Genomic DNA, 57671 nt, shown 5'->3' with positions numbered 1-57671 from the left:
CAATTCCACGCAAAGCGTGATGCCGTTCTCCGCCGCATAGGGCGCAATCTTCGAGAGACCTGCGATGCAGTTGTCGCGCGCCTGCGCCTCGTCGATGCCAGGAACGCGGTTGCCGAACATGGTGATCAGGTTCTTGACGCCCGCACGTTTGGCCAGGGGAATGGTGTCTTCCAGTTCCTTCAGCAGCGCGGCGTGGTTGGCGGGATCGTTGAAGCCCATCGCGATGAAGTTCTCGCGTCGGGTCGGATAACCCATGGAAACCGCCAGGCCATGATCGGCAACGATCGACCATTCATCCACATGGACGAGGTCGACTCCCTGGAAGCCCAGCGGCCGAATGCGGCTGCACAATTGCGGCAACGGCTCACTCGACGTCCAGCGGCTCAACGATTGCCGCAGGCGTCCCGTACGCACATTTGTCGATGTGCTGTTCGATGAAGCGGGCGCCGACGCCAGCGCGGCCGTGGCGCCGAACGCCGTTGCGGCGGCAATGCACTTCAGCGCGGCTCGGCGGCTAAGGCCCAGGGATGGATCGCTCATGGTTCAGACAATCCAAGGATGTGCCGGTTGAAGTCGGCGTCCGCTGCCGTGGCGACGAAATCGTCGAAGGCATGATCGGTCACCTTGATGATGTGCTGGCGGATAAAGGCGGCGCCTTCTTTCGCGCCGACCTGCGCATCCTTCAAACAGCACTCCCATTCGAGCACGGCCCAACCGGGGTAATCGTATTGAGCGAGCTTGCTGAAGATCGCGCCGAAATCGATCTGTCCATCGCCCAGCGAGCGGAAACGCCCCGGGCGATCGATCCAGCTCTGATAGCCGCCGTAGACGCCGGCACGGCCATTGGGGCGGAACTCCGCGTCCTTCACATGGAACGCACGAATGCGCGAATGGTAGATATCGATGAAGGCCAGATAGTCCATCTGCTGCAGGACCATATGGCTGGGGTCGTACAGAATATTGGCGCGCGGGTGATGATCGACCGCATCGAGGAAACGCTCGAAGGTGACGCCGTCATGCAGGTCTTCACCCGGATGAAGTTCGAAACAGATATCCACGCCCGCGTCGTCGAACGCATCGAGGATCGGGCGCCAGCGCTTGCCGAGTTCATCGAAGGCCTGGGCGATCAGGCCGGCAGGGCGCTGCGGCCAGGGATAGAACAAATGCCAGGCCAGCGCACCGGAGAAGGTGGCGTGCGCCGAGAGCCCCAGATGCCGGCTCGCCTTCGCGGCCAGCTTGAGCTGTTCAACCGCCCATGCCTGCCGTTCCGGCGTGTTGCCTCGCAAAGCCGGCGGCGCGAAGCCGTCGAATAGCCGATCGTAGGCAGGATGCGAGGCGACCAGCTGTCCCTGCAGATGGGTCGACAATTCGGTGACGACCAGCCCGTGCTCCGCCAGCGTACCGGCGACATCGTCGCAGTACGTCTTGCTCGCCGCTGCCTGTTCGAGATCGAACAGGCGGCGGTCGTTCGAGGGGATCTGCACGCCGACAAAACCCATCGAGGCAGCCCACTGCGCGATGCTCGGCAACGTGTTGAACGGCGCCTCGTTGCCTGCGTACTGGGCAAGAAAAATGGCCGGACCCTTGAGTGTCTTCATGCGCGCATACCTGGCAATCGCGTTGGCCCCATGGATCAGAGCGTCAATACCGTTTCCACCGCCCATGCGCGGCCGTTGCCGGCCTGGGCCAGCGGCACGTCGGCATGGAAGGCGCCCGGCACGGCGGAGTATTGCAGCACCTGCGTGCAGCCGGGTTCGGACATGAAGAAGCCCAGCATGGCGAGTTTCTTGGTCATCAGGACGAAATTGGCCGCCGACGCCTTCGCGTTGTCCGCCGGTTCGCTCAAGGCCTGTTCGTGCAACTTGCTCACCAAGGCCTTGCGCTGCTTCTCGTCGAGCTGCAGATACGGTTTTCCGCCGGCCCGATCGAACGCCGCCAGCGAGGCCAGATAGCGTTGCTGTTCTTCATGGGTGTAGACGCTGGTGAACATCTGGTCGATGAAGGCCGGCACACCGGCATCGACTGCGCCTGGCGTATCGCTGCGCGGGATGATGATATCCACCACCGAGCTCACCAGCTGGTTCTGCGGCGTGCTGAAGAACTTCGGCGCGTAACCCGGCAGTTGCGCGGCGGCGTGCGCATCGAAGGTTGCCAGCAGCGACGGCGCCGCGACGGCACCCATGGCCAGGGCCGAAAAACATTTCAACCATTCACGACGGTTCATGGCGGGGTCCTCAGATGTTGCCGCGCTTGAGTTCTTCGACCGCGTGGCTGGCTGCGCGCGCGGTGAGTGCCATATAGGTCAGCGACGGGTTCTGGCAGGCCGACGAAGCCATGCACGAGCCGTCGGTGACGAACACGTTCTTGCAGGCATGCATCTGGTTCCAGCCGTTGAGCACCGAGGTCTTCGGATCGCGCCCCATGCGCGCCGTACCCATCTCGTGGATGGCGGCGCCGACGTTGGCCTCGACCTGATAGGTGCGCACATCGCGATAGCCGGCGGCCGTCATCATCTCGGCCGCATCGCTGAGGATCTCCTTGCGCATCTGCAGCTCGTTGTCGCCGTGCGCCACGTTGAAGTTGAGCACGGGCAGGCCGTACTTGTCCTTGCGTTGATGGTCCAGGGTCACGAAGTTGCCATGCGAAGGCAGCATTTCGCCGAAGCCCGACATCGAGATCTGCCACGGACCGGGTTCTTCCGCGGCGCGCTTGAGTTCATCGCCGAGCAACGGCTGGTCGACCAGGCGTGCCCAACTGCGCCGGCTGGCGCCGCCCTGGTAGCCGAAGCCGCGCAGATACGAGCGCTTGTCGCCACCGACATTGCGGTAGCGCGGAATATAGAAGCCGTTCGGCCGTCGGCCGGAGTAGTAGCGATCCTCATGGCCATCCACCGAGGCGGTGACGCCGCCGCCGAACAGGTGATCCATGATGTTGTGGCCAAGCTCGCCGCTGTCATTGCCGAAACCATTCGGGAAGCGGCTCGAGGTGGAGTTGAGCAGGATGTGCGTCGTACCGAAGGTCGATGCGCACAGAAAGATCACCCGCGCAAAGTATTCGGTATGTTGGCCGGTTTCGGCATCGAGCACACGCACGCCGGTCGCCTTGCCTTTGACGTTGTCGTGGATCATCTCGTAGACGATAGCGTTCGGCACGATGGTCATATTGCCGGTGCGCTCGGCCGAGGGCAGGGTCGAGGAGTTGCTGCTGAAGTAGCCGCCGAACGGACAGCCGCGCATGCACAGGTTGCGGTATTGGCAGGTGCCGCGCTGCGGGCTCTGGTCGTGCTTGAGCGGAGCGGACAGGTTGGCGGTGCGGCCAATGATCAGCTTGCGGCCGAACTTGTCCTCGATCCTGCCGCCGAATTCCTTCTCGACGCCGTTCAATTCCATCGGCGGCAGGAACTGTCCGTCGGGCAACTGGGCGAGGTGTTCGGTCGAGCCGCTCACGCCGATGAAATTCTCGACATAGTCGTACCAGGGCGCGAGGTCGGCGTAGCGGATCGGCCAGTCCACGCCCACGCCTTCCTTGCCGTTGGCCTCCAGATCCATTTCGCTGAAACGATAGCTCTGCCGGCCCCACATCAGCGAGCGCCCGCCGACGTGATAGCCGCGGAACCAGTCGAACGGCTTGGTCTCCACATAGGGATTGTCGAGATCGTCGACGAACCAGTGCTTGGTCGACTGCGTGATGCCGTAGAAGGACGGCCGCGTATGCACGGGGTGGCGGCGGATATCTTCCTGCGTCGGTTCATCCGCGTAGGGCAGCTCCCAGGGCGCCTTCATCGCGGTGGGATACTCGCCATGCTTGACCATCGGGCCGCGGTCGAGCACCAGCGTCTTGAGTCCTTTTTCGGTCAGTTCTTTCGCGGCCCAGCCGCCGCTGACGCCGGTGCCGACCACGATGGCGTCGTATGTGTTGTTTGCCATGGGAATCCTGAATCGTCGTTGGGAATGCGCGGTTCAGCGCAGCGGACGCAGATAGGCGTAGTCGATGCGCGCCGCTTCGAGCTGGCTCACGCGACTGAACGGACCTTCCTGCTCGACAAAGCAATGCCTGAGACCCGACGCATCGGCAGCGGCCATGATCGGCCGGTAATCCACCGTGCCGCGCCCCAGCTCCGCGCCCGGAAACTGGTTGGGTGCGGGCGAAGCAAGAAAATCCTTGGCATGCATCAGGGGAATGCGCCCGGGATACGCCTTGAAGTAATCCACCGGGTTCTTGCCACCGGCATGCACCCAGCCACAGTCGAGTTCGAGCTTGACCAGGCTTGCATCGGTTTCGCTCAGCAGCACGTCGTAGAAGGTCTGCCCGTTGCCGACCTCGGTGAACTCGTGATGATGGTTGTGATAGGCGTATTGCAGGCCGGCCTTCTTCGCCTTTTCGCCGATCTGGTTGGCGAACTCGGCGGTGCGCTTGGCGTCGTCGCGGGTATAGCCCGGTTCACTCTTGTCGCCCTTCAGCTTGGCCATGTAAGCCGGCAGCATGCTGCTGACAAAGTACGACGTGCCAAGCGTATGCGCCGCTTCCAGGCCGGCATCGACGCCGAGGCTGTCGAAATGCATGCTGGGGCAGGCGAGCCCGGCCTCGTTCAACTGATCGCGCAGCGTCTTGGCGGTCGAAGTGATGATCGCCTCGATCTCGCTGTAACCGATGGACTTGAGCGTCTTCAGCGTGCCGTTCGGATCGTCCTGATACGCCTTGAGCACCATGTACAACTGGATGCCCAGCGGCTTGCCCGCGGCGGCGGCAAGGAGCCTGCCCGGGCTGGCGGCGGCGAGCCAGGCGGCTCCGCCCAGCAATGCGGATCGAGCCAGGAACTGCCTGCGGGTCATCATCAACGATTCTCCTGGATGGCCGAAGGGTGGGGGAGGGAGATCAGACGGTGCTTGCAACGGCACGCGCGACGGCCGCCTTGCGGTCCTTGAACAGCAACACGAACAGCACCAGCACGAAGGCGGCGCATGCGCCGGCAATCAGCCAGATGCCATGCCAGTCGTGCATGACGCCGCCTTGCGCGGTGGGATGCGCATAGGCGTCGACGACCACGCCCGATAGCCACGAGCCGACGAACATGCCCAGGCCGTAGGTGAGGAACGTGATCAGACCCTGGGTGGCGGCACGCAGCGCCGATGGCGCCTCGCGATCGATATAGATCTGGCCGACCACGAAGAAGAAATCGAAGCAGATGCCGTGCAGGATGATGCCCAGCCAGAACATCCACATCAGCTGATCCGCATTGCCGAAGGCAAAGAAGGCATAGCGCAGCACCCAGGCCAGCATGCCGACGGCGAGCATGTACTTCACGCCCAGGCGCCGGAAGAACCAGGGAATAAGCAGCATGCACAGCAGCTCCGACATCTGCCCGCCGGTCATCTTGCCGGCAGCGTTGACCACGCCTGCCTCATTGAGGAACAAGTTGGTGAAGGCGTAGTAGAACTGCAGCGGAATGCAGATCAGGAACGAGGCCAGCGCGAATACCGCCATCGAGCGATCGCGCAGCAGATGCAGCGACTCCAGCGGCAATGCGTGTTGCCAGACGAAGCGCTGGTGGCGTGCCAGCGGCGGCGTGGCGGGCAGGGTGATGCAATACACCGCCATCGCCACCGACAATCCTGCCGCCAGATGCAATGGCGACGCAGTGGCCTCCACGCCCCAGGTGCCGACGATCAGTCCGACGACGATCCAACCGATGGTGCCGAACACACGGATGGCGCCGAACTCTTCGCGCGGATCGTCGATGTGGCGCATGGCGAGCGAGGTGGTCAGCGCCAATGTCGGCATATAGCAGAGGCTGTAGATCAGCAGCACGGCGTAAAGCAGGGCGAAGGCCTGCTGCTGCGCCGCCAGCACCAGCAAGGCAGCACCGAGCAGATGCAGCACGGCCAGCACGCCACGCGTATCGAACAGGCGGTCGGCGAGCAGGCCGACAAACAACGGCGAGATCATCGCGCCAATGGCGGTGGTACCGGCGATCGCCCCGATCTCCTGGCCGCTGAAGTGCAGCGTCTTGCCGAGCCAGGTGCCGACGGTGACGTACCAGGCGCCCCAGATCGCATACTCGAGCAGCATCATCAAGCGAAGGCGCCACTTCATGCGGGTGTCCCTGTAGTGAGTTGCGATTCGTCAACGTGTTCGACTGGCTGCCAGATGCCACCGGAGGCGTCGCTGCGGAGCATGGCGTCGATCACCAGGCTGTTGCGGTAGCCGTCGGCGAAGGTTGGCAATGCGGCGGGCTTGTGTTCCGGCCGGGCACCATCGGCAATCCATCGATAGGCGTCGGCGATCAGGTTTCGGAACGCATCCGCCCACGCTTCCGGATGACCGGCCGGCAGATGCGCATAGCTGCGTGCGGAAGGATCGAGCCGGGCAGGATCTTTCGCGATCAGCGCATTGGCCTGCGCGTGATGACCCAGCCACAGCTCGTTGGGTTGCTCTTGCCGCCATGCCAGCGATGCCTGGCGGCCGTTGACCTCCAGGCGCAGATCGTTCTTGTGCCCCGGCAAAACCTGGCCGACCACGAGGGAACCGCGCGCGCCGTTGTCGAAACGCAGCAGGACACTCGCGAGATCTTCGCTGGTGATCTTCACTTCGCGTCGCGCTGTGTCGGTCGATGCATCGAAGGCCCGGCTGGCGGTCGCCGCCACCTGTCGAAGAGGTACGGCGGTATGCAGGTCGGCCAGTACCGCGACGATCCGTGAGCCGGTCACATGCTCGGCCAGATCGCACCAGTGCGAGCCGATATCGCCAAGTGCAGAGCTTGCGCCTCCCAGACTCGGGTCGAGGCGCCACGAGTACGTGCGCTCGTCGGTCAACCAGTCCTGCAGGTAACAGCCATGCACGAACACCGGCGCACCAAGTTCGCCATTGGCGATCATGCTGCGTGCCTGCTGGACCAGCGCATGGCCGCGATAATTGAACGTCACCACATGGGCCAGGCCGGAAGCGCGCGCGGCTTCGAACAACTCGCGGCTTTCCTTGGCACTGCTCGCCAGCGGTTTATCCGAGATCACATGCTTGCCGGCGCGAAGCGCGGCCAGCGAGACCTCTTTATGCAGGTGATTGGGGGTGGTGTTGTGCACGACGTGCACGGCCGGATCATCGAGCAGGCGTTGATAGTTCTCGTACGCGCGTCCCACACCCAGTTCAGCGGCGCGCCGCTGGGTCGACTCGGGGCTCGATCCGGCAACGCCGATCACGTCGACGTTGCCAAGGCGGCGAACCGCATCGAGGTGATGCGCCGCAATGAAGCCGGGACCGACCAGCCCCATGCCAAGCCTGCTCATCGAGCGCACCCGGAGGCGTTGCAACTGCGATGGCAACGGCCGCGCACAGGCGCTGCAAGCGGTGCTTTAGCCATGCACGATACGGGCCGACCCGACATGTCCCCTCCGACGCGATGCTGCGCTCAAGAAATGTATTCGATTACATTTTTCCAGCCACTTGCACTTCGGTGCCACTTGCCCTGCGTCTAAAAATGTCTAAATATCGCGGGAAAGCGGCGGGTTTATGTAACAGATGTGCAAACGCCCGTGCAATGCTTTCATGTAATCCATTACATTGCAGCGCAGCAAACGAAGGCGTTCGCCCGTGAACAAGCGCCTCGGCAAACAGGTGGCAGGCCGACTGGCGGTGGTATGGTCGCCAGCGCAGGCGCAACAAGGAGGGGAACCGGTGAGTGGAGATGGCTCCAAGACCAAGCGGCCGGGCAAAGGCTCAGTGGCCAAGCTGGCGAAGCAGCCCGCGCGCGTGCGCACGGTCAAAGAGATTGCCGCTGCCGCCAATGTTTCGGTCGCCACCGTCTCTCGCGCCTTGCAGCGCCCGGAGATCGTCAGCGAAAAGACGCGCAAGCACATCCACGACGTGGTCAGGCGACTGGGCTACACGCCCAACGCACTTGCGCGCAACCTGCGCACGGCGCGCACGCGGCTGATCATTGCCTTGCTGCCGGATATCGCCAATCCATTCTTCTCCGAGGTGATCCGCGGCATCGAGCAGGTAGCGCATGAGAGCGGCTATTGCGTGCTGTTGGGCGAAACGCAGGGCAGCCTGGTCCGCGAACAGTCCTATGCCGACATGGTGGCTGCGCGCCAGGCCGACGGCATCATCACCATGTCTCCCCGGGTGCCGTCGATTCCGATCCAGGGTCGGCTTCCCGTGGTCAATGCGTGCGAATACGTCAAGGACGCGCATATCTCCAGCGTCTACGTGGACAACGTCGCCGCTGCGGGTGTGGCGGTCGACTATCTGTTGATGCTGGGTCATCGCCAGATCGCCTTTGTCGGCGGTCCGCCGGCCAGCCCGATCTGCGTGGATCGCGAGCAGGGTTATCGGCTTGCCCTGCAACGCGCCAAAGTGCCGGCCAAACCCGCATTGACGGTTTCCGGCGATTTCTCCATCGAGGCCGGCGAGCGGGCCATCGAATCGCTGCTCTCCCGCGGCCAGGCATTCACGGCGGTGTTCTGTGCCAACGACGAAATGGCCATCGGCGCCATGCGCGCCCTGAGCGCGCGGAATCTGCGTGTACCCGACGATGTGTCGGTGGTCGGCTTCGACGATATCCGCTTCGCCCGCTACACCACGCCGGCGCTGAGTACTGTCGCCCAACCGAAGAACGCACTGGGGCGCGAAGCGATGAGCATGTTGATCGAACTGCTCAACGATCCCGAGGTACCACCCCGCAAGCGCATCCTGTCTGCGGAATTGATCGTACGAGGCTCGACCGCGCCGCCGCGCGCCGCGAACAAATAACGCTCACCATTTCATCTTGATGCCCTGATCCCAATGTGACCAGAATGCAGCGGATCGGATATCGATATTCAACCCGGGATTGCAACGCATGACGGACGAATCGAAGATCGCGAAAGAAGAGCAGGACCACCGCGCCGCAGGCGATTCCGCGGATACGCCGATGGGCGGCAAGATCTCACGCCGCGAATTCCTCACAGGCACCGCCATCGCCGCGGCCGGCCTGATGATCGTGCCTCGCCACGTCCTGGGCGGACCCGGCCATACGCCGCCCAGCGATCGATTGAACATCGCCGGCATCGGTGTCGGCGGCATGGGCATGCACAACATGCGCGCCCTGGCCGGCGAGAACATCGTCGCGATGTGCGATGTGGACTGGCACTACACGGACAAGTCCTTTCACGGGATGGTCGACGGCCTGGAAAAAGCGCAGGCACGCCTGGACAAGGCGCAGACCGCTAAAGAACGCCAGGCGCTGCAGGACGAGATCACGCAGACCAGGCTGCTTGCCGGCAAGTTCAATGCGATCAAGCGCTACACCGATTACCGCCGGATGCTCGAGCAGCAGAAGGACATCGACGCGGTGTTCATTGCGACGCCAGATCACCTGCATGCCGTGATCGCCAGCGCGGCGATGAGCCATGGCAAGCACGTCTATCTGCAGAAGCCGCTCACCTGGTCGATCTTCGAAGCCCGCGAACTGTCCAGGAAGGCGAAAGACAACCCCAGGCTCGTCACGCAGATGGGAAACCAGGGTCACTCGACCGACGACGCCCGCTTGATCAACGAGTACATCGCTGCCGGAGCGATCGGCGATGTTCGCGAAGTCCACGTCTGGACGAATCGCCCGCTTGCCTACTGGCCGCAGGGCATTCCACGCCCGCAAGCACGACCGCAGCCGGACGACGCCAACTGGAACGAGGGCGCGGTGATGGATCGGCTCGCCAACGCCATGGTCGGCAACTATCCGAAACCGGAAGGGCTGGCATGGGATCTCTTCCTTGGCCCTGGTCCCGTCGTCGACTATCACCCCGTGTATCACCCGTTCAACTGGCGCGGCTGGGTGGATTGGGGCGTGGGCGCCATCGGCGACATGGGGGCGCACCTGATCGACTCCCCGTTCTGGTCATTGGACCTGGGCTTTCCGACCTCCGTGGAAACCGTCTCGACGCCGTTCAACAAAGCGTCGTACCCCATGGCGACGATGACGCACTACGACTTCCCCGCACGCGGCAACAAGCCGCCGGTGAGGCTCACCTGGTACGACGGCGGTCTGCTCCCGCCAGGGCTGCACGCATTGGGAGCCGATCAGATGAGCAAGGACGGCGGCGTCCTCTACGTTGGCGACAAGGGAAAACTGATCCACGAGACCTACGGCGCCAACCCGCGCCTGCTGCCGCAATCGCTGCACGATTCGGTGGGCAAACCTCCGCAAACGTTCGCGCGCATCAAGACCTCGCACGAAATGAACTGGGTGGATGCCTGCAAGGGAAGGGCAGAAGCATCGTCGCCGTTCTCGTATGCCGCACGACTGACGGAAGTCATGCTGCTGGGCGTCGTATCCCTTCGCGCGGGCGGCAGGATCGAGTACGACGCGGCGAACATGCGCATCACCAACATGCCAGAGGCCAATGCGTTTCTGCGTCGCGAGTATCGTGACGGTTGGGCCGTCTAAAGCAACGAGACGGCTCCATGTTGGGCGTGGGCGGATCGGCACGCCATGATCTTCTGCTCGCCATGAGTGGGTTGCGGCGCTGCATTTCAGCGCGTACCTCGACGATACGTAGACGGTTGCGCGATCAAGCGTGCACCAGTGGAACCTTGTTCAAGACCGGACAGCCTTGAGGTCCGCCTGCGTCTTGAGGCAGACGGGCAGGGCCGTCCATCGCAAAATATCGCCAGGCAATCGCATGATTATGCGATGCGGCTGCATGACTGAAGCACTCCCTTAGGTCGTGCTATTCACTCGAGCTTTCTCCTCCACGATGATTCTTCACATAAGTGATGGTTGCGCGAATAAACGCGCAACGCTTCCGCGATGAACTGTTTTTCTTCGCGCAAGGCATTGGTACGCCCGGCGAGCATCGTGTTAGCGTCACTGATGCCGCCGGGTGGCGGCTAACCAACTCAATGGAGTGACGTTATGAATACGCTAGATGCCAAGATCGATGGCGTGGTCGACGAAAGCAATCCTTTCGCGATTCAGATGGACGGTCCGATGCAAAAGGACGCACTGACCGGCGTTTTGGAAATGAAGCCGATGGGATTCCCGCAGGATGCCCGCTGGTATTACAGCGGGGGTTGAGCGGGGACTTGCTTGGCTGAGTTTCTGTTCTAGCGACACAGCGCCGTCCCTCCGAGGGGCGGCGTTTTGCCATCAGGGATGAACCTATGCTCAAGGCAGAGATCGCACTGCATGACCTGTCACATCAGCCGGAGTGGCGCGAGGGCGCGCTGACGATAGGCGGGAGCCGGATAGAACCGTACGCGCACTCCGCGCTGGAAACGCTGTTCGCGCATACGGAGGGCCAGTGGATCTTCGTGGTCCGGGAGCGTCACGCGAGCATGTCGTTGCACGCGAATGTGATCGATGGCCCTCTCGATGCGCAGCACTTTGCCGAACTGCATCGCGCGTGCGTCATGTGGCCGCTTGACTACGTGATGATCGAGGTCGCGAAGGCGGGCCATCGAATAAAGATCCGGGCCGGGATGTATGGCGCCGCGCCGCTTTATTGCCGTGCGAAGACCAGCGCGCTCACGCTTTCCTGGGACCTCGCGGATTTTCTGGCCGGGCCCCTTTCGATCGACCTCGACATTGCCAGTCGCTTTCTCGCGCTCGGCTCGATCTACTCGGCACAGCACATCTGCTCCGGCATCACCATGCTCACCGAGCGGGCGATGCTCTTCGCGGAGCCGGGAAAAGCGCACTATCACTATCCTGCGGCTATCGATACGAGCGCGCAGTCACCGGAGCCCCTGGATGACGCAGAGGCAGACGAGGCGTTCGGGAAGATCCTGCACGGCATCGTTTCATCGCGCCCCACATCAAGTGGTCGTATCGCGACGGAGCTCAGCGGCGGCATGGACTCGGCCACCGTTGCCTGCGCACTGACGAAGGCATACGGCGTTGTCGCCAGCAAGGGCATCCTGCTCGACGGGGACGAAAGGAAGAGCCAGGTCGCGCGCCGGACGAAGATCGTGGAGCGACTCCGCCTGATCGATGAAACCGTGGACATCGATGCCCATCTGCCGACGCTGGATCTGCAGCCTGGCGAGACGAGAGTGTATCCCCATGCGGAACTGTATCTCGAAGCGTTCGACAGTCTCTGGGGGAAGGCCAGGGCACAGGGATGCGAGCTGCTTTTCACCGGCGTCGGTGGCGATGAACTGTTTCCGACCTACCAGAGCGAGACAACACGGCATACGGACACCAGCGGCGAACTCGTCGAGCAAGCCAGATACCACGCGACCGGTCTGCTGACGTCCCGCGCGCAGGCTACCGTTGATTCGTCGCGCCTGTTCGATGCTCCCGCAGGACCGATTCCCGTATCCTCGCTTCTCGCAGGAACATGCCAGGCGCCACACTTGCTCCGGCACGGTTTGTGGCCGGTCAATCCGTTGAGCGATCCACGGCTGGTGGCTTTCTGCTATCGGCTTCCACCCGCAAGCCGCCATCGCCGCGCCTTGATGCAGAGATACCTTGCCGCAAGTTTAGGTGCGGATGTTTTTCCACCGAACTATGCCAAGGAGACGTTCTCCGCGGTACTTCCGGCGCTGATTTCCCGCCAGGAGCAGAGCCTGGCTTCGCAGTTGCGGGAATGCGCGCTGGCGGACCTCGGCCTGGTCGACCACGGCGCCGTCCTTGCACTGCTAAGAGAGGTCGCTGCCACGCGTAGCGATGCGCCCGCCGCGCCATTGATCTCCTTTCTGTGGCTGGAGCGATTTGTCAGGCAGCTGGCCTGAAAGGCGCATTTCGACGTATGGCAAGCCTTGCAGTTCCCGTTAGCCCGGGAGCAGGGGTTTGTGCTCGCGCGCCGCCTTCCCCGATGAGTCGCCGCCCGATTAGGAAGAGGAAACACTAGCCTCGATCGCTTAGGCAGACCGGCTAGTGGCCACTCACCAGTTTCCGGCCTTAAACGCGCAAAGCCTTGTTCGCGTGCTGGCGGCGGCCACGCTAGCACGCTTACTGCCGGCGCAGCCAGCCGTGCCTATCGATGCTTCATCGAGCATCCCTCTTCATTGCAGCGTTTAGCAGTCGCGGGTCGCCAAGAGCTTTGCGCCTGCGTGATTCAATGCTCCGCTGCCGGCTCGCTCAGGCTGTAGCCCAAGATGCGTGTTACCTGCCGGTAGCCCATGCGCTGGTACACCGGAAACCCGGCCTGGGTGGCGTGCAAGCTGGTCTGCCGCAAACCCGAAGCGTGGTGGGCAACCTCCAGGACGTGGCGGACGGTGGCTTCGCCAAAACCGAGACGTTGCGCCTCAGGACGGGTCGCCACGAGCGCCAGGTAGAGTTCGCCATCGCTTTCGATCACCGATGCGGTCGAAACCGGCTTGCCTTGGCGATAAGCGATGTAGGAATGGGAACGCTCCGTCCACAGCGGCATGCTTTGCCGGAAGGCCGGGAAGTACGAATCGGGTACCGCCCCGTAGGCCGCCTCGTTGACCGCGGCGAAGTGGCTGAGGGCTTGCTCGCTACCGACGCGCTCGAAGTGCAGGCCGTGGTGTTCGGTCGCTCGCGCGAACGGCAAAAGTTCACCCGTCATGCCAATCGTGTCGAGCACGGGCACCAGGCCGGCATCCGCGATGGCGGCCTCCAAGTCCGATCGCGCGGCATCCGCGACGTAGTCTTCGCAAAGCAGGAACAATCCAGGTTGCGCCTTCGCGCGCATGTAGGTCGCCCCGGTGCGGAGACGCTGCCGGAGTGCGTCGGCGTCCGCGATACCCTCGCTGAGATACAGCGTGTTGAAGAATATGAGATCGCTGCAGGCCCAGCGCACAGCAATGCCGTCTTTGTCGAAGACTTCGCTGTCCGGTATGGCGCTGCACACGAACGTGCTAAGGGCGATGAATTGATCGTTGGATTTGAGGATGTCAGGTTTGGACATGGGTACGTCTTTGCGATAGCGGAAAGGGCAAGTTGCAGGCGCGCGGCGTCAGCTCAGCACGGTTCGACAGCCGGCGACCGGAGAGGGTGGCGTTTGCGCAGGAAGATGGCGTAGCTGATCGCGCCCAGGGCAAGCCAGCACAAGCCAATTTCCCAGGCGGCTCGCTCCATGTAGTACAGAACGTAGGCCAGGATGGCGAAGCCGATGGCCGGGCATACCAGATGTCGGAAGTACGCCCGGGAGCCTCGCCGCCCCACGAAGTGAACCACCACCGTCACATGGAGAATAAGAAAGCCGGTGATGGCGCCGAAATTGATCAGGAGGGCGATCACATCGAAGTGGTTGAGGAAGACCATCGAAATGGCGATGGACGCTACCGCCACAAACAGCAGGCTGCCGTAGGGAGTCTTGAACCTGGGGTGCACCGTGGCCATAAACGCTGGCATCCGTCCGTCGCGTGCCATGGCGAACAACAGCCTGGAAATGGAGGCCTGCACCACGCCTGCCGAAGTAAGGCCGAACATCACCGCGCACAAACAAGCTGTGAGCGAGCCGAAGCCCTTGCCGCCGGCGATCGCGGCCACCTCATACATTGCCGTATCGGGTGAGGCGAAGCTCCTGCCGTTGGCAAGGTCGGTCGCGATCCAAGTCTGGGCGACGAACAGCGCGGCGGCGAGCAGCAGCGAGGCGATCGTGGCTCGGCCGACGATGCGCCGGCTATCTCCCCGCACTTCTTCGGCGAGGGTGGAGATCGCATCGAACCCCAGGAACGAAGTGGCGGACAGCGACACGGCCGCGAAGACCAGGCCGACACTGAAGGCCTCGGGGCGGTACAACGGTTTCATCGTCAGGTGTCCCGCGCCAGCTCCGTGAGAAAGCGCATACGCACCCAACACGAGGAAAACCGCCAGGAGCGCCAACTGCACCGCAAGGAGGATCTTGTTCATCGCCGCGGTTACCTCCACGCCGATGAAATTGACCACCGTGCCGATGGCGATGAAGCCCACCACCATGCTCCAGCGCGGTATCGAGGGCACGATGTCATGCAACGCATTGGCGGCGGCCAGGTAGACCACGGCGGGCATCAGCAGGTAATCGAGAACAAGCATCCAGCCGGCCACGAATCCAGTCTTCTCACCGATGGCTCGACGAGCGTAAGCGTAGACCGAGCCTGCCAACGGAAAATCGGCAGACAGCAGCTTATAGCTGTACGCGGTGAACGACATCGCCAGCGCGCCGACGAGGTACGCCAGCACCACCATGTCCTTGGAGATGCTGGACAAATAACCATAGATGGCGAAGGGAGCGAGCGGACCGATGAAGATCAGGCCATGGATGAGCAGGTCGGCAAAGCTTAGGGAGCGCTTCAGATCAATAGGGAGGGATCCCGCCGGTTGCACAGGGGCGGGAAACAGGGCGTCTGGTTTCTGCATGTACTGCTCGTTCGCGTGAGGTTTCGAGTGTGGATCGCGTGGTCCCGAACCAGCGCCGGGTGACGACGTGTCGTCACCTGCAGCGTGGCCGGCCGGCGCCGTTTGATCAGCCAGGCGCCTATCCGGATCTCGTTCTTATAGTTCGTTCATGCTTCAAATGGCTAAGGCATCAGATGGCCATGAATGGCCTTCGAGTCGCTGTGGACCCGCTACAAATCGCTCCTATCGACAGGTCGACTCAGCGTGAGTGCCACGAATCAGACTTTTGGTTGATGCGCACATGGACCGACGGAGCGAGAGAGTCATTCCGCATTTTCTCGCGGCGTGCGACGCCTATCTCAAGATTTAGCGCCCTCGGCTCGGTAGCCGCTCGGCGCATGCTGCGATGAGGTGCTATCGAGCCCAACAGGCTGGAATTGCGATCGATCCTTGATCAAGCAGGAACGGGGCAAACCCCCGCCTTACGAACGGCGATCGCAAGCCAAGCGGTCCACGACCCTACGAATCCAGGGGGCAGCAAACAACACTACCGGCAACATGACGAGCGCAGACATGGCCCAGGATCGTAGCCAGTGCTGTATGAAATCACCCGGCGATAGCGACGGAAGATTAGCAATGGCTGCAGCCACCATGCACGTGATGATCGATTGGATCACGCCATATACGTAGTGGCTGTTTCGAGTGGAAATCCCAAGCATGGTGGCGTCTACGCAGTAGTCTGATAACCGCGGGCAATTACTCGACCGCGAGCTTGCGAAACACTTCATGGGAATTTCGCTCGACCCAGTTGTGCTGCAGCAATCCATCTTCGCCAACGTGCCAAATCGCGGTGCCACTCATGTCGATTGGCGATTGACAGGCCGCAGTCCCTAGGAAGCCGTTGTTCTTTCCCGTCACACGCCACCGCGATGCGACGCGATCACCGCTTTCGTTCTGGAACGTTTCGACGATGTGGAACTCGAAATCGTTGATCTTCGAAAGGAATGTCGCCACCCATTGCTTGAATTCCGATCGGGAGTGGATGTCAATGCCACCGGAGGTGATGACGAAGTCCTCGGCCACCAGTTCGTCGATGGCGTCGGGATTGCGCGATTGCCACACTTCGCGCCAAAAATGGTTGACGATGTCAACTGACGTGATCTTGCTCATGACTTTGTCTCATCTTGCTGGGTGAAGGAGCGGCTTTCCGCCTATCGCTGCGCTGGATCGGACGCTCGGCTTTACAGACCTGTCGCGCACGAGGTACTGGTGATAAGCGGCACGGCAATGTTTTCAACGTGATCGGACCGGCCGAAGCAACCGTCATGGGAGCGTCGGTAGGTTCCAGAGGCGGCCGGGAAAGCAATTGCCTTGGCGATATCGCGATGCGAATCATCCGGCACGGGTTAGCGGCGATGAAGTCGCCATGGCTTCACTTGGCAGGTGAAAAAATTCCCATGCCGCTCTGCGCGCGCAACGAGCTTAGGCTTGGCGAACCGCGCACGCGATGGCGCGGCTAATTACGGCGCCGCGATGGAGCCGGCCTCGGCATCGTCGATACCCAGCCCTTCCCGAAGGCAGGCAGTGATAAACGGCATGACGACGCGAACGATGGGGACGTGACGCAGGTCGCTGTGAACGGCCAGCCAGACTTCGCGAACCAAGGGAACGTATTCCTCGTCCTCGATGCGAGACAGCCTGGCGTCGTAGTCGCCGACGAAGAAGGGCAGGTTGATGACGCCTGCGCCGTGGCGTGCAGCCTGATATTGAACCTCGAGACTATTGCTCTGCATGACCAGCGGCCGCCCTCCGAGCAAACCGCGCAACCATTGCTGTTGCTCCGACAGCTCCATGCTGTCGTCGTAAGCCAGAAAGCCGCGCGTACGGGGCTCATGCGTGTCCAAATAGTCTTTGGCGCCATACAGCCAGAAGTTGAGGAGGCCGATCTTTCGCGCAACCAAGTCCGGCTCGGTGGGGCGACTTAGCCGAATCGCCAGATCGGCTTCGCGACGGGGCAGGGAAGCGATTCGCGTCTCGGTGATCAGGCGCAGGCGGATGCCAGGATGTTGCTGCTGGAATTCATGCAGGCGTGGGGCGATCAGCCAAGCCGTCATCACCGGCGGGGCACTGATCGAGATCTCGCCCTTCAGTAGTTCCTGACCGGCTTGCGCCGCGCGCTCCACCGCAAAGACCTCTTCCTGCATGCGTTGCGCCATGGCGGCAATCCGTTCGCCATCAGCCGTCAGGTAGTAGGCGCGTGCGCGACGATCGACAAGCTTGAGCTTGAGCTCGTGCTCCAGTGCCGCGATGCGTCGAGATACGGTCGCATGCTCGACGTTCAGCTCCCTTGCCGCCGCCGATAACGATCGATGGCGAGCAAAAGCGGCGAAACAATGGAGGTTCTCCCAGTCGAGCATGGGAATTTCTTAACATCGCATGTTAGGTAACAGGGAATTTATCACAAGCACCAACAAGCGAATGATGGCTTCACGCCAGCGCCACACCTGTCACCCCCGGCGCTCGTCCATTCCCTTTGCCTGGTTGGAGCATGACATGTCGAACAAAACCAATACGGCTGGCCTAGAGTTTTTTCCGCATGCTTATCGGCGGCCAGTGGGTCGATGCAATCAGTGGAAAGACCAGCCCGAGCGTCAACCCGTACAACCAGCAACCGTGGGCGGTCGTTCGGGATTTTTGAGGACAGCGATCTGAATGCCGCGGTCAACGGTGCCATCAGCGGCATCCTTCGGCCTGGCATACCAACGTGCAGAGAGCGCATCGGGTTGCCGCGAAAGTGCGCGCTGGTACCGTCTGGCCCAATGCCTATCGGATCGTTGCGAACGGTGTATGCGCCGCAGAAAGAGCCTGAACCTGGGCGAGCCTTGCCAGACGGCGATCTACGGATTGCAAGCAACCTAGCCAAGCTCCGTGAGCACACACGTCATAAATCCCTGAGCCAAGGTGCGCCACATCACTACCGAACACTATGACCGCCCCACCATTGTCCTGCACTGGCTCAGCGCCGCGCTCGTGATCATGCAGTGGGTAATAGGCCGCATGACGGGCTTGTTGCCACGTGGGCCCGTACGGATCGATATCTGGTCGGTGCACGTCTTGCTCGGCGTTTGCATCACCTTGGTATTGATCGCCCGCATCGCCTGGCGCTGTTCGCGAGGCCGCCGACTTCCAGGCAAGGGGACGCCTGTCGAACGTGTCGCTGCCCGCATCATGCATGGCGCGCTGTATACCGTGCTCGCCATCGTCCTCGTCCTCGGCTTCGCCAATACTTATGTGCACGGCTTCCCGTTATTCAACATGTTGACCTTGCCCGGCAAACAGGGCATCGCCACGATCCTTTCGGTAAATAGGTGGCATAACCTTGCCGCCAACGTATTGGCCGCTCTGATCTTCCTGCACACGCTCGCCGCCTTGTTTCACCATTACGTGTATCGCGACGGTGTACTCCGTCGGATGCTCTGACGCTTTAGCGCCATCAGTGGAATCACGTCCTCAGGATGCCGAGGATCAGCGGTAGCATGGCGCTGGCCTCGTTAGATGCCGGCGAGGTTGTATCAGGCGCAAGTGAACGATTGGAGCTCGTTAGCCGCTCACCACGGGGCAACTTTGTTTGAGCCCTGAGCCCTCACGCTCGCCTGCGGTCACGCGGACATCCATCTCGCCTAACCCTGACAGACGATGACAACCCTGCTTGCTACGGTCAGCCAGTCATTCGCGCTGTCGTGTTGCACGGTCTCGCGAGCATGACCATGACTACCAAGTCATGAGGCGCGGGCCGTGAGTGCGACTAACACCCACGACCCGCTAACCATCACCAACTAGATAAGAGTTGATCATGGCTATCCGCGATCATACGGGACGCATTCGCTCGTCCGTTCCCCCTGACGACACCCTCACTCCTCCGCCTGACGACCCGTCATCCGCCTCTGTGGCTTGGCCCGAAACCCTGCGTCATAGCACTCGCGGTGACATCGCCCTGGCGGTACTCGCCCTCACGCGCCTGCGTGTCGACAGCGAGCAATGCCGCCACGCGCAGGCACGGGGATTCCCCGGCAGGCCGCTTCCCGTGGCCGTCTCGGCCAGCCTGGGCACGGCCATCCACTGCCTTCAGCAGTACGCCCGCCTGCTCACTGACGAGCCTCGAGTGAACACCACACGCCTCCGATGATCACCGTTACGGCGCATCGGCCGGCAGGGCGATGCGCCACCCTCGGGCGATCACCGACGAAGCTGCCAAGCATTCACTGACACGGAGCGCTGTAAGCGCCTATCCGCTGCGCGGCCGTGTCCGACAGGGAGGAACCACCATGGAACTGATCCAGCTCACCCCGCACTCGGAAGTAGACCCCTCGCAACCCCTGCGAGCCCCCGGCGACATCCTGCTGCACGCCTACCTGATCCCCAACGCCCTCAACCCCGCTCAACTCGCCCGTCGCACCGGTATCCCCGCCCACCAAATCAAAGCCTTCATCGCCGACACCCACCCGATTACCCCCAAGATCGCCATCCGCCTTTCCCTCGCCTTCGACACCACCGCCTTCTACTGGCTGGCACTTCAGGCGCGGTACGATCTGGAAAGGGCGAAGCCTGTGGTGTGTGCTTATCGTCCGCTTGTTGACTAAGGGCAAACGCACGACAGGCGAACAGGACCGACAAACGGGACGTAGGCAGTTAAGCCCATCGCCATGGTTCGAATTAACCACCTCCGTCCTGTTTGCTCTGCGCGCTCAACCAGTCAACGCAACACCCCAATACCAGGCCAGCAGAAGGCCGCTGCAATGGCCTACGGACCCCGGATTCGCTCTTCGAGAGCCACAACACTGGAAGTGCCTCGATTTCAGGGAAAAACCAACGTAACGGCAGAGCAAGATCGTTAGGCGGGCAAATGAGGATATCTAGATCCTAGAAATAACGACGAAAACCATCTGTTCAAAGTGTTGCGTTGACCGGCTGAAACGGCAACCCAAAGCAGACATTGGGGCAGGGCGATTAGGGCTCGTTATCGCAGGTACGTGTTGTACCGCGGCCAAGCCTAGTCCTCTAGTCGCTCACAGCTCATTTTTCCACATCGCTCGATAGCTCTTTATTTGTGCCCTACATCACAAAAACTGCGTTACGTATTCGAATCCTGGGTCAGCTGTCGACACGTCCGATAAGAACTGATAGCGTCAGCAAATCCGCAAATAGTTGCGATAACATGCAATAAATTGCGACGCGCCGTGTCAGCGCAAGAGCCGTGGGGACGGCTTTTGATGCCAGGGAAAGCATCAGGGGGATGGAATGAAACGAGCGTTTGTCGCTGGCGGGCTGTTGTGCCTGCTGGGAAGTGTGTTTGCCGGCCACGCCATAGCCGCAGGGGCCGCTACGGTGGAGCCTTATCAAGAATATGCCAAGCTAATTCGTGTGTCTGAGCAGGTCGAGCCGCTGACTTCGGACCTGTTCGGCGAAAGCGTCAATCTCTATAACGGCCAAACCGAGTTCTCCAATGTGGATATTGATATCCCGGGGAACGGTGGCTTGCCCGTTCAATTGAGGCGCCGCTTCTCTGTTGTTCCTTTGCCAGCCAACGCGGCCGGTATCGAGCCATTTGGTGGGTTTGGCAACTGGGATGCGGACGTTCCCTACATCTCTGGCGTCTTTGATGCGTGGTACGGCTGGGAGAAGGGCAGCCTAGGCATCGTCGCGGCGCGTTGTTCTTCGGCATTTATGCCGGCGACATCATCACCACTGCGATTGAAGGACGTTTTCTCAGGAGTTTCCGTCCATGTGCCTGGGCGAGGCGATCGCGAAGTGATGCAGCTCAGTTCGTCACTGTATCCGACCGACGGTGTTACACATCTTTGGACGACGCGCGAAATGGACGCCTTCACGTGCACGCCTGGTACCAAGAACGGGTACCCTGGTGAAGGATTTGTCATGCGCACGTCAGAAGAAGTGACATACACCTTCGATGTCGGCGTGACGCGTAACCCGGGTGCCGTCGAAGCCAGTGGCACGACTCGCCCCCGGGTAAAGGTCTACCTGCTCGCGAGTCGGATCGAGGATCGCTTTGGCAATTGGGTTAGTTACAGTTACGACGGCTCCGGTAAGCCCCTTAGTATCACCGCCAGTGACGGCCGCAACATCACGCTTACCTATACGAACGGCGTCATTACATCCGCCCAAGTAAACGACAAGCAGTGGACTTACCAATATCAGACATACGGCACCGGCGGGGAGACTCAGCAGCGCTTGTCGATCGTGCATCTGCCGGATAACAGTGCCTGGTCGTATGCCTATGACGCAGACCTCAAGGTCTACTACAGTGGCTGGGACGGTAACACTGGGCGAAATTGTGCCGATCAAGCCCCCGTTGCGACAGGCAATTTCACGCTACACATCACGCATCCCTCTGGCGCGCTGGGAGACTTCGGTTTCGTCATGCAGCGCCACTATCGAGACGGCGTTTCCGTTCGAAATTGCCTGACGGACATGTCGGGTACCGAATTCAGTTACCACCTAGGGGTTTCCAACTACTACGACATTTATAGTTTAGATAGCAAAGTCGTTTCAGGCGCCGGCATTGCCGCGCCGATGCGCTGGAGCTATCACTATTCGGACGACGTCTACTCATTGATCAGCGGCACCGAGCCATGTAGTTCGTGCGCAAGCACCAAAACTGTCGAAGTAACCCAGCCGGATGGAAGTAGGCTCGCCTATCGCTTTGGTGCTGTCTTTGCGGTTAATGACGGCCGGCTGCTGGGTGCGGATACTTTTTCTGCTGATGGAACCAAGCTTCGTTCCGAAACGCGCGAATACATCACGACGGCGGATATGGCCAATCAACCATTTCCGTCTATCTACGGCATTTTGATTGGCGCAGACGATCCCGCGGCGGGACAGATCCGTCCACAAAAATCTATCGCCATCACCCAGAATGGCGACACGTTTACCCATCGCGTGGAAGCTTTTAATGAATGGGCTCAGCCAACCCAAGTGCGTCGATTCAGCAGCTTGGCGGGCCAGCAAGCGTTCGTGGAGAACACGAGTTACGTCAACGATCGCACTCGCTGGATGCTGGGTTTGATCGAGCGAAAAACAAATGGGGTTACGGGCGAGATCATTGCTCGCAGCGTGTACGACTCCGTCACGCTTCTGCCTGTTCAGCGCCTGGAATTTGAGCGACTAACCATGGGGCTGGGGTACAACGCGCAGGGGCTTCTCACCAACGTTAGCGATGGCAACAGTCGTGTTACGACGCTGGGAAACTACAAGCGGGGTATTCCGCAACTGATTTCCTATGCCGACAATACGTCGCAGTCGGTGGTCGTGAACGACGACGGCAAGATCACCCAAGTCACAGACCAAGCCGCAAGCACGACACACTACGACTACGACGCCGTGGGGCGCCTTACCAGCGTTATTTATCCGACGGGCGACGCCGTCACGTGGACTCCAAAGTCAACGATCTACGACTTTGTCACGACGGCTGAGCGGGGGATTGGTGGGGGGCATTGGCGTCGCACGGTCGCCAAGGGCGACTCTCGGGATGTCACTTACTTTGACGTAATGCTGCGCCCCATTCTGCGCGATATCTATATGGCTAGCGCACCCAGCTCCCATGTCAGTTCACGGACCGACTTTGACTGGCGGGGCAAGAAGACGTTTGAGTCCTATCCGGGATCGGGAGCATTGGACCTCGCTAGCCTCGGGCAGGGCACGTTTGCTGCATTCGATGCACTGGGTCGACCTATTCGGAATTGGCAAGACTCCGAGCTGGGGCAAGTAGTCACGGCTACCGCCTATCTTCCCGGAGGAGTGCGGAGATTCACAGGCGCGCGCGGCGGGGTCACTGACAGCTACTTCCAGATGTTTGACCAACCGAGCTACGAGACCATCGTGTCGGTGCAGGCGCCGGAGGGCGTCAGCCAGTACATCGAGCGAGACATATACGGCAATGCAATGTCCATCACCCAGGGCGGGAGCGATGGCTCATTGAATCGCACCCTCGTATACGACGCACAGAAGCGCCTGTGCCGCGTAAGCGAGCCGGAAACTGGCGATCGCGTGATGGATTACGATGGAGCAAACAATCTTTGGTGGAGCGCGTCAGGAGTACTCATTACAGGCACCGGTTGCGGTCGCGAGCAAGTGGCTGCGGCAGCTCGTACGACTCGAGGGTACGACGAAAAGAATCGCCTTCAATCAGTTCAGTACCCGGCGGGTACCGAAAGCCTGGCGTTCACTTATACGGAGCGAGGCGAGCCTAAAACAGCGGTCTCCGGCGCGACTCGCTGGACGTTTGGTCATAATAAACTGGGCCTTCTCACCTCAGAAACCCTTGCCATCGATGGCTTCGAGTGGGCTATTGGGTACACCTTTGACGCCAACGCAAATCTGTCGTCCGCTCGCTATCCAGATGGGCGCCAGGTCGACTATGCCCCGGATGCCCTCGGCCGCCCAACCCAGGTCGGCAGCTACGCTGGCAGCATCAGCTATTTCCCCGATGGCGACGTGCAAGCTTACGTCTTGGGCAATGGTGGTCAGTACCTTGCCCAGAAAAATGCACGTGGATTAGTCGCAAATTTCAGTTACGCCAAGGGAGGCGTGCTTGCGATCAGCGAGGACTACACCTACGACGCCAGCGCCAACATCACATCTATCAATGACTTGGCGGGCGGTCCGCGCAGCCGGTCCATGAGTTACGACGGACTTAATCGACTGCAGTCGGCAAATGCCTTACAGCTCTGGGGTGCCGAATCTTTCAGCTACGACACGCTCAACAACATCCGTTCGATGACCTTGAACGGCAGCGTCAAGACCTGGCGCTACAGCGCCAATAATCTACTGACATCCGTAACGTCCGGAGCTGAGACCCTTCAATCATTCGGCTACGACAACCGAGGCAACACGACCAATAAGAACGGTGTGGCGCTCACCTTTGATCAAGCTGATCGGTTAACGAGTATCCAAGGTTACGCCAATTACAACTACGACGCGGCAGGTCGGCGAGTCAAGAAGCGAAATGGAAGCAACGCTTCTGTCTACTATGCCTATGGTCGGTCGGGACAGCTCATGTTCGAGTTCGACCCGGCCTCAGCGAAGACCACGGACTATTTCTATCTGGGCAAGAAGCTCATCGCCTATTCCGGGCTGCCGACGACACGCATCGCGGGCCAAGTCGAAGGCGTCGTCGTCGCCGATCCTTTGGCTAGCCTCAAGGGATGGGCGTGTTTGGCTGGGTCCAATGCATCAATTCAGGTCCAGCTTTACGTCGGCAGCGAAACGGGGACATACCTCGGAGCGTACACCGCCAATGCCGCCAGCGATTCCAATATCGCCTTGCGCTGCCGTGCCACAGGCACTGCCTATCGTTTTGATATTGCGCTCACCGATGCCATGCGCATTCAGTACGCCGCCCAAGCGCTCTATGTGCATGGTGTATCGACCTCCGGTGACAAAGCGTTACTTGCTGGATCGGGCGCCTTCCAGGTGCCTGCTTGGGTGTTGGCGCCTTCGCCTCCTGCCCGGCTTGATACGGTCCTGGCGGGAGACTTGTCGTCTCTCAATGTCTCCTGGCCCTCGTCCCTAGGCGCCACAAGCTATCAGCTGGAGCAATCGTTCAATGGGGATGGATTCACCGCGGTTCTTAATAGCTCTGCCACGAGCTGGAGTCGCAACCAGCCCGGCGACGGGCGCTACGCATATCGTGTACGGGCGTGCAGCGATAAAGGTTGCAGCGCATGGACCAATTCATCCACGATCACCGTGGCACATCCGCCCGCCACACCATCAAGCATCCAAGCTCCATCGAGTAGCAGTGGCAACTTCACTGTGCAATGGGCTAGCGCCGCGTATGCCACCAGTTACACGCTCGAGCAGAGCGCTAACGGCGGCAGTTGGTCGGCGGTCTACAGTGGCTCACTCACCCAATATGCGGCAAGCGTTACCGCCACCGGCAGCTACGGGTATCGTGTAAAGAGTTGCAATGCCACTGCGTGCAGCGGGTACGTCACGAGCAACAGCGTGGCAGTGACCATTCCACCGAACGCCGCCTCAAGCGTTGCTGTGTCCAATGGTTCGCTGACTGGCAGCTACACCGTCAGCTGGACCGGTGTAAGCGGAGCTTCCACCTATACATTGCAGGAGCAGGTGAACGGTGGGGGATGGTCCACGGTACGCGCAGACGGCGTCACAAACTGGAGCACGAGCGGGCGCAGCGCTGCCACGTATGGTTATCGCGTCCAGGCCTGCAATGCAGGGGGCTGCGGCCCATGGAGTGCTACGGCTAGCCTCACGGTGACTTTGAAGCCGGCAATCCCAAGCATCCTCGGACCCGCGGATGAAGTTACCGTCAAGCGACCCAACGTAGGATTCACCATTGTTTGGAGCAGCAGCCAGGGCGCCAACAACTATCAGTACGAAGTGGTTGGCTACACCAGCGGAACAGTTACCGGCACATCCGTGAACATCCCGCTGATTAACGCGGGGGCTTACGCATACCGCGTTCGTGCCTGCGGCGCCGGCGGTAGTTGTTCCGACTGGAATGAGCGGTGGGTCACAGTGCATGTACAGGGGGAGGTGGATCCGTGAGTTCGCATCTGGGATGGAAGCAAGCTTTGCAGCTAGCGTTTGCAGGTGCAGGCATGGCATACGCGACATTCGCGCTTGCGGCTGCCGAAGTCGTGACCTACGTCTACTCCAGCCCTCAAGGTACGGTACTTGCCGAGACGGATGAGTCGGGCAACGTGACCGCCCAATTTGAGTACCGCGCTTACGGCGCCTCCGCGCTGGGTGGCTCACCTAATGGACCGGGCTATACGGGTCATGTAAGCGACGCGGATACGGGTTTGGTTTACATGCAGGCCAGATACTACGACCCCATTGCGGGGCGATTTCTAAGCATGGATCCCGTAGGTTCGCAACCAGGCAATCTCTTTGATTTCAATCGATTTGCCTACGCTAACGACAACCCCATTGCTAACATTGACCCCGACGGACGTACTTGCAAGAAGGTCGGCAAGGCGTACTCGTGCCAGATCGACAGAGTAGTCACCCACGTGGATGGTAAGACTGAAACTCACAAAGCGACTGCGGAGGACCACAAGACGTATGCGGCTGTGGAAGCGACTCTAACACAGGCAGTCAATGCCGCAGCTAGTTCCGGAAAGTCCGCAGACATATCGTTTGAGAGCGGCGGAACGACCTACTCATTTTCAGTTTCGGGTGGTTCAATCGCCAAAAGTTTGGCAGAGCGAAAAATGAACATCGATGGCGGTCAAGATGGGGCGATGACCACAGACGGCAATACGACGACCATCCAAAAGTCAGGTCTAACCCCAGGGACCACTGTCATTGGGAGTCCCGAGAAGACACAAGAGATGTATTTCTTGCATGAGGGAATTCATCGCACTAGCGAAGAGAGAAAGGCTCTTGGCTGGAGCGGATTAAGGCAGATGGATCAAGATCAAGATGCTCATCAGAGCACCTATAACGCTGCAGCAATTTCCTTTATGGGAGATGGTCAATGAGCATTGTGACTTCGATAGTTGTGGCTCTTGCGAGCGCTGCGTGTTGCGATCCCATATATTCTATAAGCGATCTCACGCAGTCAATACAGTATGTCGATTCGCAAACTGGCTATTTCGTCGGCATAGAGAAAAATACATACACTATTGGCACCGCTATCAATAACAAAAAGCCCGGTAACGATATGTCGCAGATTTCAGCGCAAGTCGAAAATTGCTCGTCCAAAGCGTTTAGGTGTCGAGCTCTCGCCGATTTGGTGTTCGCTATCCCAAGGGGCGGGGAGACGTCGGCGGAGTATCTGGAAGGGCCGAGGATAATACTTTCCCGACTAGCTGATGGTGGTTGGCACGGCTCTGCAACGTGTTCGATGCTCACGAAAACAGGTTGCTCACCACACGTTGACATGAAAAAACCTGTTGTGGCCTATCAATACGACATCAACCCCAAGGGAGTTTTGACGTCTCTAAGCATCCAGACTTGGAACAATGCTGGGAAGTTAGTGAATACTCAAAATTTAGTTCTTGTAAGCAAGTCTGGACTCAAACTGAACTAATCTAATCTGGGCCCCTGTTAAGGGCGCCCGAACGACATCGCCCGCCCGACTCACCACCACAACGCCACTCCTACCTTATCCAACCTGCGAGAAAGCGGGCATCGGCCCTATCGAGTGTCATCCATGAGCTGATGCGGCAATTGATTCTCGACCGCGTTGCGGGCGCCTACGTCATGCTTCGCCGTGCGCAGGCCGGGAGGCTCTTGTCGTTTGCCGAATGACTCCACGGTGTTGATCCGACGCCTGACACCGCCGTCATCCTCGCGTCTTGCCTCGTCGACACCGCCAGGGAAGCCTCTGATAAGGTGTCGTCCCGTATCACGGCACTGCTCAAGTCGGCGATCGAAGGAGGCTACCCCATCTACACAGTCGGCTTGAGGGTGCTTGCCGACACGGTCCATCTCCTCGGCGACGAGGGCGAGCGGCTCAATGCGCAGTTCGTCGAGCGGCGGGCGACGACCTACTGGCGTTCGCCTTTTGACTCCGCATGGATTGCCGACGGGCAGGGGTCTGTGCACTAGCCCTCGCACTCATTCCTGAAACAACGCTATCCGTTGTGTTCAAGCGTCGCGCTCCGCCGATTCATTCGCAGGAATCCGGGAGGGGTTAAGTCGATGATCGATGACGCGACATGTTGCTATCTTGAGCCACAGTGCGAGCCGATTCATCAATTCTCAGTCGCCAAACTCAATGCGGCGTGATTAGGGCAAGTTATCGCGGCTAAACGAGTTGATGCCGGCGGAGGCTAACTCGCGCTCAATTGATCTGGCGTGGCGGCCCTCTTGAGCTCTAGACTGCGTGCCATCGCAAGGAGATGACCGCCAGGAAGGAACAGTGGGCCTTAATGTTCTAGTCGACTACGACAATGTCCCCGCACCCCTGTGGGCGCCGGGTCCAATTCAGGCGGCCGCCGCGATCTGCGCCCGGCTTCCCGCGTCGGTTGTTGGCAGCGAGCCACAACTGACAGTGCGCCTGTACGGAGGTTGGAAGACGGGCTCCATATCTACTCACCGTGCTCAACAGTTGATTCCACAGCTAACCTCCGGTCACAGCTACATTGCTCGGCCCGGCCATGCGCCTGGAGCACCTCAGATCCGTTTAGTCGTTCAGCTTGCCTTAGGCCCACTTGGTTCGCAGACACCATTCGAGACGACTCTGGCCAAAGACCGGTCAATTCGCTCATTTCGCCCAAGACAGGGAGCCACAGCGTGCTCTCAGCCCGGTGCGTGCGGCATGGCATTTCTAGCAAACCTAACTCATACAACGCCATGCGTAACCCCCAACTGTGGAGTGACGCCGCAAGACCTACTTGTGCGAGATGAGCAAAAGATGGTCGATACGCTAATCGTTGCGGACATGGCACATGCAGCCTATGTCGACGGGGACGACGACATCGTGGTCGTCACCTCCGATACGGACATCTGGCCAGGGGTGTTGATTGCTATTAAGGCTGGTTGCACGGTAACGCAAATACATGCAACCCCGAACATGCGCACGCCTACAGCGCTAACAAATATGCTGCCACCGGGCATTAGCAGCTACTTCAACGAAATCTCACTCTGAGCTGCCATGGACATTCAGGATCTCAAACGCATCCTCACCTCCTTCGCGGATGAACCTTCGGACGTAGATATTCGTTCGGGGCGCATCACCGCCCAAATTCGAGACGACCTAATTGACGCCACACTTTCTTATGACGGGGACCAAAACATCCTTGTTGAAGAAAACGGGGTCAAACAGCACTGGCGCCCGTGGATTATCCAGCGCGTTGCCAAGCTCCCCCAGTTGGCTGACCGCATTTTATCGACAGGTCGCCCCGCCTCCGAAGAAAACGGAAGGGCGCCATTCGTCGCACCGAAAGCCACCTTTACAGGCGACTTGGCTGCGCGCGGCGAAAGCGTTGTAGACGAGATCAAGGACGACGCCGCCAACGCCCTGATTCAGATCGCAACAAATTTTATCCCGGGCACAAGTTCAGTCCTGTACCTGACCTCAGATGCTGGCGAAGGCAAAACCACGCTCATCAATCGCGTGGCTTACGATCAAGCACTGCGCTACAAGCGCAAGGAGGCATCTTGCTTGCTATTGCCTATTCCCCTAAGCGGAAAGGCTTTCCTGACTTTCGATGATGCTGTTGTGGCCGCGTTATCGAACCGCTTCCGGTTCGGCTACTATTATTACGATGCCTTTCTTCAGTTGGTGAAATTAGGCGCTATCGTGCCGGCGTTTGACGGTTACGAAGAAATGCTGGTGGAGGGATCCAAAGGTGAAGCCGTCTCGGCGCTAGGCAATTTGGTCCAGTCACTCGACTCGACTGGCTCAGTAGTAATTGCTGCACGCAAAGCATTTTTTGAGTACTTGAGCTTCCGCACTCAAGCTCGTTTGTTTGACGCGATCGGCGATCGGTCTGCGAGTTTCGGCCGCCTGCAGCTGACGCGCTGGGACAAAGAACTATTCTGCCAATACGGAACTCGACGCGGGGTAGAAGATCCAGAGGGCGTCTACGAAACCGTGGCTACGCGGCTAGGCAGCGAGCACCCGCTAGTTACCCGTGCCGTGCTGGTCAACCGCCTCTTCGATGTAGCCGCCCAGGCCGAAGATCGCGCCCACCTGGGCGACAAGCTAGGCGCTCATCCGCACGATTACTTCTACACGTTCGTAGACGCCATTGTGCAACGCGAGGCATCCGAGAAGTGGCTTGCCATGGTGGCAGGCGAGATCCGCGAACCTCTGCTTACACTGCGGGAGCATCATCTCCTTCTCGCCAGTCTCGCGCAGGAAATGTGGCAAACGTCGACCACATCTTTGCGCTATGACGTGGTAGATGTCTTGGCGGACATTTTTAGTGAGACCCACGAAAAAACCTCTCAGGCCAACCGGCAGATCAAAGAGCGCATTCGGCAACATTCGCTCTTGACGGCTGAGCCTTCGAGAAGCACTGGCCTAGCGTTCGACCACGAGGATTTCCAGACTTTCTACTTGGGGGAGAGTTTGGGTGGACTACTCATGACGGGCCGTCAGATCGAAGTTCGGACATTTTTGCAGGTCAACCTGCTTCCCAGTGCGACGATTGAACAAGCAGTGCAGTATCTCGACCGCCATGGTGCTGACCTGCCAGCCACCTTGGAGATGTTAAAAGCCATCAATGACCAGGAAACTGGGTTCAGCTTCTGCAAAGAGAACTGCAGTGCGATACTTGTGCGAATCGCAGAATTGCGTTCACGAGACAACGGCAGTCTGTCCTTAGAACGCCTTCTCGTTTCAGCGGATGGCTTGGAGGGGCGCATCCTGCACAACTTGAGTTTCGTGAAGTGCGTCTTTCAACCAACTGCAATTGATGGCCAACGTCTCGAAAAAGTGGCATTCATAAACTGCGAATTCGAACGCCTGGAGTTGGACGAATCGACGACACTCGCGGGGGTACAATTCCAAGATTGCCATATAGACTCGCTCGTAGTGCGCGCGGAAGACCTGCAAACTTTCGACCCGCAGTTGATAAGAGATCGCCTCAGGCGTGCAGGCGCGTCCCTTCACACGGGCTTATTTGACGACCAGCAGGTCCAGCAGCCCGAGGACGAGCGCACCAAGGCGGCGGAACGATTCTTTCGCTCCTTCACACGTCGAACTCACATTGACGACTCGATTTTGAAGATTCGGATGGGCCGCAACCTCGCTCCCGTTCTACTAGACGACGTATTGCCGGAGCTTTTATCTCACAACATCATCGGTGAAATTAGGTGGAGCGGGCAGGGCGTGCAGAGACGCTTCAAGCTATTAGCGCCGATGACGGATGTGTACAGGGCGCTAGAGGTAGCAGCCGGAGATTTCGAAGCGTTTCTGATCGCAATGAAGCAGAGCTCTGCCCAGGATCGTCGCTAATCTTTAGATTCCGCTTCTAACAATGTTTGCTCGCTGCGCGAACTTCCGCGTGACTTTGGATGGGAACGCATCTAGGGATTTTGCATTCCCCCTGACCGTCTCCTAGATACCTTCAGGGCAGGCGGGCCACCAGCTTGTCCGCTGCGCTGCCCGCTCGGAATATCCCATCACACTGGAGGCGGCACGGTGTTCGGTCATCGCGATGATGGCCGGCATTGGGATGCCCTAATGCGACCGCTCCTGCACACCTCGAAGCCCATTCTCACACAGCCGCCGGGCAGTGACCGAAGAGGTAGATGTGATCAATGGAGTCAAGCGGCTAGGGAGGGGCGCTATCGCACACGCCGGTCGTTGCGCCGCCCAGTCCGACCGAATTCTCGTGCCAACGCTTTCAGTTTCCTCCCGGGGCGCCGATACAGTAGCGATTTCTTAGGAAGGAAGCCTTCTTAAATGCGCCGCTTCTTCAAGCGTACCTTGCCATCCGGGCACGCCCGCGCTAGCGCCTCTCAGGAGCGGGCGAGCGCAACTCAGTACGGCTTCTTGGCAATCTTGGGATTGGGGGTGATGCTGACATTGCATCGAGGCTCGCACGCCAGTGTTGCCCTCATGGCGCTGGGCATGCTGGGCATTCTTTGCGGTGAATCCTTGACGTACTTCTTGCGCTTGTCACCGCGAGTGCTAAGGCGCGCCAAGAAGACGTTGAGCGACCGGATTGCTGCCTTCCACGCCATCTTACCTGCTGAAAGTGAGCTAACGCGGGGGATGGAGTGGGTATGGTGTGGAATCTTCCTCGCCTCCGTGCTCATGATCTTTTGGCCTGCGCTGGTAGGGCGCCCACACATACCGTGTGAAGTAATGAATGGTCTACTTTTGATCATTGTCATCGCGGGTGCTAACGAGTGGCGTCATTACATTCAAGGCTTGCTGCGTAGGTCATGGGCACGCGGAGTAGGTAAGTTAGTGCTTACGTCCGCGGGAGGCATCCTCCTGTGTGTCGCCACGGCGGAGGCCAGGCAATTCACTTTCTTATTGACCCACGAAGACGCGGCGTTGTTTCCATCCTTTGTCGGCGTGATGGCCTTCGTTCTTCTCCCTGCGATCTATTTCTCCGGCTTGTGCATCGTCGCCCTCGCTGTGGCATGCGTGCACACCATCATCGTTTTGGGAAGGATGGGGGCACGGAGCTTGCTCGGGCAAGCCAACGCGGACTCACCGCCCGCTTCCTCGCTCCGCGATACGACCCCGTGTACCACCGCCTCATCGCCGCCCGCACTCCGTCGGTTTACGCGCGTCTTTCGACCACTAAGTCGCTTGTTGACCGTTATCGTCATTGCTCTGATGGCACCGCAGCTCGATCTCTCAAATTATGCTTTCGTACAAAAGGCAGCACGGATCATGTTGGCGCGATTGGAGTATTGGCCCAGAAACGTATGCGGCGACTCTCACGAGGTTCATGCCGTCAAGCTGGATGCCAACCATTACTCCGTGGCGACCGCAAATGGATTCAACGTTGCAATTTCGACTTTGACATGCCCAGGTTTGGCACCTCCGCCACCGCATGAAGCGAGCGCCACCCACTGATCCCCCTTATTCTTTCAGCGATCAACCTTCCAGCGTTTTGCCATGACGACAAATCCTGCGCCCTCTGCGCCCGTCCTCCGGGAAGTCCCCAAGTTTGACCGTGGCATGGCGCCGCTTGCTGGGCAGGAGGTACCGGCTGCCATTGTCGCGTCACTCATTGCATTGTTCGCTCGATCGGATACCGCCGCCGCGGGTATCAAGCAAGCGGTGGCTTTCTTGCAGAGGCTTTCCGCCAGCGATTACTGGCTCGTGTGCGATTGCCAGGGTGTCGCCGCACCTCCTGTGATGTATCCCCAGCGAGTTGCCGGAGTCACCGATCGTTCGATGACCTTGGTGCCGTTGTATGGCCGTGGCGCGCATCGCGACACATGCCCGTTTGTCCGGGACCGCCCGGAGCACAGCGAAGCCGCTTGGTCGGTTCCACGACGCGCACCGAATGGGCTAGGCGTCCTTTCTGCACTTAAAGCGTCGGACTATGGCCGCAGACGCGACGTCGGCCCGCGACGAGGAGCCGCGAGCAGCAAGCGGCTGCCCAGTCTGGCAGGCGTGCTGTTCAAAGTGCTGGAAGCGGCAGGGCTACATCGCGTGGACGCCACGAGACGCACTGTCTCGTCAGACAAAGAGAAGCTGCGTCGGGCGCTTGCGAGCCTCTCACTGGATGGGCACGGAGCGATACCGGCAGATAAGTATGTTCGCTTGAGCTTTCATGATTTTACCAAACTGGAGCGTGAACTAGCACGGCTCAATGGCGTCCCGTGGCCACGCAAGCTTCATCCCCAGGGCTTGCTTATCGATCAACTCAAAGACATCGACGTTCGAGATGATGGTTCCAAATGGCTCATCCCGACTTACGGAGAGCCCTTGGAGGTCGCCGGTCGCCTGTACCTGCCTGGTGCCGGCACGGCAGGGCCTTACGTGGCGATCGCACTGGTTGCGATCCTGCCAGGTGAGGCACGCGCCGCTATTCATAGGGCGTACGTGCACCCGCTGTATAGCTTTGACGAATGGCTTCCGGTGGACTCCGATCTCGAGCGCAGAACGTTGTCCATTTTGATGGATAAGCTGCACTTCCAAGCCAACAGAGCTAAAAATCCCTATGAGATCGAAAAGCCGCTACTGGATATTGCGCCGGACCCTACTGCGCCTGAGGTGCGCGTGAGGCCGGACTTTGTCGTGTTTTCTCATGGGAAAAAGCTAGTCGTCGAAACCATGGGGTATACCGACCCCGAGTACCTGGAAAGAAAAGACCGAACACATGCGCTCATGACGACCATAGGCGAGGTCGTCAAACACCTTAACGGCGAAGACGCGTTGCTGCGCAGCAGGGTGCTGGATTTCGTTTCACGGCGTTAGCGTCGAGGTGGCGATGGGCGTACGCCGCGACTCAGGAGGGCGGGGCGGCGGCGACCTGCCAGACGCGCTGCCCGCAAGTCGATCATAGCGCCACAAAGGAACGAAAGAGCCCTAAGCCGGCTCGCTGCCGAGCCCTCAAAGTTGGATCGGCCGTGCCGAACATGCCACTAGTACCCAACCGGTAACAAATGGAGCGTCGCTCTACGAGTCAGACTGCTATCATGAAACGATAGCAATGGAGAACGGAAATCTATGTCGCGCCGACACAATTTTCAGACGGTAAGTTGGTTTTATGATTTGGCCGGTCGCGGCCTGCTAGACCTGAATCCGCCATACCAACGACGCAGTGTTTGGAACCAGGACTTTAAGGACTATTTCGTCGACACCGTGCTACTGAACTATCCAGCGCCTGCGATCTTTCTTTACGAGGATATCTCAGCCGATGGTCGCTCGCTCTATCACGTCGTAGACGGAAAACAGCGACTAACAACGCTCCTGGAATTCATTCGCGGCGAATTTCCCGTAAGCGAGCGAACCTCCAACGCTAAGGCTCGAGGCATGTACTTTACCAGCCTTGACGACAACACGAAAAAGCAAATTTGGTCGTATCAGTTTCTCGTCGAGTACATCCCGACTGATGACGAAGAGATGATCAATGCAATTTTCGATCGCATCAATCGAAACGTCTCCAAGTTAACGCCACAAGAGCTGCGTCACGCGCGGCTGGATGGCGACTTCATTAAAGCAACAGAAGATCAGAGCGAATGGATGGCTGAGTCGTTGCCGTCAAATTTTCCACGATTCGCCGCCCAGTCAAAAAAGCAGATGAAGGATGTCGAATTTGTTGCCTTACTGCTGCTTCTAATCGAGGATGGCGTCAAGGGGTATTCCCAGGATGCACTCGACGAAGCATTCACCAGTCGAGACTCTGCGTGGGAGAGCAAGCACCAGACCATCAAATCGTTTCAGGACGCAGTTTCGTTCATCGACAAGGCGTTGCGCTCCAGAGGCGATATCAAGGAACTTGCTTCCAGTCGCCTTCGAAATCAAGCTGATTTCTACTCTCTGTTTGGAGCTATTCACGAGCTTCTTCAGGAGAATGGGCTGGTATCTGAAGATGTCGCCGGTGATCGCCTCGCTCAGTTCGTGCAACAAGTAGATGACGAGCAGGCTCGCTCTGCCGACGCTGAACTGACGGCTTACTTCGACGCCGCGCGATCCGCCTCGAACGATAGAGGGCCGCGAGAAAGACGTATTGCCATCATGAAGAATCTCCTTTCCATTTAACTCTGATGATCATTCCACCCGCTCTCGAGGCGAAGCACGCCTACGTTCTTCACTACATCAATGCCACGGCCGAGCGCGTCCGTGACATTGTCTCTGGATATTGCAACGAACAGGGGTTTGCGTATCTCGGCCGAGTGAAGGCGCTTGACTCTCTGGCTGAGAAGCTGGAGACGGGGAGATTTGAGCGATGGAGTCAGCTCGAGGACTTATTTGCCTGCGCAATCGTGATTCCAACACTGCTGGACGAGGCGCGCATTCTCGAGCATCTGCGAGCGAACTTCAGAGAAGTTAAGTGCCTAGAGCGCGGGACCACGCGGAAGGATCCATCGGTATTTCGCTTTGACGCAACACGGTTCATCGGAGAATTGCGACATCCTCCAGGTGAGGCGCCCACAAATCTCCAGGGAATTAAGTTTGAAATTCAGATCAGAACTGCCTTTGAGCATGCCTGGTCCGTGACGACCCATGCACTGGCGTATAAGGGCTCCGATGCCCAGTGGCGTCATAAGCGGCTGGCCGCGCAGCTTCGCGCAGCCGTTGAACAACTCGATCAGGTCGTCTTGGGATTCGAGCAATGGGCGGGCGCGATCAAGGAGCAGCGATGGTCTGAGATAGACGAGCAGGCATTGATCAACGAGTTCATGACTAATGCCATTGAGCAGGGAAAGATTCCTTCAGAGGCAATTCCATCAAGCTTGGTTCGCTTCAGCGAAAACCTGCGAAACATGATTGTCGCAGGGTCAAAGCGACCTCATTGGAACGAGGGCTATGAAGGTAAGATTCGCGCCGCGTTGCAGCGCCTAGGTGCAGAGATGGATACGCTCGGAGAATCGGCCTTTCCGCGAAGTCTGTCGCTCTTCCAGTTTTGCCTAGGCGTGTTCAGTAAGAACAACATCTTCGATCGAAAGCTGGGGGAACGCTTCGTCGTAGTCGTTACTAACGAACTACAAAGCCTCTACCCCGAGGCCGAAGGCTTTGTAGAAAAGAAATTCGACTTTGAAGACGCCGCCTAAGGCGCCGTTGGCCTTAAAAGAGAAGCGGCTGCCCGACTCGAGGGGCGCGTATAGTGATTACGTTCATGAATCCATGATGCAAGCGAGCCTGCGTTATTCTGGTTGGTCTTTTTGAGCCAAAAGACGGCAACGTAGCGCACGTAAGTTCGCCATCGCATTGGCACCTGCCTGTGACCGTCGTGTGTAGTACGTGACCATTCTTTCGGTTTTCCATCCGCCCGCGTGCTGAATCTGAGGTCCGGTAGCACCATGCTCGGCCAGATCATTGGCGGAGCCGATGCGCGTCGAATGCCCGCTAATGCTCGCCGCATTTTCCAAGCCGGCCGCTTTGGCCCGCCGCCGGAATATCCGCGCTACCTCCTGAGGCAGCAACGCCTCTTCAACATCTCCACCGACTTTCGGTCGCCCACCTGTTGGCCGGAAGATGGCACCTACCTCGATGCCGGCCGTCGCTTGCCACGCCCGTACGCGCGCGATTGTCTCCAAGCTCACAAAGCGATAGTCGGGCGCCGCGCCATCCTGATTGGTCTTGGAGAACGGCACCTGCAACGACCACGTATTCCGTCGGCGATTGTGGTGCAGATGTTCGACCCGAATGGCCACCAGTTCCGATTCGCGACACAAGGTATCCGAGGCCATTGACAGCAACGCCGCGTCGCGCAGATCACGCGGACTGTCACCCAATGAAGCGAGGATGGTTTCGATGTCGGCCATGTCCAGTTCACCGGCCTGCTTGCGAACATGGCCGCCACTCGTCTTCAGACGTCGGATGAGTTTCTTCCATTTGACCGGCCAGTCAGAATCCTTCGACGGACTCGGCAAGCCGGCCGCCACATGCACGAGGCCGACCGTATACAGATAACGATCCACCGTGGCCCGCTTGCGGCCCTTGTCGATCATCGCCGACAAGAACGTTTCCAATTGCTCGACGGAGGCGGGGAGGGGAGTCGCCCGACTCACTTCACACCACGTCAAGTACTGCGCCCAATCCGAACGTACGGCTTTCACCGTCGCCGGCGCACTGCCGGCCGCAAAGTCTGTCGACCAGATTGCGAGCCGTTCGAGTACAGCCTCAACCGAGGCGGCCATCGCCGGGCGTGGCGCGTGGATCTCCGGGGCGACGGCCGGCACCGATGTCAGATCTTGCAGCGCATCGACGACGCGCAGGGGCAGGGTAGTCGGGTCGGGCATCGTTGGTTATCCGGTCGCGCCTGGGCGGCGCCGCGATGCCACTATAGCGAATAACTGTCATTATTCGCTATTTATTTTTGACGACAAGTCCAAATTTTTCAGTCAGTTAATGATTAGATCCTGAAGCCATATCAAGCAATAAGATTGTCCGGCAGGCCGCTGGACGATCTGTCAACAACCTACTGACCAAAACCGCATGTGCGCTCGACCCTTACCTCCTAGCCTCGTGCCGGTCGTAGTGTCGATACCGATAGCCATGGCGGTATCTGCGCTATTGGACCTGTCGGTCCGGCTGGGCGGGACGCCAGCCGGGCCTCATTTTGGCTGTGGGAGCTGCAGCCAGTGTGGCCGGTTACCCTAGTCCAACTCCATCGCCTGCTTCGCTGGAGACATGGCCATGACGACACGAGCTATGTATGTGACTGCCTGCTCGGCCGGGAGCATGAAGGACGCTGGGGCAACTATCGTCGCTGTCTGGGCTGCGGAAAGAACCACGCCTTCTAGAATGTCGTACGCCAAACACCGCTTTTCGGGTGCCGGGGTATCGGCATTAATATCCCGAAAGTAGAGCAGATATGACACCAATCACACTGAGGGAACCGATGAATCAGCCAGCTGATGATGTCGATCACGCTCTCGCCATCGTCGACCACGCTTTGCGCACCAGTTTTCCCGAAAACTACTGGAAGCGCTGCGCCTACGCGGCGGCAGGGCTGCACCTGATTCTGGCACGCCGAGGTATCAACGCCGAATTCCTTAGCGGTGACGTTCTGAGCTTCACCTTGTCAGCTGACCGCAGGCATCCGCAGATGCAAGGATATGGAAACGCGACAAACGGGGCGCCAACGCACTTCTGGGTTGAAACAGCTGATGATCTGCTGGACCTCGGCGTGCACTATCTGCCCCGTGAGTCCAGTCAACCCATCGTCGCCATGCCGATTATTCGCTGGTCGTTACGCGAGCCGCTTCCCCACTACTTGCGATATCGAAAGGTGGGGCGCGCTGCCGTCATGCGGCCGGACCCGTTGATCGCCGAGCGGATGGAGAACTTTCTCGGCCAGTGCGGGCGTCATGATCACTCTCTGGATAGCAATGTGTCGTTGCCTACCTGGACATTAACGGGGCGCGCAGGCCTTCACGCCGCCGCCCAGCGAGGAGATGTTTGGGCGCGCGGAGCCGGCCATTTCGAAGGATGGGTGGATCCGAGCAGGCTTCCGTTTTAGCGTGAAGTCCGTCAGCACGATGGGCTCGTGTTAACGCGGAGAACATACGCCCGACAATTTGTAGGTAGCTTGTTGCTGACCACTGCTCAACTGGAGCGGTTTAGTGGTCGATTCTCGAATTCATGGCAGTTTGTTGGCTGCCATGGGGTGACTTGTTTGCTGGATCCGGTGAGGCCGTTGACCAATTCCCAGAATTGAACTGGCGGCCGAAAGTGGTGGCGCAGCTTTGTTGGCAGTCCATCGGCATCGGTCCAATCTTGTTGACCATTGCTTAAGCGGACATGACACGCCTGGCGGACAAACGACAGAAGATCGGGCTGGCGCGCGTGTGACGCCTTTAACTGGATGACACAATTAAGCGGAAGATCTCTGCGATCGGCTCTGGCTCCATTGTTCACGAAATCGTGACGCATTGCCTTGGCTTGGAATATTAGGTTGGCCCGAGGCATCAATTGATTGAAAAGGTGACCCCATAAGACGGGATGACATGTTTAGTTGGCTCGAAGACATGTTTAAGCGGCTGACGACAAGTTTAGATGGTCTCGCTGGGCAGCCTTTACTTCGCATAATGTATATTATGTAAAATTATGAAAACCCCACCCAAGGGCCGGCAATCACGCGTTACTCACTCTCAGCGCCCATCCCAAGCCCCTCCCTCATTCCGGCGCAACATCACCCGCAGCTTCCGCCAAGGGGCGCGCGTAGTTGATGAGGGATTGAGTGAATTTGCCTGGTTCCTCGCTCATGGGTTCGTGGCCGGAGTGTTCAAACCAGACGAAGCGTTTCTGGGGTGCGCGAATGTTTTCGAACCATTCGTGGGCGACGTCCGAGTTCACGGTGCGGTCGAAGCGGCCCTCGAACATCAAGATCGGGCATTTGAAGTCGAGGTGTTTGGACAGGTCCAGGGTCGAGACGAAAGACAGCAGATGTAACTCCGAGAATTCGTTGCCGTCGTAAATGTGTGGCGCCTGGGCGTCTGTGTAGTCTGGCGAGAGTCGGCCTGCGTGGCTCTCGTCTTCCTGGTCGTGGCGATAGGCCATGACGCCGCCGTAGTAATCCACCCAGCGATGCAATACCGCCATCTCCTTGAACGGCGATGGCGTCTTCGGGTAAGGAGCGATGGCGCGAAGTTCGGTGATCGCCTCCTCGTTGTGGGCCGCCGTCGCCGCCGCCATGGCGAAGGCCCAACCTCGTCGCTCGCTTTCCGGCACGTTCGCGGCCTGCCCCACGCCGATATAGGCGTAAAGCCATTCCGGATGGCGCTGCGCCAATGCTTCGCCGAGATAGCTGCCCCAGGAGTGGCCGATCACGAAGATTTTCGACTTGCCGAGATCTTTGCGAAGCCATTGGACCATCTCGTCGACATCGTCGTTGAAGCGCTGCGGGGTCATGGTGGGCGCCACAGCCTTGGGATCGTTATCGAGATAGGTGCGGCCCGCGCCGCGCTGATCCCATTCGACGACCGTGAAATACTCTTCCCATTCGTGCGCATACCACCAGGACATCGGCGTCTCGACGTAACCGGGTCCGCCATGCAGGACCAGCAGCACCGGGTTGCGTCGATCCCTGCCCCGGATCGTGACGTATTGATCAATGCCGCCGATCCGCAGCATCTTGGCCTCTTCGATGCCGTTGGGTGTCACGATCCTCCGCAAGCCGCGGACGACTTCCGTCGCTTCCGCTCGATTGCGCGGCCGAGGTGCGGCATCGGTTTGTGCTAACGCGATGGAGGTAAAGCAGATGCCGACGAGGCCGGTCAAAACGATGGCACGCCAAGTCGCCGAAACTTTGATTCTTTGCATGAAATGCGCGCTCGTGCGTCAGGGGCCGGCGACAATCGCCGAACCATCTCGAATACGGGAGGCACACGGCAACCCACCAAGCATTTGCCCGGGTTCCGTGGATTCAAGCGAACACCATCGTCGCGGCGACAGCTGGACACGCTCGTAGAAAATTACAACCGTATGACTTGCATTTCGCGTGTGCCGAACGTCACTGCGTTTTTTTCTACATCAGAACAGGATCGGGATGCGCGAGGCCTGCGTAGCGATGACCTCCCTGCACCCGCTACGTCGCATACAGCTCTTCCCTGCCCCGCCCCGACGAACAGTTCAGTTGCAGCAGCTCAGGGCGACATTGCGGCGGAGCGATCCGCCTTCATCGATCTCGTGCCGCACAAGGATCAGCGCACCGTGCCACGGGCGCAGCGAGCTTTTTGCTGGTCTTCATGTATGTCATTAGCACAAGGTTGACGGTCGATTCACTCCATTCATGAGAATCGTTCCCTCATGATGCGGCGAGCTATCGAGTCATGCCGCTGAGCGATCCCATCAGGACTGTCGAGGTGTGCAAGTGTCGCTGCGCGATTACGCCAAGAAGAGACGGTTCGACCGGACGCCGGAGCCTCGCCCTGAGAAGTCCGCGGGCAAGGCCGCGCGCGAACTCTTCGTGGTGCAGCTTCATCACGCGCGTCGTCGCCATTACGACTTCCGGCTCCAGGTGGGCGATGTGCTGAAGAGTTGGGCGTGCCCCAAAGGCCCAAGTTACGATCCCGAGGTGAAGCGGCTTGCCGTGGAGGTGGAAGATCATCCTGTGTCGTATGCCGCGTTCCAGGGTGATATTCCGGATGGCTATGGCGCGGGGCACGTGGATACGTTCGACACGGGTGTGTGGGCGACTTCGGGCGATGCAGAGGCCCAACTGGAGAAAGGCCATCTTCGGTTCCAGCTTTTCGGCGAGCGGTTGAAAGGAAGCTGGCACCTGGTGCGCGGTCACCGCCAGGAGAAGAAACCCGTCTGGTTCCTGATCAAGGATGAGGACGCCTATACGTCCAAACTGGAGGCGGACGACCTGCTCGATGCCAGGATGGTCGACAGCACTCGGCGAGCGGCAGGGAAAAGCGGTGGCGCCAAGGAGGTGGCGGAGAAGCTCACGCGAACGAAGCGCAAGACGACACCCGCGGCGAAGAAGCGACGCCCGCCATCGATGGCCTGGGTTGCCAAGATCGAGGGCGCAAAGAAACGAGCCGCGCCCAGCGGCTTCTTCAAACCCGAACTCGCCACCCTGCGCGAGACGCCTCCTACGGGCGACAACTGGCTGAACGAGGTGAAGTGGGATGGCTACCGCATCCTCACGTCGATCAACCGCGGCGAGGTCACCTTCTGGTCGCGCAACGCGTTGCCATGGACAGACAAGCTTCCCGAGATCAAGCAGGCCGTGGAGGATCTGGGGCTCGAGTCGGCTCAACTGGATGGCGAACTCATTGCCATTGTCGACGGCCAATCCGATTTCAATGCCCTGCAGCAGACGTTGTCCGGCGAAAGCGCCACGCCGCTGCTCTATGTGTTGTTCGATATGCCCTACCTCGAGGGATACGATCTATCGCGCGTACCGCTGATCGACCGCAAGGCAGCGCTAGAGCGCCTGCTTCGGCAGGCGCCGGAGCAGCTGGCCTACAGCGGTCACGTGGTGGGCGGCGGCGAAGAAGCCTTCCAGAGCGCAAGCGCACATCGACTGGAGGGCATCATGTGCAAACGCGCGGACTCGCCTTATCGCGGCGGCCGCGGCGACGACTGGGTGAAGGTGAAGCGCCTTGAAGCGGACGAGTTCGCGGTGGTGGGCTATACCGACGCCAAGGGATCACGAAAGGGATTTGGCTCGCTGTTGCTGGCCAGGCCAGCGCCCGGCGGCGAGTGGAGTTATGTCGGCCGGGTCGGTTCGGGCTTCAGTGACGACATGCTGCGCGAACTCACCCGTTCACTGGCGCGCGCAGGTTCGCGCACACCGAGCATCAAGCACGCGGGTGAAGCGCCGCGCGATGCGCATTGGATTGCGCCCACGGCCGTCGCCGAAGTGTTTTATCGCGGCATCGGCAACCAAGGGCTGCTTCGGCAACCCAGCCTCAAGGCCATGCGGCCGGACAAGACGCCCAACGATTTGCGTCGCGGCGATCGCGCCAGGAAGCCCGCCGAAGCCGGCAAGTCGCGCGGTGGCAAATCGAGTGCGCCTGCGCCGATCACCATCACGCATCCAGAGCGCATCGTCTATCCCGGTGAAGGCATTACCAAGCAGGACATCGTGGACTATTACACGGCCGTGATGAAATGGTTCCTGCCGGGCGTCATCGACCGGCCGATGTCCGTCATACGTTGGCCCGGCGGCATCAATAAGCCGAGTTTCTTTCAGAAGCACATCCCTGCTGGCGGCCTGAAACAAGTGGGCTCCGCCCGATTGAAGGAAGAGACCGGCGCATCGGCCGTTTACCTCTATCCGGTAGATGCGGACTCCATCATCGAGCTGGTCCAGTACAACGCGATCGAGTTTCATCCATGGGGCGCGCATGTCGACAAGCCCGACTGCGCGGATCGCGTGGTATTCGACCTCGACCCCGGTCCCGATGTCGAATGGACCCGGGTCAAGGCAGCAGCACGTCTTATGTACAAGCTGCTGGAACAGCTGGGTTTGCAGAGCTTTCTTCGCGCCACCGGCGGCAAAGGCCTGCACGTGGTGGTTCCGTTGAAGCCGGCCGCACCGTGGGACGAGGTGAAGGAGTTCGCGCGCAGCTTTGCCGAAGTGCTGGAGTCCATGTACCCGCTGGAGTTCGTGTCGGTCAGCTCCAAGGCAAAACGCGCGGGCAGGATTTATGTGGATTACCTGCGCAACGGACGGGGCGCCACTGCGGTGGCTTCGTACTCGCTGCGCGGCCGGCCCGGCGCGCCGGTGGCGATGCCGTTGCGATGGAGCGAACTCGGTCGCTTGAAAAGCGCGTCGCAGTTCGATATGCGCTCCGCCCTTGCCCGACTGAAGCGGCAACGCGCGGATCCCTGGGAAGGGATCGACAAGATCAAGCAAAGCCTGAAGGCGGTGAAGAAGGCGCTGTCGGCAAAGTAGCGGACACCTGCCCGCCACTCCATGTCTCTGCCAGAAAATTTACGCCGCGACGCCATTTCCCTGCAGCACTTTTACGGCGAATGGAAGCAGCATGTCGCATCCGCTCCAACGGGCGATGATGGGCATGACGCGTGAGCATAGTGATCGTTCATGGGCCGCACACTTCCGGCTGTTCCCTTCCGCAGGAATTGCAGCGGCAGCTCCAACAGCAGGCCGATGCCGCAGGGCACACGCTGGAACTGAGGGGCTGCGGCAATCTTCCGGGCCTGGTCGGCGAGGTGTGCGCCGCCAGGGCCGATAGTGCCGAATTCGTCCTGCTCGATCCCGGCGAGTTGGCATGGCAAGCACGCGAGCACCCCGAGGCCGGCCTGGTCGATGCACTCGACCGCCTGGATGCGCCGTACATCGAAGTCCATGACGTTTTTGGCGCGGAACTGGAACACGACGGCGTTCACCGGGCCCCGGTGGCCACGGTGATCATCAACGGCAATATCGGTAGCGGCTATCGCATTGGCCTGAGCATCGCGCTGCGGCAACTGCGCGATGCGCATCGACGCGACGATGAGAAGGACTATGGCTGTCCGGTCCTCGTTTGAAAGGGTCTCACCGCTCCAGCTCATTCACCGCATGCGATGCCGGCTTGCCTCGAATCAGGATCGCGGCGCTCACGCCACTGAGCAAGGCCAGCATCGCCGACAACCACATCACTCGCCGAAAGCCATCGACGAAGGACAGCTCGATGGCCTGCCGCACCGCGGCCCTCAACTCCGCGGGATAACCAGAGGGCACCACGATGCCGGCCAGCTTCTCGCGTTGCGCAAGCAGTGATGCGACCAATGCCGGCGGCGCGTGCACATCGGCTAGCCGAAGCGACAGCGACTGGTTGAAACTCAAGGTCAACAGCATGCCGAACAAGGCAATCGCCAGCAGCGGCCCGGTGCGGGAGACGGCGTTGTTCACACCCGACGCCGTCCCAGCCCGCTCTTCGCCGACGGCGTTCATCACCGTGGTGGTCAATGGCGCCACCGTGATGCTCATGCCCAGTCCGAGGATGCAGATCGCTGGAAAGAACGCTGTCCAGTAGCTGCCGCCGACGGATGGCCACGCAAACAGCGCGAAGCCCACCGCCGCGATCAACGGCCCCACGATCAGCGGCGGGCGCGAACCAAACCGGTCCACCAGGCCGCCTGCCCAACGAGACAGCGCGAACATGATGGCGATGAACGGCAACAGTGCCGCGCCCGCTTCGGTGGCGCCATAGCCCTGCACCTGGATCAGGTTCAACGGCAAAAAGAACAGGCTGCCTCCCAGTGCGGCATAGAGCAGCAAGGTGAGCACGTTAGCGCCCGCGAAATTGCGTTCGTGGAACAAGGTCAACGGCAACATCGGCCCGGCGCTGCGCGCTTCTTCGCGCACGAACAGCAGCAAGCCGAGCATGCCCATCGCAGCCGCCATCCATACTTCGCCCGCCGACCAGCCTCGCGACGGTGCCTCGATAAGTGCATACACCACGCCAGCGAGACCCAGCGTGACCAGACTTGCGCCTCTCACGTCAATCCGGCGGCCGACCTGTCCACGGCTTTCCGGCACTTTCCTGGCGCATATCCACAGCAGCACGAGGCCCACCGGCGCATTGACCAGGAAGGCCCAAATCCACGAGTAGTGGTCGACCAGGAAACCGCCGATCACCGGTCCAATGGCCGCCGTGATGCCGCTGCAGGCGGACCAGGTGCCGATCGCCGCACCACGCTGCGTGGCCGCGAAATTGGCGCTGATCAGCGCCAGGCTGCCGGGCACCAGCAATGCCGCGCCGACGCCTTGCGCGGCGCGGGCGATGATCAAGGGGATCACCGTGGTCGAACAGGCGCAAGCGACCGAGGCGAGCGTGAACAAGGCCGTGCCGATCATGAAGATGCGACGGCGGCCGAAGCGATCGCCCAGCACGCCGCCGACCAACAGCAGGGACGCGAGGAACAACGCATAGGATTCCATCACCCACTGCGCATCGGCCGTGCTGGCACCCATTTCCCGTTCGATCGCCGGCAAGGCCACGTTGACCACCGTGCCGTCGATGAAGGCCATGCTGGTGCCGAGGATGGCGGCCAGAAGAATCCAGCGCTGCGACCTGGCGGCGCACGATTGCGCTGTCGCAGCGCTCAAGATCACGCCGCTATCGCAGGGAGGCATCCCGATCTGGCTCATGGCACCCGTCGCGGAAGCAGAATTCGCAAGAGCTTACATCGCTTTGCAGCCAAGGGATCGTGCGCGCCCTGTTTGCTTTTCTCTCACGGGAACTTGCCTGTCCGGCAGTCACCATGCACGCTTGCAACCCTGCGTTGCCACTCCACTCCCTTGAAGGAAGCACCATGAAACTCGGCATGATCGGCTTGGGCAGGATGGGGGCCAACATGGCTCAGCGCCTGATGAAGGACGGGCACCAGGTCGTGGGGTTCGATCCCCAGGCCGCCGCGAGGAACGACCTGCAGAGCAAGGGCGCTCAATCGGCGGATTCTTTGACCGCACTCGTCGCCGCCCTGCCCTCGCCGCGCACGCTGTGGCTGATGGTACCGGCAGGTGCGGCGACTGACGCCAGCCTCGATGCGCTGCTGCCGTTGCTTCAAGCGGGGGATACGATCATCGACGGCGGCAATTCGTTCTACAAGGACAGCATGCGCCGCGCGGCACGCTTTGCAGAGCGCGACATCGCCTATATCGACAGCGGCACCAGCGGCGGCATCTGGGGCCTGGAGGAAGGCTACAGCCTGATGATCGGCGGCGATGAGGCAGCGGTCGAACGCATGCGCCCGATCTTCGAATCGCTGGCGCCAACCAAGGATCGCGGCTGGGCGCGCGTGGGCCCGGCGGGTGCGGGCCATTTCGCCAAGATGGTTCACAACGGCATCGAGTACGGAATGATGCAGGCGTACGCCGAAGGCTTCTCCATCCTGCGCCACAAGACCGAGTTCGCCATCGACCTGCAGCAGGTAGCCGAGATCTGGCGCTACGGCAGCGTGGTCCGCTCGTGGCTGCTCGATCTCACCGCCGATGCCTTGAAGAAGAATCCCGACATGTCTGGCATCGCGCCCTACGTCGCCGATTCGGGCGAAGGCCGATGGACGGTCGATGAAGCGATCGAACTCAATGTGCCTGCACCGGTCATCACGCAGTCGTTGATCGAGCGTTTGCGTTCGCGCGACAAGGATTCCTTCTCCGACAAGTTGCTGTCAGCCATGCGCAATGAATTTGGCGGGCACCCGATCAAGAAGGAATAAACCACGCCAGGGCGCAGGCCGGCCGAACAGTCTCAGCGGAGCGAGGCCAAGATCGCCTATCATGCACGCATGCACAATCTCGCCGAACTGCCTGCTTCGCCGCTGCTCAACGAAATGCGGCTCGATGGATTCGCTTTTGCTCCCGCCGACACGATGCGTCCGTTGCTGGCCTCGTCCGGCGGGTTGTCGGACTGGAGCGACTTTGCCGAGAGCTGGAACCAGCTGGCGCCCGATCAGTACCTAGCCGCCAAGGGGCGGGCTCGCCGCAGGCGTCATGCCACGTTCTCGGCCGCTGCGCACGGTGTCGTCACGACGGAGCCTCATCAGCCGCATTTTCAATCGCTGCAGTACAACGCGTTGCAGGGCGACATCGAGCGCTGGTTCGAGCCCATCACCGAAGCCGTCGTGCATGGTGAGACCTTGCGCAGCATCCTCGACTTCTGCCACGCGTTCTTCGGATCGCTGGCACCCACGGTCGCGCGCTGGCACATCGAAGTGCACCAGTTCCGCATCGAAGCCACGGCCAGCGCTGCCGGCGAACCGACGCCGGAAGGCAGCCATCGCGACGGCGTCGACTATGTACTGGTACTGCTGGTCAATCGCCGCAACATCGCGAGCGGCACCACCACCATCCATGCACCGGATGGCCGGCTGCTCGGCGACTTCACCCTAACGCATCCGCTGGATGCCGCACTGATCCACGATCCCAGCGTGTTCCACGGCGTCACCCCGGTGTTGCCGCTGGTGGCCGACGAGCCCGCGTTTCGCGATGTGCTGGTGGTGACGTTCAGGGCCGCGCCCGCAGCCGACCGCTAAGCGCGCTACAACACATCCTCGATTTCTGTTTCGTCGGCATCGCCCGAATCATGGGCGGCGCGCGCGTTGGCGCCGTAGCGCTTCGGCGATACACCCACGATGCGCTTGAACGCGTGACTGAATGCGCTCTCGGAGGCATAGCCCAGCGTTTCCGCCAGGGTGGCCAGTGGCGCATCGCCACGGCGCAAGGCGTGCTCGGCCAGGCGCATGCGCCAGCGCGCCAGGTATGACAGCGGCGCTTCGCCGGCCACGTTCTTGAAGTGCAAGGCGAAGCTGGTGCGCGACATGGCGCACGCCCTGGCCATTTGATCGAGCCGCCATGCGCGTCCGGGCTCGCCGTGGATCAATCGCAAAGCCGGCGCGAGCCGCGCATCGGTCGCCGCACGCAACCAGCCCGCGCGCAACACTCCGCCCGTGGCCAGGTGGGCGCGCAGGACCTGGATGAAAAGCAGGTGCCCCAGCTGCACCGTGGCCAGCCCCGATCCGGGCAGGTCTTCACGCTCGTGCATCAATTGATCGAGGATCCAACGCAAGGCCTGCGCTTCGACCGCCGAACCTTGCACATGGATCAAGGGCGGCAAGACATCGGCCAATAGCGCGCCATAATCCGGATGCAGGCGCACGTGACCACCGATCTGCAACACCTCGGCATTCTCCCGCGTCGCTCCATTCACGCCGACGATCGGGTCGACACGCCCCGCAAACAACGCGTGCGCATCCACCGGCACGGTCTCCAGGTGGCTTGCCAGCACGAAGCTGCGTTGGGCAGACAGCAGGATCACGTCGCCCGACGCCATCCGCACCGGGCCTGCTTCGCCATCCAACTGCAGCCAGCAGGCACCACGCACGGCGGCAAAGAACTTGATCTTGTCGGGCGCGGGAAAGCGGATGGCCCAGTCGCCGGATGCCGCGAAACCGCCCGACATCAGCGATTGGACATCGGCCAGCTTGAGTACGTCGGAGAGAGGATCGTCCCGCATGCTTGAACGATTGCGCATGAAATAGGGATTTTCAAGTATTCATCGTACGTCCCGGCGGGCCTAGGCTGGTATTTACTCCTCCAGGACCCCTTTCATGCCTTCTCCGCAAACTCCCCTCGGCTCGGGCTATGGCCCGGCCACCCGTGCCGACGACGTGCTCGCCGGTATCGATCTTTCCGGCAAGACCGCCATCGTCACCGGTGGCTATTCGGGCATCGGCACGGAGACCGCGCGTGCGCTGCGCGCGGCCGGCGCGCGCGTGATCGTGCCGGCGCGCGACGCACAAAAAGCGCGCGCCGCGCTGGACGGTCTCGATGTCGAACTGGCGACGATGGATCTGACTTCGCCCGCTTCCATCAATGCATTCGCCGCAGGCTATCTGGCGTCCGGCCAGCCCCTGCACTTCCTCATCAACAGCGCTGGTGTGATGGCTTGCCCGCTGACGCGCGATGCACGCGGATTCGAGCTGCAATTCGCCACCAATCACCTGGGCCACTTCCAGCTCACCGCGCGACTGTGGCCCGCCCTGGTCGGCGCGCATGGCGCACGCGTGATCGCTCTTTCGTCGCTGGGCCATCGTTATGCGACGGTCGATATCGACGATCCGAATTTCGAACGGCGCGAGTACGACCGGTGGATCGCCTACGGCCAGTCCAAGACGGCCAACGCACTGTTCGCCGTGGAGCTGGATGCGCGCGGCAAGTCTCGCGGCGTACGGGCGTTCTCGGTCCATCCGGGCCGCATCGTGACCGACCTCGCGCGGCACATGAGCGCGGAAGAATTGCAGAAGATCGGTGCGCTGGACGAACACGGTCAACCCGTGGTCGACCTGGCACGCGGCTTGAAGAGCCCCTCGCAAGGTGCGGCGACCAGCGTTTGGGCTGCCACCAGTGCGCAACTCGACGGCCTCGGTGGCGTCTATTGCGAGGACTGCGACATCGCGGTGCTGGCACCTGAGGAAGATGTCACCGTGCCGGGCAGTGCCAGCATCGCCTCAGGCGTTCGTCCCTGGGCGGTCGATCCCGTGGCAGCGGAACGCCTGTGGATGCTGAGCGAGCGCATGCTGGGCGTGAGTCTCTGACAGCGAGCGGCGCGACCACACGCTCGCGCCGCTACCAAAGGGGAATGTTTTTCCCGGCTGGCTTGTGACTACCATCGTCCTTCGCGAAGCGGGAAGAGCGCAGGCCATGTCTCGTTCGAGAGCTGTCGTTGCCGCCGTGGCGATCGCCGCGGCGTGGCTGACGCCCATGCTGGCCGTGGGCGGCGGACTGCCCGTAAAGAGCTTCGGCGCCGTGCTGCCGGAAGACGTTCAATGGGCGCCGTTTCCCGCCTTCCCTGCCGAAGCGCGCCTTGCCGTGCTGGTGGGCGATCCCAAGAAGGCAGGCCCCTACGTCGAGCGAGTCAAAGTGCCTGCCGGCGTCAAGCTGATGCCGCATACGCATCCGGAAGACCGCATCTACACGGTGATTTCGGGTGTGTTCTACATCGGGCTGGGCAAGACTTTCGACGAATCCAAACTGGTCGCCTACGGCCCCGGCAGCGTGATCGTGTTGCCCGGCAATACGCCGCACTTTCACTGGGCCAAGTCCGGCGAATACGTGACCCAGGTTTCAGGTTATGGCCCGCTCGGTATCGAATATGTCGATGCCAAGGATGATCCACGCAGTCATTAGCGCGGCGTTGCTCAGCCAAACGTGAACACGAACGCCTCGGCGCCCGGGTCGAGAAACTCGATATCGAACACGCGATCGGAGACCGGCATCGGTTGGCGTATCAGCTGATACATGCGTGGTTCGGACAACGTGCCGATGCCCTGCTCGTCCACGTCGAGGCCATGGGCGGCGGCCGGCGGCTTTCCATCGAGCGTGACGCGAAATCGCACGGATGCCCCTACTGTCGCCGGCGCCATCACCAGATGAAGATCGCGCGCGTGGAAGCGATACGCGATGTGTCCGCCCGCTTCATGCAGCACCGCGGACTGCTTTCCCACGCTCCAGTCGCCGACCAGCGCCCAGTGGTTGAGCGTCAATCGGTCGGGCGCCGCGAAATGGCTGCGCCCACTGAACAGGCCGGCACCGGTGGATGCGAAATTGGCCCGCCGTTCCGAACCGATATAGGTCTCCGGCGATTGCATGTCCTGCCAGTCGGGAGCAGCCTCCACGCCGCGCGCATCGACGGCAACGAGATCCCGGCTGACGTTCGTCGCACCCGCTTCGGCCAGCAATTGCTGGATGACCCGTTCCGACGTGTCGTACTCGCCTTCGCCGAACACATGGTGGCGGATCTGGCCCTTCGCATCGATGAAGTACAGCGCCGGCCAGTATTCGTTGTTGAAGGCAAGCCAGACCGCGTGGCGGCTGTCGACTGCCGTGGCCACGGGCTCGCCGAATCTCAGTGCATCGACGGCCCTGGTCACGTTGTCGATATTCCGCTCGAAGGCAAACTCGGGCGCATGCACGCCGATCACCACCAGGCCTTGGCTGCTGTATTTCCTGGCCCATGCACGGATATAGGGAAGCTGGCGTATCGAGTTGATGCACGAGTACGTCCAGAAGTCGACCAGCACCACCCTTCCGCGCAGGCCCTGCGGCGTGAGCGGTGGCGAATGGAGCCAGGCGACGGCGCCGTCGAGCGAGGGAAATTTGCCCTCCCGCGGCAACTCGATCGCACTGACCGTCGGCGAGGAAGCCACCTTTTCGCCAGCATGCACGGTCACAAGGACTCCCCATGCCAGAACAGCCAGGGCGATCCGCGCGAATCCACTTGTCTTCATGGCGACCGTCTTCCCCCGCCGGCACGCAAGCCACCGGCGCGCGGCTATTTCATGATGCTGAGCAAGGCCTTCGCCGTTTCCGTGGAAGACGCCGGGTTCTGGCCGGTAATCAGGCGGCCGTCGATGATGGAGAAGCTCACCCAATTGTCCTTCTTCTCGAACAGGCCGCCGAGGCGTTTCAATTCGTCTTCGACGAGGAAGGGCACCACGTGGGTCAACTGGACCTCTTCCTCTTCGGTATTGGTAAAGCCGGTCACGCGCTTGCCCTTGACGATGGGGTGGCCCTGGTACTTCACGTGGCGCAGCACGCCCGGCGCGTGACACACGGTCGCCACCGGCTTGCCGCTGTCGTAGAACGATTCGATCAGCTTGACCGACACCGGATCCTCCGCCAGATCCCACATCGGGCCGTGGCCGCCGGAATAGAACACGGTGTCGAAATCTTCCGACGAGACCGAATCCAGGCGCTTGGTATGGGCCAGCACTTTCAGGGCTGCAGGGTCGGCCTTGAAGCGGGTCTGCGCGGGCGTCTGGTTATCGGGATCGTCGCTCTTGGGATCGATCGGGGGCTGGCCGCCCTTGGGCGATACCACCGTGACGTCGACACCTTGATCGGTGAAGACGTAGTAAGGCGCGGCAAACTCCTCCAGCCAAAAACCGGTCTTGCGCCCGGTATTGCCGAGGATGTCGTGCGAAGTAAGTACCATGAGGATCTTCATGCGCTTGTCCTGGCCTTGGCGCCCGAGAAAAGCGCGTCGCGACCGGACAGCGGAGCGCGCGCCTGTCCGCTGAGCCTGCGCCCGTCGGCAAACCAGCGTCTATCCCGCTTTGGTATCGGTTTTTCGGCCGCGCGCATACAAACGACTCACGACCACTGGCGCATCATGGCCACGGTGCCAGCCCTGCCCATGTTCGCGGCCTCAAGCCAATGCGAGGCCGCGAGGTGTTTTTGCGTCAAGCGTTGCGATGGGGACACCGCGCTCGCAGCTTCGCCGGTGCATCGTGGATTGCGTGGAGTGACACGTGGTCGAAAGACAGCATCGGTAGCGCTCGACCGGCCGAAAGGAGCGCGGCGCTTGCTTGATTTGCGCAGCAGGGACGCTTTCGTCGCCGGAGACCGTCATGCATCTGTTGAACGAATCGGACCGCGGGTCGAATCTCGCTCCGCGCGCCCTGTCCACAGCCACGGTTTTCGTGGTGGACGACGACAGCTCGATACGCGCGTCGCTCGACGCGTTGATCCACCTCTGGGGTTGGCAAGTGGAAACGTTTGCCTGTGCCCGCGATTTTCTCGCCCGCACCCGGATACTTTCAGCCGGCTGCCTGATTCTCGATGCATCCCTGCCCGGCCTCAGCGGCGCGGATCTGCAAAGGCTGATGGCTGCCGGCCGTATCGACCTGCCCGTCATTCTTACCTCCGATCACGCCGACGTGCCTATGAGCGTGCAGGCGATGAAGGCCGGCGCCGCGGATTTTCTGACCAAGCCACTCGATGATGAAGCGCTGCTGCAGGCCATTGGCAGTGCGATCGCGCGCAGTCGTGGCGCGCTCGAGCAGAATGCCCGCAGGCGCATGCTGCAGGATCGTTATGAGTCGCTGAGCCGCCGGGAACGCGAGGTGATGACGCGCGTGGTCGCCGGCTTGTTGAACAAACAGGTGGCGTGCGAACTGGGTATCAGCGAGATCACCGTGAAAGCCCATCGGGGTCAGGTGATGCGCAAGATGAAAGCCGGTTCGTTGCCGGAGCTGGTGCATATGGCGGACCTGGTCGACCCGTCGTTCATCGGTGGCGGTCCCGGATCGGTGCGTCCGTTTCTCAGGAAGACAGCCGTCGCCAGCTGAACCGATCGTCGCGTCACCTGCCCGGCCCGCATCTGTGGCGGGCCGGGCACCAATGCGGTCACGGCGCCGCAAAACACGCGGCGCCGCCATCCCGCCTGCTTACGGCGCCTTCGGGTTCTTCATCTGCTCGACCAGGGCGAGCGACTTGCTCACATGATCCTTCGGATGCAAGTGATCGGCTTCCGACGAAAGCACCGCGGCAATCTTGCCATCGCGCCCGATCACGAAGGTGGTGCGCTCGATGAAGCCGTGGTCGATGGTCACGCCGCGCTCGTCCTTGGCCTTGGGATCGGCGGCGGTGACCTTCAGGCCATACGACGCGGCGATCTTGCCGTCCGGATCGGAGGCGACCGGGAACTTGCCGGCGCAGTAGTTGGGATCGGCCGAAAACGTGTCGAGGCGCTGGATGCTGTCTGCGGACACGCCAATGATGGTGGCGCCGGCTGCTGCGAATTTCGCCGCTTCCGTGGCGAACTCATGCGCCTCGATATCGCAACCGCCCGTATAGGCCGACGGGTAGAAGTACACCACCACCGGGCCCGACTTCAGTGCATCCGCCAGCGAGAACGAAATGGTCTTGCCCGCCTGGCTGGCCTGGGCGGTGAACACAGCGGCCGTGTCGCCCTGGCTGCTGGCAGCCAGCGCCGGAACGGCGGCGGCGAAGGCGGTGATCGCCAGTGCACGCAAAAGGAAGTTGTTCATTGCAGTGGTAGCCCTTGTGGTGAATGTTTCAGGTGGATTCGGACCGAACGAGCCAGTGCGTAGGTGCCGCGCCAACGGGTGAAGGTTGCCGGCGATGCGTTGCGACCCAGCCGCGAAAGTCGGAATGGAAAGAACATTAGATATGCTCGTTAACTTATTTATTTATATATGTTTTTGAGATGCTGCGCGTCACGCAAAGAGCTCGTGTCGAGCCTACCCTCTTTCATCATTCGCTGATCCGCGCTGCCGGTTACCTCGGCCGCGCCATGCGGGCACCGCCCCGCCAGCGACCGTCCGCGGTCATCGCGGAGGGTATTCTAAATGCCCGTCCATCGAGCGGATCGACATGACACGCCAGCACGCGCTTCCCGTCATTCCCGCAAGCTTCTTCGGCATCGTCCTGGGCCTCGCCGGATTGGGCAATGCCTGGCGCACGGCCCACCGCGTGTGGTCGTTGCCGCCCGTGGTGGGCGAATCGCTGCTGCTACTGGCCACGCTGGTATGGCTGACCCTGGTGGCCTTCTATGTGGCCAAATGGATCTACGCCGGCCAGCACGCCCGCGCTGAGCTGAGCCATCCGGTGCAATGCTGCTTCGTCGGGCTCATCGGGGTCTCGGGCATGCTCGTTGCCGGCGCCCTGCTTCCCTATTCGCGCAGTGCGGCACTGGCCCTGTTCGTCGTTTGCGTCGTCTACACGGTGCTGTTCGCGGTATGGCGCACCGGCGCACTGTGGCAAGGCGGTCGCGAGGCCACGCACACCACGGCGGTGCTCTACCTGCCGACGGTGGCCGGCCCGTTCGTGACGGCCGCGGTCGCATCCGCACTCGGTTATGCCGACTGGGGCGAACTGGCCTTTGGTGCCGGCCTGTTTTCATGGCTGGCGATCGAGTCGGTGCTGATCCATCGGCTGTACACGACCGAGGCCCTGCCCTCGCCCATCCGCCCCACGCTGGGCATCCAGCTGGCGCCGCCGACGGTGGGCGCGATCGCCTATCTGGGCATCAGCAGCGGACCGCCCAATCTGTTCGTCCACGCATTGCTGGGGTACGGCCTGCTGCAGGCCCTGATTCTGATCCGCCTGCTGCCCTGGATACGCGCCCAGCCGTTCTCCGCGGGCTATTGGGGCTTTACGTTCGGCCTAAGCGCGCTGGCGGGCGCACCTGTGCGACTGATCGAACGCGGCGAAACCGGCCCGCTCGCCTTGCTGGCGCCTTATCTTTTCATCGGCGCCAACGTGATCATCCTGGCGATGGCGCTGGCAACCTTGAACCTGCTGGCGCGGGGAAAATTGCTGCCACCCGCGTCCCCACCCGTACAACCCGCACCCAGCGCGAGTTGAACCGCGCAGCTCCGCCGAGCCCTCTGCCCGGCGGAGCCCTTCGGTCGATCAGGCGAGATCGTAGCGGTCGAGGTTCATCACCTTGACCCATGCCGCCACGAAGTCGTTGAGGAATTTCTCCTTGCCGTCTTCGCTGGCATAGACCTCCGACAACGCCCGCAACTGGGCATGCGCGCCGAAGATCAGGTCGACCCGCGTTCCCGTCCAAGCCGTCTTGCCGGACTTGCTGTTGCGTGCCTCGAACACGTCGCCCGAACTCGACTTCCATTCCACGCCCATGTCCAGCAGGTTGCGGAAGAAGTCGTTGGTGAGCGTCTCAGGCTTGTCGGTGAAGACGCCGTGCGGCTCCTTGCCGCTGCGCACATTGAGCACGCGCAGGCCACCCACCAGCACCGTCATTTCCGGCGCCGTCAAGGTCAGCAACTGCGCCTTGTCGACCAGCAGGTGTTCGGCGGGGACGCTGAACTTGCGCTGGAGATAATTGCGGAAGCCGTCGGCGAGCGGTTCGAGCTTGCTCATCGACTCCACGTCGGTCTGCTCCTGCGAGGCGTCCGTGCGGCCCGGCGAGAACGGCACGGTGACTTTGTGGCCGGCGTTCTTGGCCGCCTGCTCGACGCCGGCGCCACCGGCCAACACGATCAGGTCGGCCATGGAAATCTTCTTGCCGCCGGATTGCGCCTTGTTGAAGTCGCCCTGGATGCCTTCCAGCACCTTCAGCACCTTGGCCAGCTCGGCCGGCTGATTGACCTCCCAGTCCCTCTGCGGCGCGAGGCGAATGCGCGCGCCGTTGGCGCCGCCGCGTTTGTCGCCGCCGCGGAACGTGGATGCCGATGCCCACGCGGTGGACACCAGTTGCGACACCGACAATCCCGAGGAGAGGATCTTCTGCTTGAGCCCGGCAAGATCGCCTTCTTCGACCAGCGGATGATCCACGGCGGGAACCGGGTCCTGCCAAAGCAGTTCTTCGGCCGGCACTTCGGGGCCCAGATAACGTGCGCGCGGACCCATGTCGCGATGGGTCAGCTTGAACCACGCACGGGCGAACGCATCGGCGAACTGATCGGGATTCTCCATGAAGCGCCGCGAGATTTTCTCGTAGGCCGGATCCATGCGCAGCGACAGGTCGGTGGTGAGCATCGACGGGCCAATGCGCCTGTCCTTGTCGTGTGCGTGCGGCACCGTGCCGGCGCCCGCGCCGCCCTTGGGCTGCCATTGGTTCGCGCCCGCGGGGCTCTTGGTGAGTTCCCATTCGAAGCCGAACAGGTTCCAGAAGAAGTTGTTGCTCCACTTGGTCGGCGTGCTGGTCCAGGTCACTTCCAGGCCGCTGGTGATGGTGTCCGCGCCCTTGCCCGAACCAAAGGTGTTGCGCCAGCCCAGGCCCAGGTTTTCGATGTCGGTGGCTTCGGGCTCAGGCCCGACGTTGTCAGCGGGGCCCGCACCGTGGGTCTTGCCGAAGGTGTGGCCGCCGGCAATCAGGGCAACGGTCTCTTCGTCGCTCATCGCCATGCGGCCGAAGGTGTCGCGGATATCGTGCGCGGCGGCGATGGGATCGGGATTGCCCTCCGGGCCTTCCGGATTCACGTAGATCAGGCCCATCTGCACGGCGCCCAGCGGGTTTTCCAGCGTGCGTCCGTCTTCGGTGCGGCTGGTTTCGCTGCCGTGCAATTCCGGCTCGGCCACCAGCACGCCTTCCTTCTCGTGACCCGGCGAACCCTTGCCGTAGCGGATGTCGCCGCCCAGCCAGGTTTTCTCGTTGCCCCAGTAGACGTCCTGGTCGGGTTCCCAGGTGTCTTCGCGGCCGCCGGCGAAACCGAAGGTCTTGAAGCCCATGGTCTCGAGTGCGACGTTGCCGGCCAGGATCATCAGGTCGGCCCAGGAAATCTTCTGGCCGTACTTCTGCTTGATCGGCCACAGCAGGCGACGGGCCTTGTCCAGGCTCACATTGTCGGGCCAGCTGTTGAGCGGCGCGAAACGTTGCTGGCCGCGCCCGCCGCCGCCACGTCCGTCGCCGATGCGATAGGTGCCGGCGCTATGCCATGCCATGCGGATGAACAACGGTCCGTAGTGGCCGAAGTCGGCCGGCCACCATTCCTGCGAATCGGTCATCAGTGCCGCCAGATCCTTTTTCACTGCCGGCAGGTCGAGGCTCTTGAATGCCTCGGCGTAATTGAAGCCCTGGTCCAGCGGAT

At 60.8% G+C, this 57671-nt stretch carries 45 protein-coding genes (2 of these 45 running past the window's edge); 25 read left to right on the top strand and 20 right to left on the bottom strand.

From position 1 onward, the window contains the following. The 7 genes in view from ISP20_RS13405 to ISP20_RS13375 are tightly spaced (at most 40 nt apart) and all read right to left on the bottom strand, a layout consistent with a single transcriptional unit that may run on beyond the window. On the bottom strand, positions 1-540 hold the 5' portion of the coding sequence (locus ISP20_RS13405) for a hydroxypyruvate isomerase family protein (RefSeq protein ID WP_204636585.1). 360 nt of this gene lie to the left of the window's left edge; 540 of the gene's 900 nt are visible here — the first part of the coding sequence; the start codon lies at positions 538-540; its stop codon lies off the left edge, out of view. Beyond that, entirely contained in the window at positions 537-1598 is a 1062-nt protein-coding gene (locus ISP20_RS13400; RefSeq protein WP_204636584.1) for a sugar phosphate isomerase/epimerase family protein, read from the bottom strand. The genes ISP20_RS13405 and ISP20_RS13400 overlap by 4 nt, the downstream gene beginning before the upstream one ends. A 35-nt stretch (positions 1599-1633) precedes the next feature. After that, the gene (locus ISP20_RS13395) at positions 1634-2224 is read right to left on the bottom strand and encodes a gluconate 2-dehydrogenase subunit 3 family protein (RefSeq protein ID WP_204636583.1); all 591 of its coding nucleotides are present in this window, start codon (positions 2222-2224) and stop codon (positions 1634-1636) included. A 10-nt stretch (positions 2225-2234) separates the two neighbouring features. After that, positions 2235-3926 (bottom strand): GMC oxidoreductase, encoded by a 1692-nt coding sequence (locus ISP20_RS13390; RefSeq protein ID WP_204636582.1) that lies wholly within the window; start codon positions 3924-3926, stop codon positions 2235-2237. Between the two features lie 33 nt (positions 3927-3959). After that, positions 3960-4835 (bottom strand): sugar phosphate isomerase/epimerase family protein, encoded by an 876-nt coding sequence (locus ISP20_RS13385; RefSeq protein WP_204636581.1) that lies wholly within the window; start codon positions 4833-4835, stop codon positions 3960-3962. Between the two features lie 40 nt (positions 4836-4875). After that, complete coding sequence (locus ISP20_RS13380) at positions 4876-6093, bottom strand: MFS transporter (RefSeq protein ID WP_204636580.1); 1218 nt, start codon at positions 6091-6093, stop codon at positions 4876-4878. Continuing rightward, complete coding sequence (locus ISP20_RS13375) at positions 6090-7283, bottom strand: Gfo/Idh/MocA family protein (RefSeq protein WP_239535786.1); 1194 nt, start codon at positions 7281-7283, stop codon at positions 6090-6092. Before ISP20_RS13375 ends, ISP20_RS13380 begins: the two co-directional genes overlap by 4 nt. A gap of 304 nt (positions 7284-7587) precedes the next feature. Between ISP20_RS13375 and ISP20_RS13370 the strand changes: the two genes are divergently transcribed. The 4 genes from ISP20_RS13370 to ISP20_RS13355 all read left to right on the top strand — a co-directional run bounded on the left by ISP20_RS13370 (position 7588) and on the right by ISP20_RS13355 (position 12708). After that, complete coding sequence (locus ISP20_RS13370) at positions 7588-8748, top strand: LacI family DNA-binding transcriptional regulator (protein WP_338031002.1); 1161 nt, start codon at positions 7588-7590, stop codon at positions 8746-8748. Positions 8749-8836: 88 nt separating this feature from the next. After that, on the top strand, positions 8837-10420 hold the full coding sequence (locus tag ISP20_RS13365; RefSeq protein WP_204636579.1) for a Gfo/Idh/MocA family protein: 1584 nt from the start codon (positions 8837-8839) through the stop codon (positions 10418-10420). Positions 10421-10888: 468 nt separating this feature from the next. Then, positions 10889-11050 carry a hypothetical protein gene (locus ISP20_RS13360; RefSeq protein ID WP_204636578.1) on the top strand — a complete coding sequence of 54 codons (162 nt, stop codon included), beginning with the start codon at positions 10889-10891 and terminating at the stop codon, positions 11048-11050. A gap of 86 nt (positions 11051-11136) precedes the next feature. Further along, a complete protein-coding gene (locus ISP20_RS13355; RefSeq protein ID WP_204636577.1) occupies positions 11137-12708 on the top strand; it encodes an asparagine synthase-related protein in 1572 nt (523 codons plus the stop codon). A 326-nt stretch (positions 12709-13034) separates the two neighbouring features. On the opposite strand, the gene ISP20_RS13350 is transcribed toward ISP20_RS13355, so the two are convergent. The 5 genes from ISP20_RS13350 to ISP20_RS13330 all read right to left on the bottom strand — a co-directional run bounded on the left by ISP20_RS13350 (position 13035) and on the right by ISP20_RS13330 (position 17679). Next, complete coding sequence (locus tag ISP20_RS13350; protein ID WP_204636576.1) at positions 13035-13850, bottom strand: GNAT family N-acetyltransferase; 816 nt, start codon at positions 13848-13850, stop codon at positions 13035-13037. A 53-nt stretch (positions 13851-13903) separates the two neighbouring features. Further along, positions 13904-15283, bottom strand: a complete 1380-nt coding sequence (locus ISP20_RS13345) for an APC family permease (RefSeq protein ID WP_204636575.1) — start codon at positions 15281-15283, stop codon at positions 13904-13906. Between the two features lie 461 nt (positions 15284-15744). Next, positions 15745-15981, bottom strand: a complete 237-nt coding sequence (locus ISP20_RS13340) for a DUF2798 domain-containing protein (protein WP_204636574.1) — start codon at positions 15979-15981, stop codon at positions 15745-15747. 37 nt (positions 15982-16018) lie between these two features. Then, positions 16019-16432: an ester cyclase gene (locus ISP20_RS13335; RefSeq protein ID WP_204636573.1), complete on the bottom strand. Its 414-nt coding sequence runs from the start codon at positions 16430-16432 to the stop codon at positions 16019-16021. Between the two features lie 350 nt (positions 16433-16782). Continuing rightward, a complete protein-coding gene (locus tag ISP20_RS13330; protein ID WP_204636572.1) occupies positions 16783-17679 on the bottom strand; it encodes a LysR family transcriptional regulator in 897 nt (298 codons plus the stop codon). A 544-nt stretch (positions 17680-18223) separates the two neighbouring features. Here ISP20_RS13330 and ISP20_RS13325 point away from each other — a divergent pair. The 12 genes from ISP20_RS13325 (at position 18224) to ISP20_RS13270 (ending at position 36454) form a co-directional block, all read left to right on the top strand. Next, a complete protein-coding gene (locus tag ISP20_RS13325; protein ID WP_204636571.1) occupies positions 18224-18742 on the top strand; it encodes a cytochrome b/b6 domain-containing protein in 519 nt (172 codons plus the stop codon). A gap of 373 nt (positions 18743-19115) precedes the next feature. After that, positions 19116-19448 carry a hypothetical protein gene (locus ISP20_RS13320; protein ID WP_204636570.1) on the top strand — a complete coding sequence of 111 codons (333 nt, stop codon included), beginning with the start codon at positions 19116-19118 and terminating at the stop codon, positions 19446-19448. A gap of 139 nt (positions 19449-19587) precedes the next feature. Further along, positions 19588-19902 (top strand): HigA family addiction module antitoxin, encoded by a 315-nt coding sequence (locus tag ISP20_RS13315; RefSeq protein WP_204636569.1) that lies wholly within the window; start codon positions 19588-19590, stop codon positions 19900-19902. Between the two features lie 658 nt (positions 19903-20560). Further along, on the top strand, positions 20561-25852 hold the full coding sequence (locus tag ISP20_RS13310) for an RHS repeat protein (protein ID WP_204636568.1): 5292 nt from the start codon (positions 20561-20563) through the stop codon (positions 25850-25852). Continuing rightward, on the top strand, positions 25849-26790 hold the full coding sequence (locus ISP20_RS13305) for an RHS repeat-associated core domain-containing protein (protein WP_204636567.1): 942 nt from the start codon (positions 25849-25851) through the stop codon (positions 26788-26790). Before ISP20_RS13310 ends, ISP20_RS13305 begins: the two co-directional genes overlap by 4 nt. A gap of 856 nt (positions 26791-27646) precedes the next feature. Beyond that, positions 27647-27862 carry a hypothetical protein gene (locus ISP20_RS13300; protein WP_204636566.1) on the top strand — a complete coding sequence of 72 codons (216 nt, stop codon included), beginning with the start codon at positions 27647-27649 and terminating at the stop codon, positions 27860-27862. Between the two features lie 808 nt (positions 27863-28670). Continuing rightward, the gene (locus ISP20_RS13295) at positions 28671-28904 is read left to right on the top strand and encodes a hypothetical protein (RefSeq protein ID WP_204636565.1); all 234 of its coding nucleotides are present in this window, start codon (positions 28671-28673) and stop codon (positions 28902-28904) included. A 6-nt stretch (positions 28905-28910) separates the two neighbouring features. Continuing rightward, positions 28911-31220 carry an NACHT domain-containing protein gene (locus ISP20_RS13290; protein ID WP_204636564.1) on the top strand — a complete coding sequence of 770 codons (2310 nt, stop codon included), beginning with the start codon at positions 28911-28913 and terminating at the stop codon, positions 31218-31220. A 450-nt stretch (positions 31221-31670) separates the two neighbouring features. Next, entirely contained in the window at positions 31671-32801 is a 1131-nt protein-coding gene (locus tag ISP20_RS13285) for a hypothetical protein (protein WP_204636563.1), read from the top strand. Positions 32802-32906: 105 nt separating this feature from the next. After that, positions 32907-34154, top strand: coding sequence for a hypothetical protein (locus ISP20_RS13280; RefSeq protein WP_204636562.1), 1248 nt, complete (start codon positions 32907-32909; stop codon positions 34152-34154). A gap of 252 nt (positions 34155-34406) precedes the next feature. Then, on the top strand, positions 34407-35441 hold the full coding sequence (locus ISP20_RS13275) for a DUF262 domain-containing protein (RefSeq protein WP_204636561.1): 1035 nt from the start codon (positions 34407-34409) through the stop codon (positions 35439-35441). A 5-nt stretch (positions 35442-35446) separates the two neighbouring features. Then, positions 35447-36454: a nucleotidyltransferase family protein gene (locus ISP20_RS13270; protein WP_204636560.1), complete on the top strand. Its 1008-nt coding sequence runs from the start codon at positions 35447-35449 to the stop codon at positions 36452-36454. 93 nt (positions 36455-36547) lie between these two features. Here ISP20_RS13270 and ISP20_RS13265 read toward each other — a convergent pair whose 3' ends face one another. Next, positions 36548-37645: a tyrosine-type recombinase/integrase gene (locus tag ISP20_RS13265; RefSeq protein ID WP_204636559.1), complete on the bottom strand. Its 1098-nt coding sequence runs from the start codon at positions 37643-37645 to the stop codon at positions 36548-36550. A 602-nt stretch (positions 37646-38247) separates the two neighbouring features. Here ISP20_RS13265 and ISP20_RS13260 point away from each other — a divergent pair. After that, positions 38248-38868: a hypothetical protein gene (locus ISP20_RS13260; protein ID WP_204636558.1), complete on the top strand. Its 621-nt coding sequence runs from the start codon at positions 38248-38250 to the stop codon at positions 38866-38868. 656 nt (positions 38869-39524) lie between these two features. Here the strand turns inward: ISP20_RS13260 and ISP20_RS13255 are convergent. Next, positions 39525-40670, bottom strand: coding sequence for an alpha/beta fold hydrolase (locus ISP20_RS13255; protein WP_204636557.1), 1146 nt, complete (start codon positions 40668-40670; stop codon positions 39525-39527). 550 nt (positions 40671-41220) lie between these two features. On the opposite strand from ISP20_RS13255, the gene ligD reads away from it, so the two are divergent. Together ligD and ISP20_RS13245 are read left to right on the top strand one after the other, a co-directional pair. Further along, entirely contained in the window at positions 41221-43758 is a 2538-nt protein-coding gene (gene ligD, locus ISP20_RS13250) for a DNA ligase D (RefSeq protein ID WP_204636645.1), read from the top strand. 131 nt (positions 43759-43889) lie between these two features. Continuing rightward, complete coding sequence (locus ISP20_RS13245) at positions 43890-44354, top strand: type II 3-dehydroquinate dehydratase (RefSeq protein ID WP_204636556.1); 465 nt, start codon at positions 43890-43892, stop codon at positions 44352-44354. Positions 44355-44361: 7 nt separating this feature from the next. Here ISP20_RS13245 and ISP20_RS13240 read toward each other — a convergent pair whose 3' ends face one another. Next, positions 44362-45960, bottom strand: coding sequence for a DHA2 family efflux MFS transporter permease subunit (locus ISP20_RS13240; protein ID WP_204636555.1), 1599 nt, complete (start codon positions 45958-45960; stop codon positions 44362-44364). Between the two features lie 113 nt (positions 45961-46073). Here ISP20_RS13240 and gnd point away from each other — a divergent pair, with 113 nt between their 5' ends. After that, complete coding sequence (gene gnd, locus ISP20_RS13235) at positions 46074-47030, top strand: phosphogluconate dehydrogenase (NAD(+)-dependent, decarboxylating) (protein ID WP_425490826.1); 957 nt, start codon at positions 46074-46076, stop codon at positions 47028-47030. Positions 47031-47099: 69 nt separating this feature from the next. Continuing rightward, positions 47100-47846, top strand: a complete 747-nt coding sequence (locus ISP20_RS13230) for a 2OG-Fe dioxygenase family protein (protein WP_204636553.1) — start codon at positions 47100-47102, stop codon at positions 47844-47846. Positions 47847-47851: 5 nt separating this feature from the next. On the opposite strand, the gene ISP20_RS13225 is transcribed toward ISP20_RS13230, so the two are convergent. Then, positions 47852-48826 carry an AraC family transcriptional regulator gene (locus tag ISP20_RS13225; protein WP_204636552.1) on the bottom strand — a complete coding sequence of 325 codons (975 nt, stop codon included), beginning with the start codon at positions 48824-48826 and terminating at the stop codon, positions 47852-47854. A 94-nt stretch (positions 48827-48920) separates the two neighbouring features. Here ISP20_RS13225 and ISP20_RS13220 point away from each other — a divergent pair, with 94 nt between their 5' ends. Both ISP20_RS13220 and ISP20_RS13215 read left to right on the top strand, forming a co-directional pair. Then, the gene (locus tag ISP20_RS13220) at positions 48921-49907 is read left to right on the top strand and encodes an oxidoreductase (protein ID WP_204636551.1); all 987 of its coding nucleotides are present in this window, start codon (positions 48921-48923) and stop codon (positions 49905-49907) included. A gap of 106 nt (positions 49908-50013) precedes the next feature. After that, entirely contained in the window at positions 50014-50499 is a 486-nt protein-coding gene (locus ISP20_RS13215) for a cupin domain-containing protein (protein ID WP_204636550.1), read from the top strand. 11 nt (positions 50500-50510) lie between these two features. On the opposite strand, the gene ISP20_RS21790 is transcribed toward ISP20_RS13215, so the two are convergent. Beyond that, a complete protein-coding gene (locus tag ISP20_RS21790; protein ID WP_204636549.1) occupies positions 50511-51542 on the bottom strand; it encodes a thioredoxin family protein in 1032 nt (343 codons plus the stop codon). A gap of 101 nt (positions 51543-51643) precedes the next feature. Further along, positions 51644-52318: a type 1 glutamine amidotransferase domain-containing protein gene (locus tag ISP20_RS13205; RefSeq protein ID WP_204636548.1), complete on the bottom strand. Its 675-nt coding sequence runs from the start codon at positions 52316-52318 to the stop codon at positions 51644-51646. A 403-nt stretch (positions 52319-52721) separates the two neighbouring features. Between ISP20_RS13205 and ISP20_RS13200 the strand changes: the two genes are divergently transcribed. Then, the gene (locus ISP20_RS13200; RefSeq protein ID WP_204636547.1) at positions 52722-53441 is read left to right on the top strand and encodes a response regulator transcription factor; all 720 of its coding nucleotides are present in this window, start codon (positions 52722-52724) and stop codon (positions 53439-53441) included. Between the two features lie 99 nt (positions 53442-53540). Here the strand turns inward: ISP20_RS13200 and ISP20_RS13195 are convergent, their stop codons facing one another. After that, positions 53541-54143 (bottom strand): peroxiredoxin, encoded by a 603-nt coding sequence (locus ISP20_RS13195; RefSeq protein WP_204636546.1) that lies wholly within the window; start codon positions 54141-54143, stop codon positions 53541-53543. Between the two features lie 346 nt (positions 54144-54489). On the opposite strand from ISP20_RS13195, the gene tehA reads away from it, so the two are divergent. After that, the gene (tehA, locus tag ISP20_RS13190; protein ID WP_204636545.1) at positions 54490-55482 is read left to right on the top strand and encodes a dicarboxylate transporter/tellurite-resistance protein TehA; all 993 of its coding nucleotides are present in this window, start codon (positions 54490-54492) and stop codon (positions 55480-55482) included. A 48-nt stretch (positions 55483-55530) separates the two neighbouring features. Here tehA and katG read toward each other — a convergent pair whose 3' ends face one another. Beyond that, positions 55531-57671 carry the 3' portion of a catalase/peroxidase HPI gene (gene katG, locus ISP20_RS13185; protein ID WP_204636544.1) on the bottom strand. It continues 118 nt past the right edge of the window, so the window shows 2141 of its 2259 coding nt (coding positions 119-2259); its start codon lies off the right edge, out of view — the gene reads right to left on this strand; the stop codon is at positions 55531-55533.

It is taken from the genome of Dyella kyungheensis (assembly GCF_016905005.1).
In the GTDB taxonomy this organism is placed as follows: Bacteria; Pseudomonadota; Gammaproteobacteria; order Xanthomonadales; family Rhodanobacteraceae; genus Dyella; species Dyella kyungheensis.
The sequence above is the reverse complement of the archived record's forward strand: the minus strand, read 5'-3'. Positions and strand labels throughout refer to the sequence as shown.

Bases quoted from the DNA above. Each gene is read 5' to 3' on its own strand.
- ISP20_RS13400 (WP_204636584.1), bottom strand. From the start codon at position 1,598: ATGAAGACACTCAAGGGTCCGGCCATTTTTCTTGCCCAGTACGCAGGC.
- ISP20_RS13395 (WP_204636583.1), bottom strand. From the start codon at position 2,224: ATGAACCGTCGTGAATGGTTGAAATGTTTTTCGGCCCTGGCCATGGGT.
- ISP20_RS13390 (WP_204636582.1), bottom strand. From the start codon at position 3,926: ATGGCAAACAACACATACGACGCCATCGTGGTCGGCACCGGCGTCAGC.
- ISP20_RS13385 (WP_204636581.1), bottom strand. From the start codon at position 4,835: ATGATGACCCGCAGGCAGTTCCTGGCTCGATCCGCATTGCTGGGCGGA.
- ISP20_RS13380 (WP_204636580.1), bottom strand. From the start codon at position 6,093: ATGAAGTGGCGCCTTCGCTTGATGATGCTGCTCGAGTATGCGATCTGG.
- ISP20_RS13375 (WP_239535786.1), bottom strand. From the start codon at position 7,283: ATGAGCAGGCTTGGCATGGGGCTGGTCGGTCCCGGCTTCATTGCGGCG.
- ISP20_RS13365 (WP_204636579.1), top strand. From the start codon at position 8,837: ATGACGGACGAATCGAAGATCGCGAAAGAAGAGCAGGACCACCGCGCC.
- ISP20_RS13360 (WP_204636578.1), top strand. From the start codon at position 10,889: ATGAATACGCTAGATGCCAAGATCGATGGCGTGGTCGACGAAAGCAAT.
- ISP20_RS13355 (WP_204636577.1), top strand. From the start codon at position 11,137: ATGCTCAAGGCAGAGATCGCACTGCATGACCTGTCACATCAGCCGGAG.
- ISP20_RS13350 (WP_204636576.1), bottom strand. From the start codon at position 13,850: ATGTCCAAACCTGACATCCTCAAATCCAACGATCAATTCATCGCCCTT.
- ISP20_RS13345 (WP_204636575.1), bottom strand. From the start codon at position 15,283: ATGCAGAAACCAGACGCCCTGTTTCCCGCCCCTGTGCAACCGGCGGGA.
- ISP20_RS13340 (WP_204636574.1), bottom strand. From the start codon at position 15,981: ATGCTTGGGATTTCCACTCGAAACAGCCACTACGTATATGGCGTGATC.
- ISP20_RS13335 (WP_204636573.1), bottom strand. From the start codon at position 16,432: ATGAGCAAGATCACGTCAGTTGACATCGTCAACCATTTTTGGCGCGAA.
- ISP20_RS13330 (WP_204636572.1), bottom strand. From the start codon at position 17,679: ATGCTCGACTGGGAGAACCTCCATTGTTTCGCCGCTTTTGCTCGCCAT.
- ISP20_RS13320 (WP_204636570.1), top strand. From the start codon at position 19,116: ATGGCTATCCGCGATCATACGGGACGCATTCGCTCGTCCGTTCCCCCT.
- ISP20_RS13315 (WP_204636569.1), top strand. From the start codon at position 19,588: ATGGAACTGATCCAGCTCACCCCGCACTCGGAAGTAGACCCCTCGCAA.
- ISP20_RS13310 (WP_204636568.1), top strand. From the start codon at position 20,561: ATGAAACGAGCGTTTGTCGCTGGCGGGCTGTTGTGCCTGCTGGGAAGT.
- ISP20_RS13295 (WP_204636565.1), top strand. From the start codon at position 28,671: ATGGTCGATACGCTAATCGTTGCGGACATGGCACATGCAGCCTATGTC.
- ISP20_RS13290 (WP_204636564.1), top strand. From the start codon at position 28,911: ATGGACATTCAGGATCTCAAACGCATCCTCACCTCCTTCGCGGATGAA.
- ISP20_RS13285 (WP_204636563.1), top strand. From the start codon at position 31,671: ATGCGCCGCTTCTTCAAGCGTACCTTGCCATCCGGGCACGCCCGCGCT.
- ISP20_RS13280 (WP_204636562.1), top strand. From the start codon at position 32,907: ATGGCGCCGCTTGCTGGGCAGGAGGTACCGGCTGCCATTGTCGCGTCA.
- ISP20_RS13275 (WP_204636561.1), top strand. From the start codon at position 34,407: ATGTCGCGCCGACACAATTTTCAGACGGTAAGTTGGTTTTATGATTTG.
- ISP20_RS13270 (WP_204636560.1), top strand. From the start codon at position 35,447: ATGATCATTCCACCCGCTCTCGAGGCGAAGCACGCCTACGTTCTTCAC.
- ISP20_RS13265 (WP_204636559.1), bottom strand. From the start codon at position 37,645: ATGCCCGACCCGACTACCCTGCCCCTGCGCGTCGTCGATGCGCTGCAA.
- ISP20_RS13260 (WP_204636558.1), top strand. From the start codon at position 38,248: ATGAATCAGCCAGCTGATGATGTCGATCACGCTCTCGCCATCGTCGAC.
- ISP20_RS13255 (WP_204636557.1), bottom strand. From the start codon at position 40,670: ATGCAAAGAATCAAAGTTTCGGCGACTTGGCGTGCCATCGTTTTGACC.
- ISP20_RS13240 (WP_204636555.1), bottom strand. From the start codon at position 45,960: ATGAGCCAGATCGGGATGCCTCCCTGCGATAGCGGCGTGATCTTGAGC.
- gnd (WP_425490826.1), top strand. From the start codon at position 46,074: ATGCACGCTTGCAACCCTGCGTTGCCACTCCACTCCCTTGAAGGAAGC.
- ISP20_RS13230 (WP_204636553.1), top strand. From the start codon at position 47,100: ATGCACAATCTCGCCGAACTGCCTGCTTCGCCGCTGCTCAACGAAATG.
- ISP20_RS13225 (WP_204636552.1), bottom strand. From the start codon at position 48,826: ATGCGGGACGATCCTCTCTCCGACGTACTCAAGCTGGCCGATGTCCAA.
- ISP20_RS13220 (WP_204636551.1), top strand. From the start codon at position 48,921: ATGCCTTCTCCGCAAACTCCCCTCGGCTCGGGCTATGGCCCGGCCACC.
- ISP20_RS13215 (WP_204636550.1), top strand. From the start codon at position 50,014: ATGTCTCGTTCGAGAGCTGTCGTTGCCGCCGTGGCGATCGCCGCGGCG.
- ISP20_RS13205 (WP_204636548.1), bottom strand. From the start codon at position 52,318: ATGAAGATCCTCATGGTACTTACTTCGCACGACATCCTCGGCAATACC.
- ISP20_RS13200 (WP_204636547.1), top strand. From the start codon at position 52,722: ATGCATCTGTTGAACGAATCGGACCGCGGGTCGAATCTCGCTCCGCGC.
- ISP20_RS13195 (WP_204636546.1), bottom strand. From the start codon at position 54,143: ATGAACAACTTCCTTTTGCGTGCACTGGCGATCACCGCCTTCGCCGCC.
- tehA (WP_204636545.1), top strand. From the start codon at position 54,490: ATGACACGCCAGCACGCGCTTCCCGTCATTCCCGCAAGCTTCTTCGGC.